At 61.2% G+C, this 57671-nt stretch carries 54 protein-coding genes (1 of these 54 running past the window's edge); 28 read left to right on the plus strand and 26 right to left on the minus strand.

Features of this window, described 5'->3' with window-relative positions:
• Together GLP43_RS15495 and GLP43_RS15500 are read left to right on the plus strand one after the other, a co-directional pair.
• The coding region (locus tag GLP43_RS15495) for an efflux RND transporter periplasmic adaptor subunit (RefSeq protein ID WP_237280048.1) at positions 1–1037 on the plus strand (1037 nt) is incomplete at its 5' end.
• Between the two features lie 3 nt (positions 1038–1040).
• Positions 1041–4100, plus strand: coding sequence for an efflux RND transporter permease subunit (locus tag GLP43_RS15500; protein WP_237280049.1), 3060 nt, complete (start codon positions 1041–1043; stop codon positions 4098–4100).
• A 9-nt stretch (positions 4101–4109) separates the two neighbouring features.
• Here GLP43_RS15500 and GLP43_RS15505 read toward each other — a convergent pair whose 3' ends face one another.
• The gene (locus GLP43_RS15505; RefSeq protein WP_237280050.1) at positions 4110–4766 is read right to left on the minus strand and encodes a TetR/AcrR family transcriptional regulator; all 657 of its coding nucleotides are present in this window, start codon (positions 4764–4766) and stop codon (positions 4110–4112) included.
• Between the two features lie 334 nt (positions 4767–5100).
• On the opposite strand from GLP43_RS15505, the gene GLP43_RS15510 reads away from it, so the two are divergent.
• The 3 genes from GLP43_RS15510 (at position 5101) to GLP43_RS15520 (ending at position 8190) form a co-directional block, all read left to right on the plus strand.
• Entirely contained in the window at positions 5101–6252 is a 1152-nt protein-coding gene (locus GLP43_RS15510; RefSeq protein ID WP_237280051.1) for a C4-dicarboxylate TRAP transporter substrate-binding protein, read from the plus strand.
• An 82-nt stretch (positions 6253–6334) separates the two neighbouring features.
• The gene (locus GLP43_RS15515; protein WP_009824216.1) at positions 6335–6883 is read left to right on the plus strand and encodes a TRAP transporter small permease; all 549 of its coding nucleotides are present in this window, start codon (positions 6335–6337) and stop codon (positions 6881–6883) included.
• Positions 6880–8190 carry a TRAP transporter large permease gene (locus GLP43_RS15520; RefSeq protein WP_005848709.1) on the plus strand — a complete coding sequence of 437 codons (1311 nt, stop codon included), beginning with the start codon at positions 6880–6882 and terminating at the stop codon, positions 8188–8190. The genes GLP43_RS15515 and GLP43_RS15520 overlap by 4 nt, the downstream gene beginning before the upstream one ends.
• A 40-nt stretch (positions 8191–8230) precedes the next feature.
• On the opposite strand, the gene GLP43_RS15525 is transcribed toward GLP43_RS15520, so the two are convergent.
• From GLP43_RS15525 to nthA, 3 genes are read right to left on the minus strand one after another with little or no spacing between them, the layout of a single operon-like run.
• On the minus strand, positions 8231–8557 hold the full coding sequence (locus GLP43_RS15525) for a nitrile hydratase accessory protein (RefSeq protein WP_037966998.1): 327 nt from the start codon (positions 8555–8557) through the stop codon (positions 8231–8233).
• Positions 8554–9216 (minus strand): nitrile hydratase subunit beta, encoded by a 663-nt coding sequence (nthB, locus tag GLP43_RS15530; RefSeq protein WP_237280052.1) that lies wholly within the window; start codon positions 9214–9216, stop codon positions 8554–8556. The genes GLP43_RS15525 and nthB overlap by 4 nt, the downstream gene beginning before the upstream one ends.
• Positions 9213–9839 (minus strand): nitrile hydratase subunit alpha, encoded by a 627-nt coding sequence (gene nthA, locus GLP43_RS15535; RefSeq protein ID WP_237280053.1) that lies wholly within the window; start codon positions 9837–9839, stop codon positions 9213–9215. The genes nthB and nthA overlap by 4 nt, the downstream gene beginning before the upstream one ends.
• Before the next feature lie 197 nt (positions 9840–10036).
• Here nthA and GLP43_RS15540 point away from each other — a divergent pair, with 197 nt between their 5' ends.
• Positions 10037–11305, plus strand: coding sequence for a GAF domain-containing sensor histidine kinase (locus tag GLP43_RS15540; RefSeq protein WP_237280054.1), 1269 nt, complete (start codon positions 10037–10039; stop codon positions 11303–11305).
• A 9-nt stretch (positions 11306–11314) separates the two neighbouring features.
• On the opposite strand, the gene GLP43_RS15545 is transcribed toward GLP43_RS15540, so the two are convergent.
• Positions 11315–12190: a LysR substrate-binding domain-containing protein gene (locus GLP43_RS15545; RefSeq protein ID WP_237280055.1), complete on the minus strand. Its 876-nt coding sequence runs from the start codon at positions 12188–12190 to the stop codon at positions 11315–11317.
• On the minus strand, positions 12190–13218 hold the full coding sequence (locus GLP43_RS15550; protein ID WP_237280056.1) for a YeiH family protein: 1029 nt from the start codon (positions 13216–13218) through the stop codon (positions 12190–12192). The genes GLP43_RS15545 and GLP43_RS15550 overlap by 1 nt, the downstream gene beginning before the upstream one ends.
• 213 nt (positions 13219–13431) lie before the next feature.
• On the opposite strand from GLP43_RS15550, the gene GLP43_RS15555 reads away from it, so the two are divergent.
• Entirely contained in the window at positions 13432–14067 is a 636-nt protein-coding gene (locus GLP43_RS15555) for a TetR/AcrR family transcriptional regulator (RefSeq protein ID WP_237280057.1), read from the plus strand.
• Positions 14068–14077: 10 nt separating this feature from the next.
• Here the strand turns inward: GLP43_RS15555 and GLP43_RS15560 are convergent, their stop codons facing one another.
• Both GLP43_RS15560 and GLP43_RS15565 read right to left on the minus strand, forming a co-directional pair.
• Positions 14078–15733, minus strand: coding sequence for an FAD-binding dehydrogenase (locus GLP43_RS15560; protein ID WP_237280058.1), 1656 nt, complete (start codon positions 15731–15733; stop codon positions 14078–14080).
• A 10-nt stretch (positions 15734–15743) separates the two neighbouring features.
• Complete coding sequence (locus GLP43_RS15565; protein ID WP_336885975.1) at positions 15744–16610, minus strand: bile acid:sodium symporter family protein; 867 nt, start codon at positions 16608–16610, stop codon at positions 15744–15746.
• A gap of 201 nt (positions 16611–16811) precedes the next feature.
• On the opposite strand from GLP43_RS15565, the gene GLP43_RS15570 reads away from it, so the two are divergent.
• Positions 16812–18362 (plus strand): AMP-binding protein, encoded by a 1551-nt coding sequence (locus GLP43_RS15570; RefSeq protein ID WP_237280060.1) that lies wholly within the window; start codon positions 16812–16814, stop codon positions 18360–18362.
• Between the two features lie 124 nt (positions 18363–18486).
• Positions 18487–19134, plus strand: coding sequence for an NAD(P)H-dependent oxidoreductase (locus GLP43_RS15575; RefSeq protein ID WP_237280061.1), 648 nt, complete (start codon positions 18487–18489; stop codon positions 19132–19134).
• 92 nt (positions 19135–19226) lie between these two features.
• Here the strand turns inward: GLP43_RS15575 and GLP43_RS15580 are convergent, their stop codons facing one another.
• The 11 genes from GLP43_RS15580 to GLP43_RS15630 form a co-directional block, all read right to left on the minus strand.
• Entirely contained in the window at positions 19227–22307 is a 3081-nt protein-coding gene (locus GLP43_RS15580) for an efflux RND transporter permease subunit (RefSeq protein ID WP_237280062.1), read from the minus strand.
• Complete coding sequence (locus tag GLP43_RS15585; protein WP_237280063.1) at positions 22304–23434, minus strand: efflux RND transporter periplasmic adaptor subunit; 1131 nt, start codon at positions 23432–23434, stop codon at positions 22304–22306. The genes GLP43_RS15580 and GLP43_RS15585 overlap by 4 nt, the downstream gene beginning before the upstream one ends.
• A 110-nt stretch (positions 23435–23544) precedes the next feature.
• Positions 23545–24450, minus strand: coding sequence for a cation transporter (locus tag GLP43_RS15590; protein WP_237280064.1), 906 nt, complete (start codon positions 24448–24450; stop codon positions 23545–23547).
• Positions 24447–24884: an enoyl-CoA hydratase gene (locus GLP43_RS15595; RefSeq protein WP_237280065.1), complete on the minus strand. Its 438-nt coding sequence runs from the start codon at positions 24882–24884 to the stop codon at positions 24447–24449. The genes GLP43_RS15590 and GLP43_RS15595 overlap by 4 nt, the downstream gene beginning before the upstream one ends.
• A 103-nt stretch (positions 24885–24987) precedes the next feature.
• Entirely contained in the window at positions 24988–25764 is a 777-nt protein-coding gene (locus tag GLP43_RS15600) for an enoyl-CoA hydratase-related protein (protein ID WP_237280066.1), read from the minus strand.
• A 71-nt stretch (positions 25765–25835) separates the two neighbouring features.
• A complete protein-coding gene (locus tag GLP43_RS15605) occupies positions 25836–27143 on the minus strand; it encodes a TRAP transporter large permease (protein ID WP_237280067.1) in 1308 nt (435 codons plus the stop codon).
• Positions 27143–27649, minus strand: coding sequence for a TRAP transporter small permease (locus GLP43_RS15610; protein WP_237280068.1), 507 nt, complete (start codon positions 27647–27649; stop codon positions 27143–27145). The genes GLP43_RS15605 and GLP43_RS15610 overlap by 1 nt, the downstream gene beginning before the upstream one ends.
• A gap of 56 nt (positions 27650–27705) precedes the next feature.
• Positions 27706–28716, minus strand: a complete 1011-nt coding sequence (dctP, locus tag GLP43_RS15615; RefSeq protein WP_074637004.1) for a TRAP transporter substrate-binding protein DctP — start codon at positions 28714–28716, stop codon at positions 27706–27708.
• A 78-nt stretch (positions 28717–28794) separates the two neighbouring features.
• Positions 28795–29385, minus strand: coding sequence for a 3-isopropylmalate dehydratase small subunit (leuD, locus tag GLP43_RS15620; protein WP_237280069.1), 591 nt, complete (start codon positions 29383–29385; stop codon positions 28795–28797).
• Positions 29382–30779, minus strand: coding sequence for a 3-isopropylmalate dehydratase large subunit (gene leuC / locus GLP43_RS15625; RefSeq protein WP_237280070.1), 1398 nt, complete (start codon positions 30777–30779; stop codon positions 29382–29384). Before leuC ends, leuD begins: the two co-directional genes overlap by 4 nt.
• On the minus strand, positions 30776–31591 hold the full coding sequence (locus GLP43_RS15630; RefSeq protein ID WP_037941484.1) for a GntR family transcriptional regulator: 816 nt from the start codon (positions 31589–31591) through the stop codon (positions 30776–30778). The genes leuC and GLP43_RS15630 overlap by 4 nt, the downstream gene beginning before the upstream one ends.
• Positions 31592–31732: 141 nt before the next feature.
• On the opposite strand from GLP43_RS15630, the gene GLP43_RS15635 reads away from it, so the two are divergent.
• Genes GLP43_RS15635 through GLP43_RS15660 form a run of 6 tightly spaced genes read left to right on the plus strand, consistent with a single transcriptional unit; the run spans position 31733 to position 38875 of the window.
• Positions 31733–32299 (plus strand): tautomerase family protein, encoded by a 567-nt coding sequence (locus tag GLP43_RS15635; protein WP_237280071.1) that lies wholly within the window; start codon positions 31733–31735, stop codon positions 32297–32299.
• Positions 32296–33990, plus strand: a complete 1695-nt coding sequence (locus GLP43_RS15640; RefSeq protein WP_237280072.1) for a hydantoinase B/oxoprolinase family protein — start codon at positions 32296–32298, stop codon at positions 33988–33990. The genes GLP43_RS15635 and GLP43_RS15640 overlap by 4 nt, the downstream gene beginning before the upstream one ends.
• Positions 33987–36053, plus strand: a complete 2067-nt coding sequence (locus tag GLP43_RS15645; protein WP_237280073.1) for a hydantoinase/oxoprolinase family protein — start codon at positions 33987–33989, stop codon at positions 36051–36053. Before GLP43_RS15640 ends, GLP43_RS15645 begins: the two co-directional genes overlap by 4 nt.
• Complete coding sequence (locus GLP43_RS15650; protein WP_237280074.1) at positions 36050–36652, plus strand: cysteine hydrolase family protein; 603 nt, start codon at positions 36050–36052, stop codon at positions 36650–36652. Before GLP43_RS15645 ends, GLP43_RS15650 begins: the two co-directional genes overlap by 4 nt.
• On the plus strand, positions 36649–37509 hold the full coding sequence (locus GLP43_RS15655) for an isocitrate lyase/PEP mutase family protein (RefSeq protein ID WP_009824166.1): 861 nt from the start codon (positions 36649–36651) through the stop codon (positions 37507–37509). The genes GLP43_RS15650 and GLP43_RS15655 overlap by 4 nt, the downstream gene beginning before the upstream one ends.
• Positions 37496–38875 carry an FAD-dependent oxidoreductase gene (locus GLP43_RS15660; RefSeq protein WP_237280075.1) on the plus strand — a complete coding sequence of 460 codons (1380 nt, stop codon included), beginning with the start codon at positions 37496–37498 and terminating at the stop codon, positions 38873–38875. Before GLP43_RS15655 ends, GLP43_RS15660 begins: the two co-directional genes overlap by 14 nt.
• On the opposite strand, the gene GLP43_RS15665 is transcribed toward GLP43_RS15660, so the two are convergent.
• Positions 38872–39750: a glycosyltransferase family 2 protein gene (locus GLP43_RS15665; protein ID WP_237280076.1), complete on the minus strand. Its 879-nt coding sequence runs from the start codon at positions 39748–39750 to the stop codon at positions 38872–38874. The two genes, GLP43_RS15660 and GLP43_RS15665, sit on opposite strands and share 4 nt — an antisense overlap.
• 170 nt (positions 39751–39920) lie before the next feature.
• Here GLP43_RS15665 and GLP43_RS15670 point away from each other — a divergent pair, with 170 nt between their 5' ends.
• Both GLP43_RS15670 and GLP43_RS15675 read left to right on the plus strand, forming a co-directional pair.
• Complete coding sequence (locus tag GLP43_RS15670) at positions 39921–40670, plus strand: helix-turn-helix transcriptional regulator (protein ID WP_237280077.1); 750 nt, start codon at positions 39921–39923, stop codon at positions 40668–40670.
• 396 nt (positions 40671–41066) lie between these two features.
• Entirely contained in the window at positions 41067–42857 is a 1791-nt protein-coding gene (locus GLP43_RS15675; RefSeq protein ID WP_237280078.1) for a Hint domain-containing protein, read from the plus strand.
• Between the two features lie 74 nt (positions 42858–42931).
• Here GLP43_RS15675 and GLP43_RS15680 read toward each other — a convergent pair whose 3' ends face one another.
• The 3 genes from GLP43_RS15680 to GLP43_RS15690 are packed head-to-tail and all read right to left on the minus strand — an operon-like array spanning position 42932 to position 47257.
• Complete coding sequence (locus GLP43_RS15680; RefSeq protein ID WP_237280079.1) at positions 42932–43948, minus strand: siderophore-interacting protein; 1017 nt, start codon at positions 43946–43948, stop codon at positions 42932–42934.
• On the minus strand, positions 43941–45164 hold the full coding sequence (locus tag GLP43_RS15685; protein ID WP_237280080.1) for an MFS transporter: 1224 nt from the start codon (positions 45162–45164) through the stop codon (positions 43941–43943). Before GLP43_RS15685 ends, GLP43_RS15680 begins: the two co-directional genes overlap by 8 nt.
• Complete coding sequence (locus GLP43_RS15690; RefSeq protein ID WP_237280081.1) at positions 45164–47257, minus strand: TonB-dependent siderophore receptor; 2094 nt, start codon at positions 47255–47257, stop codon at positions 45164–45166. Before GLP43_RS15690 ends, GLP43_RS15685 begins: the two co-directional genes overlap by 1 nt.
• Before the next feature lie 302 nt (positions 47258–47559).
• On the opposite strand from GLP43_RS15690, the gene GLP43_RS15695 reads away from it, so the two are divergent.
• Entirely contained in the window at positions 47560–48000 is a 441-nt protein-coding gene (locus tag GLP43_RS15695) for a hypothetical protein (protein WP_237280082.1), read from the plus strand.
• A 109-nt stretch (positions 48001–48109) separates the two neighbouring features.
• The gene (locus GLP43_RS15700) at positions 48110–48583 is read left to right on the plus strand and encodes a Dps family protein (RefSeq protein ID WP_237280083.1); all 474 of its coding nucleotides are present in this window, start codon (positions 48110–48112) and stop codon (positions 48581–48583) included.
• A 45-nt stretch (positions 48584–48628) separates the two neighbouring features.
• Here GLP43_RS15700 and GLP43_RS15705 read toward each other — a convergent pair whose 3' ends face one another.
• Positions 48629–48874, minus strand: coding sequence for a DUF1289 domain-containing protein (locus GLP43_RS15705; protein WP_237280084.1), 246 nt, complete (start codon positions 48872–48874; stop codon positions 48629–48631).
• Positions 48875–49012: 138 nt separating this feature from the next.
• The gene (locus tag GLP43_RS15710; RefSeq protein ID WP_005848745.1) at positions 49013–49519 is read right to left on the minus strand and encodes a superoxide dismutase family protein; all 507 of its coding nucleotides are present in this window, start codon (positions 49517–49519) and stop codon (positions 49013–49015) included.
• Positions 49520–49737: 218 nt separating this feature from the next.
• Here GLP43_RS15710 and GLP43_RS15715 point away from each other — a divergent pair, with 218 nt between their 5' ends.
• The 3 genes from GLP43_RS15715 to GLP43_RS15725 all read left to right on the plus strand — a co-directional run bounded on the left by GLP43_RS15715 (position 49738) and on the right by GLP43_RS15725 (position 51160).
• Complete coding sequence (locus tag GLP43_RS15715) at positions 49738–50091, plus strand: PRC-barrel domain-containing protein (protein WP_237280085.1); 354 nt, start codon at positions 49738–49740, stop codon at positions 50089–50091.
• 167 nt (positions 50092–50258) lie between these two features.
• Entirely contained in the window at positions 50259–50750 is a 492-nt protein-coding gene (locus GLP43_RS15720) for an MgtC/SapB family protein (RefSeq protein WP_237280086.1), read from the plus strand.
• A gap of 113 nt (positions 50751–50863) precedes the next feature.
• Positions 50864–51160, plus strand: coding sequence for a hypothetical protein (locus GLP43_RS15725; protein ID WP_037953403.1), 297 nt, complete (start codon positions 50864–50866; stop codon positions 51158–51160).
• An 82-nt stretch (positions 51161–51242) separates the two neighbouring features.
• On the opposite strand, the gene GLP43_RS15730 is transcribed toward GLP43_RS15725, so the two are convergent.
• Positions 51243–51911 carry a L,D-transpeptidase gene (locus GLP43_RS15730; RefSeq protein WP_005848752.1) on the minus strand — a complete coding sequence of 223 codons (669 nt, stop codon included), beginning with the start codon at positions 51909–51911 and terminating at the stop codon, positions 51243–51245.
• Positions 51912–52139: 228 nt separating this feature from the next.
• On the opposite strand from GLP43_RS15730, the gene GLP43_RS15735 reads away from it, so the two are divergent.
• The 6 genes in view from GLP43_RS15735 to ctaD are tightly spaced (at most 45 nt apart) and all read left to right on the plus strand, a layout consistent with a single transcriptional unit that may run on beyond the window.
• Positions 52140–52817 (plus strand): gluconate 2-dehydrogenase subunit 3 family protein, encoded by a 678-nt coding sequence (locus GLP43_RS15735; protein ID WP_237280087.1) that lies wholly within the window; start codon positions 52140–52142, stop codon positions 52815–52817.
• 3 nt (positions 52818–52820) lie between these two features.
• Positions 52821–54602, plus strand: coding sequence for a GMC family oxidoreductase (locus GLP43_RS15740; RefSeq protein ID WP_237280088.1), 1782 nt, complete (start codon positions 52821–52823; stop codon positions 54600–54602).
• Positions 54603–54617: 15 nt separating this feature from the next.
• Positions 54618–55364, plus strand: coding sequence for a c-type cytochrome (locus tag GLP43_RS15745; RefSeq protein ID WP_237280089.1), 747 nt, complete (start codon positions 54618–54620; stop codon positions 55362–55364).
• 45 nt (positions 55365–55409) lie between these two features.
• Positions 55410–56024: a DedA family protein gene (locus tag GLP43_RS15750; protein ID WP_237280090.1), complete on the plus strand. Its 615-nt coding sequence runs from the start codon at positions 55410–55412 to the stop codon at positions 56022–56024.
• A 14-nt stretch (positions 56025–56038) separates the two neighbouring features.
• Positions 56039–57025 (plus strand): cytochrome c oxidase subunit II, encoded by a 987-nt coding sequence (coxB, locus tag GLP43_RS15755; protein WP_237280091.1) that lies wholly within the window; start codon positions 56039–56041, stop codon positions 57023–57025.
• Positions 57022–57671, plus strand: partial view of a cytochrome c oxidase subunit I gene (gene ctaD / locus GLP43_RS15760; protein ID WP_237280092.1) — the start only. The gene runs 1918 nt beyond the window's last position; the window shows 650 of its 2568 coding nt (coding positions 1–650); the start codon lies at positions 57022–57024; its stop codon lies beyond the right edge, outside the window. Before coxB ends, ctaD begins: the two co-directional genes overlap by 4 nt.

The following is a 57671-nucleotide window of genomic DNA, read 5'->3' on the forward strand; positions in this document are numbered from 1 at the left end:
CGACGCCTCTTGTTGCACAGGACGCGGATGACCTGACCCCCTCGGGCACGCCCGCGCCGTTAAGGTCGGTCAAATTGATAGAGGCGGGCGGTGCCGCGTCGCAGGTGCAGCGGGTCTTTTTTGGCCAGATCGCAGCGCTGGAAACAGTGGACCTGTCGTTTGAGGTTGGCGGCCGCATGGTGATGTTCGACGCACAAGAAGGGCAGTTCCTGCAAGAAGGCGTGCAGATCGCGGCGCTGGACCCGGTGCCGTTTGAACGCGCGGTACAGCGTGCCGAGGTGCAGCTGACCCAAGCCGAACGGGATTTTGAACGCTCGCAAACGCTGGCCAAAAGCAATGCAGTCTCCACGGCACAGGCGCAGGATACGGAAACCGCCCGCGATCTGGCGCGGATCGCGTTGAGCGAGGCCCGCGAGGCGCTGGACCACGCGACGCTGATCGCCCCCTTCCGCGCCTTGGTCGCCTCGCGTCTGACGCCGAATTATGCCAATGTCTCTCCGGGTCAGGCCATCGTGCGACTGCATGACATGTCGGAAGTACGCGTCGAGATCGACGTTCCCGAACAGATGTTTCAGATGTATTCAAACACGGCTGACGTCGAATTTACCGGCACTTCGCCGCTATTTTCCGGTGGTGTCCCGCTTGAATTGCGCGAATTCAACGCCGAAACGCAAAGCATCGGGCAAAGCTACCGCGTGACGCTGGCGCTGCCCTCTGATCAGGTCACACCGAAACTGATCCCCGGCGCATCGATGAGCGTGACCGCGCGGATCGCGGCCGGTGACAACACTGCGACGACCCTGCCCCCCTCTGCCGTGGTTATGGCTGAGGATCAGGCGCGGGTCATGGTCTATACCCCGGACGAAACCGGCGAACAGGGTCAGGTCAGCTGGGTCAACGTCGACGTTTCTTCAAATACCGGCACAGATATTATCGCCACGGGGCTTGAGCCGGGCACCTTGGTTGTTGGCGCGGGCACACAGCTGCTGCGCGAGGGCGACACCGTGCGCCCCTTCAACGGGTTGAGCATCGAGTAAACTATGAAAATTGCGCGTTTCTCCATTGAAAATCCGCTTTATACGTGGATTTTCATCCTCTTTGCCCTGTTTGGTGGTGTGTTTGGCTACCTGTCTGTCGGCAAGCTGGAAGACCCGACCTTCACCCTGAAATCCGCCATCGTCGCCACCGCCTATCCCGGTGCCAGCGCGGCAGAGGTGGCGACCGAAATCTCTGAAGTGCTAGAAGCCGAAATCCAGCAGATGGATGAGGTCAAGAAAGTCACCTCGCGCAATACCCACGGGCTGTCGGTGATCGAAGTCGAGATGCAGGACGAATACGACGGGACCGAGCTGCCACAGGTCTGGGACGATCTGCGAGACCGTGTGTCTGACGCGGCAAGCTCACTGCCCTCGGGGGCCTATCCATCACAGGTGAACGACGACTTTGGCGATGTTTTCGGCATCCTATATGCCGTCTCCGCCCCCGGCTTTTCGGATTCCGAGATCTGGGAAATCGCGACCTTTATCCGGCGTGACCTGCTGACGGTCGACGGCGTTGCCAATGTCGATATTGACGGGCTGCCGGAAGAGGCGATTTTTGTCGAACCGTCGTCGCAAAAGATGTCACAGCTTGGCATCGATCCTAGCGTGATCATCGGCGCGATCAGTGAATCCACAGCGATCAACCCCACCGGCTTTGTCGAAACTGGTGATACCAACCTGCGGATAGACGGTCCCTCGGGCGATGATAGTGTCAATGAAATCAGCGCGTTGACCTTCGGCTTTCAGGGCGAGGTGTTGAACCTGCTGGACGTGGCCTCCGTGTCGCGGGGCCGTGTGGACGCGCCCGATCACCTTTTGCGCCAAGACGGGCAAGAGGTCTTCACCCTTGGCGTTTCCGGCCTGCAATCAGAGAACATCGTCGAGGTCGGCAAACGCGTCGAAGCGCAGCTTGAGACCTTGCAAACCTTCCTTCCCGTCGGGGTAGAGATCACCCCGATCTACGAACAACACCGCGTCGTGGACGAAGCCAACAACAGCTTCCTTTTGTCGCTTGCCATGTCCGTGGGCGTGGTGATCGGGGTGCTTGCGCTGTTCATGGGCGTCCGCGCCTCGGTTGTTGTCGGCGTATCGCTTTTGCTGACCGTGCTGGCCACGTTCTTCTTCATGTATCTGTTCGACGTCAAAGTTGAACGGATCAGCCTTGGTGCTTTGATCATCGCCATGGGGATGCTGGTGGATAACGCCATCGTCATCGCCGAAGGCATGCAGCAGGAAATGCGCAAGGGGCGGCCCTCGGTCGCCGCCGCGGATACAGCGGCGCAGAATACGCAGATCCCCCTGCTGGGTGCCACGGTCATCGGGATCATGGCGTTTGCCGGGATCGGCCTGTCGCCTGACGCCACGGGCGAATTCATGTTCTCGCTTTTTGCGGTGATCGCGATCTCGTTGTTGATGTCGTGGGTCGTGGCGGTGACTGTGACGCCTTTGCTGGGGCATTATATGCTGAAGATCGGCGGGCTGGCGGATGACGACAGCGGGTATAACGGCCCGATTTTCCGCAGCTATGGCAATCTTGTCCGGCTGGTGCTGCGGTTCCGCTGGCTGGTGTTTGTCGGGTTGATCGGCACCACGGTGGCTTGTGTGATGATCTTTGGTCAGGTCAAACAGCAGTTCTTCCCTGCGTCCAACACGCCGCTGTTCTACTTTGAATACAAGGCTGAGCAGGGCAGCTCTATCCAGTCGACCTCCCGCGATCTTGCGGTGATCGAGGATTGGCTGCTGGCGCGCGACGACGTGGACACTGTGACGACGACCATCGGTGCCGGTCTGACACGCTATGTTCTGACCTACACGCCCGGGGACAGCGACCCGTCGATCGGGCAGCTGGTGGTGCGCGCCACCTCGGCTGACGCGATCCCCGCACTGCGTGAAGACCTTGACCAGTTCGCGATTAACGCGCTGCCCTGGGCAGAGGTGCAGACCAAGCGGATCATTTTCGGCCCCGGTGGCGGGTCGGATATCGAGGCGCGTTTTTCAGGGCCTGACCCCGAAGTGCTGCGCGATCTGGCCGATCAGGCAGAGGATATCCTGCGTGACGCAACCCCGTTGCTGCATACCGAACATGTCGATTGGCGCGAGAAAGTGCTTGTGACCCGCCCTGTCTATGCCGAGGACCGTGCGCAGGCCGTGGGCATCGGGCGCAGCGATGTGGCGGATGCGATTGCCCTGTCGACCAACGGGATCACCGCGGGCACCTACCGCGAACGGGACCGGCTGATCGACATCATCGTGCGGGTGCCGCGTGCGGAATCCGCGAGCAACGGGCAGCTGCCCGACCAGATCGTCTATTCCGCCGCGCTTGGGGACTACCTGCCGCTGAGCCAAGTGATTGACGGGTTCAAGGTCACCGCCGAAAACGCGGTGATCGAACGGCGCAACCGCGTGCAGACGATCACGGTACAAGCCAATGTCATCGAAGGCGTCACCCCGCCCACCGTCTTCCCGCAGATCCGCCCGCTGATCGAAGAGATCGAACTGCCGGTCGGCTATACCCTTGAATGGGGCGGAGAGTTCGAGAACGCAGGCGACGCGCAGGCCTCGCTTGGCAAGCAGATGCCGCTGAGCTTCGGGACCATGTTGTTGATCACCATTCTGCTGTTCGGCAAATTACGCCAGACAGCGGTGATCTGGACCATTGTGCCCATGGCGATCAACGGGGCGGCACTGGGGCTCTTGTTCTCGGGGTTGGCGTTCAGCTTTACCGCGCTGCTGGGGCTGCTGTCGCTGTCGGGGATGTTGATCAAGAACGCCATTGTTCTGGTCGAAGAGATCGACGTGCAGAAAGAAAACGGCCTGAACCAGCATGACGCCATTGTCACCGCCAGTGTCAGCCGTTTGCGCCCTGTGGTTCTGGCGGCGGTCACGACGATCCTTGGGATGGTGCCGCTGCTGGCCGATTCGTTCTTTGCTGCGATGGCGGTGACGATTATGGGCGGCTTGGGCTTTGCCTCTGTTCTGACGCTGATCGGTGTGCCCGCGCTGTACCACACCTATCTCGCGAAAGAGCGACGCGCGGATGCGGCGGCCAAACCGGCCTAGGAAAACGGATTATGCCGTGGTGCCATGCACCACGGCATGCGCCAAGGCACGGGCCAGCGCGTCGCGCTCCCCCTCGGATTGATCGGGACGGATACGGTACCAGTCAACCAGCCCGTTCAATGCACCCATCAACGCACGGCTGGCGATTTCGATGTTCGGCACGTCCAACTCCCCCTGCGCCACACCCGCGCGCAGCACGTCGCGGTAGAGGTTTTCATAATCGTTGCGCAGGGTAATCAGCTCGCGCAGCACGCCGCGCTCTGCCTCTGTGGTGGAGCCGCGCAAATAGACCTCTACGCCCAAGCGGATACTGCGCTGATAGGGCAGCGTATCCATCATCACACGCGCATGGGCATGGGCCATCAATTCAAGCTTGCTGATGTTGGAAGTATCTAATGATATCAGCGGGGTAATCGCGTCAAAACAATATTGCATCGCCTGTCGGTACACCGCGAAATAGATCGCGTTCTTGGACCGGAAATGGTGGTACACCCGCCCCTTTGTCGCGCCCAGAACATCGGCGATATCGTCCATCGTCGCCTTGTCGAGCCCCTTGAGCATAAAGCACTGCGCAGCCGCCTCGATGATCTCGCGGCGGCTGTCGTGCTTGGGCACGGCCCCCTCGGTGGCGTCCGTCAGCCTATCATCATCGATGTGTTCGTCCATTCGGTTCAGCCTTTGACAGCGGTAGCGCGGTAAAGAACGGGGGGTTTTGCCCGTGTAGCGTGAATACTGAGCCGAAAAAAACGGCTGTGACAAGCCGTTGTGTCAGCGGACCCCCCGTAATTATCAGTTAGCGCACATACATCACCGACAGCTATTGACACCCGCGCGCCCTGTTACGAGAGTAACATACTACTCGGAATGTTGGGCCGCCAAAACTCAGGACCAACAGGGCAGACCGTGGGAATGGACGGTGTGCAGAGTACCGAAAATCAAGGGCTCGGCCGCGCGCTTTGCGCGGTTGTGTGACCCGAAATATATGTTTGGGAGGACATACATGACTTATAAATCATCCGTCGCAGTCACCGCATTGGTCGCTGCTGTTGCCATCGCCGGTCAGGCCAGCGCGAAAGAGCGTCTGAACTTTGCCTACGGCTATCCGAATAACTCTGCCATCGGTCTAGCCGTTGATGCCTATGCCGAAGCCGTGGCCGAACGCTCTGACGGTGAAGTCGACGTCACCGGTTTTGCGATGTCGCTGCTGAGCCTGCCTGAAACCTCGCCCGGTGTGCGCGACGGTCTGGCGGATGTCGGATTTGTGCTGCCGCCCTACTACCCGGCGGAATATTCCACCAACCTCTTCCTGCACGAGATGAACCTGCTGGTGAACCTTGTGGAAGAGCCCACGGGTAAAGAGCCGCTGGCCTTCACCGGCGCGATGGTCGAATACACCTTCACCAAATGCCCCGAGTGTCTGGAAGAATATAGCGCACAAAATCAGGTCTATACCGGTGGCGGTGTGACCCCGCTGTACAACCTGCTGTGCAAGGACGTCAAAGTCACCTCCGTCGAGGATCTGAACGGTCTGCGTCTGCGTGCCGGTGGTGCGGGTTTCGTGCGTTTCGCCGAAGCTTTCGGGGCTCAAGGCGTGCGTCTGCCCGTTTCCGAAGCCTATGAAGCGCTGGATCAAGGCATCATCGACTGCGCCATGCTGTCCGCGCCCGAGCTGACAAACTACAACCTGCACGAAGTCGTCACCGACATCACGCTGGCCGTACCGGGCGGTGTGTTTGCGGGCGTTTCCTCGGCGAACGTGAATGCGGATCGCTGGAAGGGCATGGACGACGCATCGCGCGAAGCCCTGCTCTGGGGTGGCAGCCAGATGACGGCACACACCACGTGGAACTTCTACACTGACGACAACGCGGCGATCGAACATGCGCGCGGTGCGGGCATCAACATCCACGAGGCCGATCCTGAACTGCTGGAAGCGGTGAAAGAATTCGGGCGTCAGGATCTCAAGACCGTTTCCGCCCTGTTCAAAGACACTTATGACGTTGCGCGCGCCGATGAAATCGCCGCCGATTTCGAGCCCCTGTTGGCCAAGTGGAACGATCTGGTGGTCGACGTGGACAGCGCTGACGCGTTGAACCAAGTGATCTGGGATCAGGTGATTTCCAAAGTGGACCCAGCGACTTACGCCCAGTAAGCCGCCCATCCGCTGATCACAACGGGGTGCCGCGCCGATGCGCGTGGCCCCCCGACGGCCCCTTTTGCAAACGGATACTCCGATGAAACTTATCGCGTCAGTGATCTCTGCGGTGATCACGTTGACCGCTTCGCTGGCTGGTATCATTGTTCTGATGCTGGTTGCCCATGTCACCATCGACGTGGTCATGCGCTTTGCGTTCGATACGCCGCTGAACTCTACTATTCTTTACGTCTCGGCCTTTTATATGGTCGCGATCGCCTTTCTGCCTCTCGCCGCTGTTGAGCAAAACGACAGCCACATCGCGGTTGAACTGCTGGTCGAAAGGTTTCCCACCAAAGTACAAAGCTTTCTCGCGGGGCTGGCCTTGCTGCTGACCTGCATTGTGACCGCCACCGTCGCGATCCGCACCGGAGACGAGGCTTTGGCGAAATTTATCGGCGGCTCCTATTCAATCGAGGCAGGCGGCAAGGTGACCACATGGCCCACCTATCTGGCGTTGCCCTTGGGCTTTGGCCTGATGTCGATCGTCGCCGCCTGGAAATTCATATGTCACCTTACCGGCCGCCCCCACGGGTTGAACGCCTTGCAGGTTGAAGACCCCTATCTAGCCGGCGGAGACGCACAATGACCGAGTTACAAATCGCAGGCATCTTTATCGCGATCCTGCTGGCGATGATCCTGATGCGTATTCCGATTGGCATCTCGCTGATCGCCGTGTCCTTTGGCGGGCTTTGGTCCATGTTCAACTGGAACATCGCCTGGGGGAGCCTCGGGATCGTGCCCTATAGCTTTGCCAATTCATGGGTGCTGAGCTCTATCCCCGCCTTCCTGTTCATGGGGTTCATCTGTTATCACACAAGGCTGACCCAAGGGCTGTTCAACGCCGCGCAGATCTGGCTGTCGAGCCTACCGGGCGGCCTTGCGATTGCGTCGGTCTTTGGCTGCGCGGGTTTTGCCGCTGTGACCGGATCGTCGGTCGCCTGCTCTGCGGCGATGGGTAAAATCGCGGTGCCTGAAATGGTGCGCCACCGGTACAGCCCCGAACTGGCGACGGGCACCGTTGCCGCGGCGGGGACCATTGGTGCCCTGATCCCGCCATCCATCCTGATGATCCTCTATGGTATCATCTCGCGTCAGTCGGTCAGCGCACTCTTCCTGGGTGGTCTGGTGGTCGGCGTGATCACACTGGTCGCCTATATCGTGCTGATCCTTGTCCGGGTGAAGATGAACCCTGATCTCGCGCCTCCGGTCCAAATCAGCGCGACGCGCGCGGAAAAGATCAAGGCATTGGGTCAGACATGGCCGGTCTTGTTGATCGTGATCGGTGTGTTCGCGGGTCTGTTTGGCGGGGCGTTCACCCCGACCGAAGCGGGCGCCATCGGGGCCATGCTGTCGACCATCGTGGCCCTGCTGTACCGCACGCTGACGTTCAAGGCACTGCGCATGGCGATCACCGAAACGCTAACCACCACCGCCGCTTTGCTGATCATCGCCGTGGGTGCCAGCCTGCTGACACGTTTTCTGGCGCTGTCAGGGATCGGGGACGCGCTGTCCGATGCGATCCTGGGCTTTGGTGCCGCGCCGCTGTTGATCATGATTGGCATCGTTTGCGTCTATCTCGCGCTTGGCATGATGCTGGAGCCCGTCGGTGCGATGCTGCTGACCTTGCCTATCGTTCTGCCCATCGTCGAAGAGACGGGCTATAGCCTGCTGTGGTTCGGTGTGGTGCTGGTCAAGCTGCTCGAGATCGGGATGATCACGCCGCCCATGGGGATGAATGTCTTCGTGATCAAAGGTGTGGTCGGCAATACCGCGTCGCTGTCCACGATCTTCAAGGGCGTGTTCTGGTTCGTCATCGTTGATCTGCTGATCGTGGCAGCGTTGATCGCCGTGCCCGATATCGTGATGTTCCTGCCCGATTGGGTCGGCCGCTAAGACATCGCCTCCGGCGCGGAGTTTCCTGCGCCGGAGCCCTTCACAGCGTGATAGCTTGCCCGTGAGGCGTCCGCGCCGCAGCTTCGTGCCACGCCTCTTTCGTAGCCGCCAGCTCGCCCGCCGTTGTCAGCTGCTTCTGCGCCACAATCTTTTCCAACGCGGTCAGCCAGTGCTGGTAGTAGTCACGCTCTGTCCCTGAATGCACCTCTGCGGTCAGCGCTTGCGCCCATTCGGCCCATGTGAAGGCCCCCGATTGATGCAGGGACACCGCCATCGCAAAGGCCTGCGCCTGCCACGGCGCGTCAAACACCGGTTCATCATCCGACAGCGCAATATCGGGCAAAAGCGAAAGATCGGGCAGGGTCATGATACGGTCCTTAGGTAGGGTTCCCACAGATCAAGGGTCACGCTGTCATCCGTGCGCGCTTGATCGCCCCAAAGCGTGCGCGCCGAGAAGGCCACCTGATACAGCCATTGCGGATCCTCGCCCTGCCCTTGCGCATTGCTATCGGGAAAGACGTGAAACCCGTGCACCTTGGTGATCGTACCGATCTTGTCGCGGGCATAGCGTGCCATGCGGGTGTGGGTTGCGGGATGGTTGTTGATCGTTCTGATCTGATCCCCGACAGCAAATGCGGGTGTGCCTGTCGCGGGCCGATCTGCCGGACCACCCGCCGCCAACATGGCGTCGACATCTTCGGCAGCAAGCCTGCGTTTGATCGGTGCGGCGGGGGTCAGCGGCACCGCTTGCGCGATCTCTGCCTCGGTAAGCATCCCCTTCTCCACCATCAACCGCTTGGCCGCTTTCAGCCAGATCGCATAATACGGCGTGCGGGTATAATCGCCCGGGTGCATATCCTCGCGCGCGGATCGCGCAGCGTCGATATTCCACTGCCCGCAGGCCCCAAGCGCCACCACGATCCCAAGTGCGCGGGCCTCCCAGGGGGCGTGAAACAGCGGTTCGTCCTCTTCTTGCACCACAGGGCCAAAGCCCATCATCCCGCCAAGGTCCGCCCCGCCGTTCATGATGCCACCTGCGGCGCGCGCGCCAGCCCTGTCCCGATCATCGCATTGCGAGTCACCAGATCGGCCAGCTGTTCCATGGAATAGCCTTCGGTTCCCGCGGGGCGCTGCGGGATCACGAGATATCGAATCTCGGCGGTTGAATCATGCACCTCCACCCGCGTCTCCGAATCAAGGGTCACGCCAAACTCCGCCAGCACACCACGCGGATCAATCACCGCCCGCGACCGGAAGGGAGGCGATTTATACCACGTCGGCGGCAGTCCCAGCACCGACCACGGGTAGCAAGAGCACAGCGTGCAGACGACCAGATGATGCACCTCGTCCGAGTTGAAAACCGCTTCGATATGCTCGCCCTGACGGGAATGATACCCAAGCGAATGGATCGCCGCCGAAGAATCGCGCCGCAGCCATGCCTCGAATTCCGGCTCGACCCATGATTTCGCCACCACATGCGCGCCGTTACGCGGGCCGATCTTTGTCTCGTAGGTCTGGATGATCCGGTCCACCGCCGCGCTGTCGATGTAGCCCTTGGCGCTCAGCAGGCTTTCCAGCGCCCTCACCCGCGCCTCGGTCTCTGTCAGATGTGAATGATCACCGTCGTGATCATGCCCGTGGGATGTCATCGGTCCGCCCCCTTCGCCCTGCGTATTGATGCAACGATAGGAGGGAACGCCGCGATTGGAAACCACCATATGTGTGGGCGGCCCACCGCAACTTCCGTGACGTCAACATACCTTACTTATCCCCCCGTCCTGACACGAAGCGACCGCAGGAATGCCCAATTTGTTAACCAAGTTGACCCAAAGCCAAGGAGCCCCGCATGAGAACCTATCCCATCCCCTTTAACGAAGAAGCCCGCCTGCGCGCCGTTTTTGATATTCCGGGACTGACCGCGCAAAACGAAGCGTTGTTTGACACGATATGCGAGGCGGCGCGCACCCTTCTCGACTGTCCGATTGCCCATATCAGCGTGGTCGAAGAGGACAGCCAGTGGTATAAATCCGTTGTGGGCATGCATCTAGACCCGATGCCCAAGGACACCGGTTTTTGTGCGCATACAATTATGTCCGACGCGCCGATGATCGTGCCCGATCTCAGCAAGGACGCCCGCTTTGAACGGCACCCGATGGTCGCCAAGGGCGGGCCGGAGGCGCGCTATTACGCTGGTGTGCCGCTTATCCTGTCCACCGGTCACCGCTTTGGCAGCCTGTGCGCGCTGGACCTGAAGCCCCATGAATACCCTTCGGAAAAGCAGATTGCCCTGCTCACCGATCTGGGTCGTATCGTCGTTGCAGCGCTAGAGCGGAGCCAACCCGAAGCCCCCGAAGTGCAGCAGGATAAAACCGCGCAATCGACCTTCCTGACATTGGTCGGGCACGAGCTGCGCACGCCGCTGACCGTACTTTTCGGCAGTCTTAAACTGTTGGAGGCGACAGCAAGCACCGGCACCAACCCCACGCTAATCCATTCGGCCCGTCGGTCGGTGGATCACCTAACGAAACTGATCGAAACGATCCTGTCCTATAGCAACGCCAGCACTGGCGAACTGCGGTTAAACGAACAAAACTGCGATCTTGGCGCGATCCTGAGCGCGGTTGCAGGGTTGCAGTTCCCCACCACGGATGCGGCGGCCAAAACGGTCACGCTTCGTGATACTGTGATGCTGGATACGCTGCATGTGGACGCCGAGCAGATCGAACTTGCCGTCACAGCCTTGGTGTTGAATGCCGTGATGCACGGCGGGACCGACATCACCCTAGAGACGTTTCAGGACATGGACGGAAATATCGAGGTTTCGGTGCGCGACAACGGCAGTTTCGACGAACATGTCGAATTGGCCGAACTTTACAAACCCTTTGTCGTGGGCGGGTCGCTGGACCACCGCGCGACCAAGGGCGGGCTGGGTTTGGGGCTGCCCCTGACCCGCAAGCTGGTCGAGATGCACGGCGGCGATTTCGAAGTTCACGCAGAGGTGGATCACAGCCGCGCCGTCATCCGCCTGCCCGCGTGGCGGTGTAAGACCGCGATGATTCAGGCCGCCAAAATGGCGCCTGCCACTGTTCCTGATGCGCGGCAGAAGCTTATCTAGCAGCGGAGCCTAAACGCTTGTCTCGGCGTGGTGGATGAACCGGGCTTCAAGCGCACTTGGCTGGCGTTCGGCGTGGGTCAGTATGTGAAACCGTCGTTGCGGGGTGTCTATGGGCACGTCGACCATCCGCCCCGCCTCGATCGACCTGCGGACCACCAGATCAGACAGCAGCGCGGCACCGATACCCGCTTCGACCGCGCTGCACACCGCCTCGTTTGACGGAAGCTCTAGCGTGTTTTCCAGATCCTCCAGCCCCAAACCCTGCCGTCCGAGCCACTGCAGAAAACTGTCGCGCGTGCCTGACCCTGCTTCGCGCAGGATCCAAGGGGTCTGGCGCAAGCGTTTGGGTGAAAGATCAGCCCCCTTGGCGTCGCTTGGGAACACCAACCGCAGCGTGTCCCCCGCCACCGCCTTAGCGCGGAGTGTGGTGAGGTGGCAGTCCCCCTCGATAATGGCGATGTCAGCCTGCAATGCCTCGACCGCGCGGGCAGCGTCGTCGCTGTTGCCGATCCGCACCGTCAGCGCGATCTCGGGGTGCGCCCCGCGGAACCGCGCGATCACCGCAGGCAGCCAGTAGTTCGCGACCGTCTGGCTTGCCGCCAGCCGCAGCCTGCCGCGTTTCACCCCCGCCAGATCATCCAGCCGCTGTGTGGCGATGGCGGCGCGGGCCAGAACGGCGCGGGCTTCGCCCAGAAAATCGCGCCCCGCATCGGTCAGCACAATCCGCCGCCCGATACGATCAAAAAGGCGCAGGTTATGACGCTCTTCCAGCGCGGCGATGGCAGCGCTGGTCGCACTTTGGGTCTGGTTCAATGCTTCGGCGGCGCGGGTCATGTGTTCACGCTCTGCCACGGCAACGAAAATGCGCAACTGGTCCAGTGTCATCAGGTAGCCCCCGTCAGGATGATCAGCGCAAGGCTGACCCCCATGATAAAAACCCAAGCCGCCGCCCCCAGCAAGGCCGGACGCCCCCCCGCCGCGGCGAGTTTGCGCAGATCGGTTTCCAGCCCCATCGCGGCCAACGCCATCGCCAGCAAAAATTGCGTCACAGAGGTCGCGGGGGCCAGCACCGCCTGCGGCATCCACCCGGTCGAGGCCACGCCGACCATCGCAATGAAGCCGAAGACAAACCACGGGATCGGGGCCTTGCCGCCACCGCCTTGCCCCTGACGTCGCCGCGCGGCAAACGCCCCCAGACACAGGATCATCGGGGCAAGCATCATCACCCGCGTGAGCTTGGCAATCGTGCCGAACTGTCCGGCCTCCTCTCCGCGCTGGAAGGCGGCGGCGACGACCTGGGCGACCTCGTGGATCGACGCGCCGGTCCAAAGGCCAAAGCCACGCGGGCCAAGGGTCAGCCAGCTTTCGGCCAAGGGCAGCAGGATCATGGAGAGCGAGCCGAAAATCGTCACGCAGGCCACCGCATAGGCGACGTCTTCGTCACGACCACGGGTGACGGTATTGGTCGCGATCACGGCAGAGGCCCCGCAGATCGACGTGCCCGCCGCGATCAACTGCGTCAGCTTGGCATCCACCCCCAGCACGCGGCCCAGCCATGTGGTGAACCCGAAGGTCAGCGCCAGCGACAGCGCGATCACCGCGACCCCCACCCAGCCCACAGCCGCAACCTGCCCCACCGTTAGCTGCAACCCCATCAGGATAATCCCCGCCCGCAACACCGGTCGCATGCTGATCGCAAGCCCTGCCTTCGCCACCTCGGGCGTGCCAAGAGTATTGCGCAGCGCCATCCCCAGAAGGATCGCGAGGATCAACGGGCTCAGCATCCCCACCCCCGGCAGATACCGCAGCGCAAAGGCCAGCGCGGCGATGATGGCGGCAAGCGCCAGACCCGGCCAGATCGATGGCGTGGTTTTATCAGCGTTTACAAGGTCAGAGAGGGTCGTATCAGTCATAGCGTGCCTAAGTATCGTCGCGTCCCGTGCACTATCGGCCATTCGGATACATCAATCCAACGGATTATAATTATCTAAATGATCGTGATATGTGATTGATTGACCACCTCGCGGCAATCCCTTGATGCAGCGTCTCTCTTTACGCTTGGGGGTCTGCGCCCCTATCGTTAAGGGACTGCCGAAACCCGCATCGCTGCGCAGAAAGGGAAACCCATGGTCCCGATCATCTTTGGCCCCTTGCGGACACGTGAAACGCCGCGCCAGTCGCGTGCGGTGACCCGCGTGCATGTCATCCTGAACGCCACGGCGGCGCTGCTGGCTGAGAACCGGTTGCAAGACCTGACCACCACCGCTATCGCGACCCGTGCCGAGGTGCCTGTCAGCTCTATCTATCGGTATTTTCCCACGCTTGATGACGTGCTGCTTGAGCTCTATTCGCAGACCGCCAATGAATTACGCGCCAAGCTTTTTGCCAGCCTTGATGATGTTCACGCCCATACGACATGGCGGGACCGGTTGCGTGCCGTACTGGATGTGCAGCGCAGCTATCTGGCGCGGCATCCCTACTACCGCCCCCTGCTGCTGCATTTCGCGACGAAACGCGGACCGCTCGCGATCGAGGATGACGACCACGACGATCTGGTCCGCTTTCTATGCAACAGATGGGAGCGCGGCGCCGACGGGTTTCAGGGTGGCGATCCGGTGGTGGTGGCCAAAACCACGATCCAGATCTCCCTTGCGATGGAAGATCTGGTCGCGGCGCAGGCGGATCGGCGCAGCTCTCGCCCCTATTCGCAAGAGCTGACCAAAGTGCTTGAACATTATCTGGCGCAATACCTGTCGGATTAGCGCCTGCGGGTCAGGCGATGGTATCCGCCCGCCCCGCTTGCCGCCCCGAAAAGATGCAGCCGCCCAGAAACGTCCCCTCAAGCGCGTTATACCCGTGATACCCACCGCCGCCAAAACCCGCGACCTCGCCCGCCGCGAACAGCCCCGGGATCGGCGTGCCAGAGGCATCCAGCATCTGACTGTCCAGATTTGTATGTAGCCCACCCAGAGTTTTGCGGGTGATGATGTTCAGCTTGACCCCGATCAACGGCCCGTTTTCAGGGTCGAGGATCTTGTGCAGTTTCGCCGTACGTTGCAGCTTGTCGCCGCGATAATTCCGCGCCGCATGGATCGCCATGATCTGCGCGTCTTTGGTAAAGTTATTGTCGACCTGCATGTCGCGGGCCCTAATCTCGGCCTCGATCTTATCAAGCGACAACAGATCATTGCCCTCCATCCCGTTCATCTTGGCAATGAGCTCGGGCAATGTTTGGGCAACGACAAAATTCTCGCCATGCTCTTTAAAGGCTTCGACGGCGGGGGTCGCGGCCTTGTTCAGGATACGTTGCTGCAAGACTTTGACCCAGCTTTTGTCAGCGAAATCGGGGTTCTGCTCTGACCCCGACAGGGCAAATTCCTTTTTCACGATCTTCTGCGTCGTGATGAACCACGAATAATCAAAGCCCGTATCAAGGATCATCTTCAAAGACCCCAGACTGTCGAACCCCGGCAGCGACGGCGCGGGAAAGCGGTTGCCCTTTGCGTCAAACCACATCGACGAAGGTCCGGGCAGGATACGGATACCGTGGTTGGGCCAGATCGGGTCCCAGTTCTTCACGCCCTCGGTATAGTGCCACATGCGGTCATTGTTGATCAGCTGGCCGCCCGCCGCCTCGCTAATGGCGATCATGCGGCCGTCGACGTGGGCGGGTACGCCGGCGATCATCTCTTTCGGGGCGGGGCCAAGGCGCGCCGTCGGCCATGACTTGCGCACCAGCTCGAAATCTCCGCCGATCCCGCCAGAGGTGACAACGACAGAGGGCGCGCGCAGTTCGAAATCGCCCGCGATATCACGGTTGGTCTTTTGGCCGCGCGATGCCCCGTCCGCCGCCAGCACCGCGCCCGAGACACCGACCGCGGCGCCGTTTTCCATGATGATATGCGAACAGCGATGGCGGAATTTCAGCGTGATGCGACCGGCCTGTTCATGTTCCCGCACGCGGCGTTCGAATGGTTCCATCGTTCCGGGCCCAACACCCCACGTCAGGTGAAAGCGCGGCACCGAATTGCCGTGACCCGACCCAAAGCTGCCGCCGCGTTCGGCCCATCCCACGACGGGAAACCACCGCATCCCCATATCGTACAGCCAGCTGCGCATCGGGCCTGCGGCGAAATCGACATAGGCCTCGGCCCATTTGCGCGGCCACGCGTCTTCGGGCCGGTCGAATTGCGCCGATCCCATCCAGTCTTGCAGCGCAAGTTCGCGGCTGTCCTTGATGCCCATCCGGCGCTGTTCGGGGCTGTCGATCAGCATCAGCCCGCCAAGGGACCAGAAGGCCTGACCGCCCAGAAAGGCTTCGGGTTCCTGATCGATGACGGTGACCTGTTTACCACGATCAGCCAGTTCGGCTGCGGCGACCAGTCCGGCCAGGCCGCCGCCCACGATAATAACGTCAGAGGTGTTCATGCAAAGCTCCTTACGCAGTGCCGATGCGGCGGTATTTCAAAACGACGGGTAGGATGATCAGATACATCAGGATACCATAAACAGCCGACGGCAGCGCATAGGCGGTGAACCCGCTCTCGCCGCCGACGATGATCGCGGCGACGGCGATCCCTAGGGTGCTGTTCTGCACCCCCGTCTCGACCGAGATGGTCTTGGCCTCGGTCGCCGACCGGCCAAGCAGCCGCGGCACGACAAAGCCGATGGTGGTCAGCGCGGCCAGCAGGACCAGCAGCGCCGGCCCGATCACCACGATATTTTCCACAAACAGCGCCCAATTCGCCGCCAGCGCCGCCAGCACGATCGCCGCAAACAGGATCGTCGCTATCGCGCTCAGCTTCGGCTCCGCCCGTGTCATCGCAGCAGGGGCCATTGCACGCACCCCCAAGCCAAGCGTGACCGGCACCACCGTCAAGGCAAACATGGTGACAGCGGTTTTGGTGATATCGATCTCGGGCGCGGCGTCGCCCATGAAATACCCCATCGACAGCCCCAAAATCAGCGGCACGGTCACAACACTGGCAAGGCTGATCACCGCTGTCAGCGACACCGACAGCGCCACATCCCCTTTGGCCAGCTTCGAGATCACATTGCTGGTCACCCCACCGGGGCAGGCCGCCAGAATCATGAACCCCACGGCCATTTCCGCGCGGATGCCAAAGACCAGCACACAGATAAAGGTCACGAGCGGCAGCAGGATGCTTTGATTCAGCGCCCCGATGAAAAACGCCAGCGGCCGCTGCCCGACACGGGCGAAATCCGCAGGTGTCAGCCCGACACCCAAAGTAAACATTATAAACGCCAAGCCAAGCGGCAAGACGACCGAAATCAGTACATCCACGATTATCCCTCCCAAGACATCTGTGAAAAACAGAATATATTTCCGGTATAGCCGTCAAGTGCCGATTCACCTAAGAGAAATCCGCTCTGCCGTAACGTCGCGCGATGGCCCCCGATGGACCCTTCCCCAAAGTAAGGTTACCTTAGCGTAAGGGAACGAAACAACTTGCACGCCCCAAGGTGGCGGGCAGGCATTGGCACGATGGGAGTACATCTAATGTCGGATACGGTGATTGCGGATTTTGATCGCAAGCTTGCACGAGAGGCGTTTGAACAGCGCGCGGCGCAGGGCGCTGCGGCGCTGACGCATCTGGGGGCGGGGGCGGATGTGCCTGTGGCGCTTATCATGCGCAACGATCTGACCCAGCTCGAGGTCATGCGCGCTGCGGCTATGGCGGGCACGGTCATCGTGGCGCAGAACTGGCACGCTGCATCAGAAGAAGCTGGTGCCATCTGTGACGACAGCGGCGCACAGTTCGTGATCATCCACCGTGATCTGATCGACGCGCTGCGTCCCGCCCTTGAAGGGCGCACGGTCATCGCGGTCACCCCTGATACCGCGCTGCGTAAAGCTTATGGCATTGATGAAGCCGCCGCAAAGACAGACCCCGAGACACCGGAATGGTCCGCGCTGGTAGATGCTGCCGACCCCATCAACCCGCGCGAGATGATGCGCCCGTTGATGCGCTATACCTCGGGCTCTACCGGCAAGCCCAAGGGCGTGCGGCGTTTGGGGGGCGGGCCCAAGCGCGACTTTGAAGAGGTGCTTTCGCGTGTAGGCACCGAGATGTTGCAACTCAAACCCGGGTCGCGGTTCTTTACGGCCGCGCCGATCTATCACTCGGCGCCGTCAACGCTGACCTCTGCAGCGCTGGTCACCCCTGGCGTATCGACCTTTGTCGCGCCCAAGTTCGACCCCGAAAGCTTCCTTGCCACGATCGAGGCTCAGCGCATCACCCATATCTATCTGGTCCCCACCATGATGAGCAGGATGCTAAAGCTTCCCCAAGAGGTGAAGGCGAAATATGACCTGTCCTCGGTGGAATTCTGCGTCTCAACGGGGTCACCGTGGCCACATGATCTGAAAGTTGCGATGATCGACTGGTGGGGGCCTGTGTTCTGGGAAAGCTACGGCGCGACAGAGATCGGGTTCATGACGATGGTATCCTCGGCAGACGCTTTGGCACGGCCCGGCACCGCAGGGCGGATGCAGATGGGTGGCACGCTGATGATCCTTGACCCCGATGGGAACGAGCTGCCCGCCGGTCAGGTGGGCGAGATTTATGCCCGTATGGATGCCTTCGGCGGGTTCGACTATTCCAACGATCCCGAAAGCCGCGCCTCGGCTGAAAAGCACGGGCATTTCTCTGTCGGGGATCTGGGATCGGTGGATGAGGACGGGTTCCTGTTCATTACGGACCGCAAGAAAGACATGATCATCTCGGGCGGGGCCAATATCTTTCCCGCCGAGATCGAAGCGGTGCTGATGCGCGCGCCCTTCATCCGCGATGTCGCCGTCTTTGGCGCACCTGACCCCGAATTTGGCGAACAGATCGTCGCGGCGGTTGAACTGGCCGACGGGCATAGCGCCGACAAACAGACGGTGCTTGATTTCCTTGACGGCAAACTGGCCCGATTCAAAGCGCCACGGATCGTCGATTTCCACGAGGCCCTGCCCCGCGAAGACAGCGGCAAGATCTTCAAACCCCGCCTGCGCGCGCCCTACTGGGACGGGGCGGGCCGGTCGATCTGATCCTGACCTGACGCCCTTACACCAACTAAGACCGGTGCAAATTGCGCCGGTCTCCTTGTGTAGGGGCGCGGGGATTCCTACATCGCGCCGGTACACACGCCGCCCCGAGGCGGCCAAAAACAGGATGATCACGATGACCAGCACCCTACTAGAGCAGTTGAACTGGCGCTATGCGACCAAGAAGATGGACCCTTCCAAGAAAGTCCCTCAGGAAAAAGTCGACACCATCGTCGAAGCTATCCGCATGACACCCACCTCAAGCGGCACTCAGCCCTTCGAGCTGCTGGTCGTGACCAATCCCGACAAGCTGGCGCAGATCCAGAAAGCCGCCAGCGACCAGACCCAGATCACCGAAGGGTCGCATCTGCTGGTGTTCGCGGCGTGGGATAACTACACCAAAGACCGCATCGACGCGGTCACCGATCTGAATGTCGAAGCCCGTGGCGACCTGCCCTTGCTCAGCGCCTATTACGAGAACCTGAAAAACAACTACCTGCCCCGCGATGCCGAGGTAAACTACGCCCATGCCGCGCGTCAGGCTTATATCGCGCTTGGGGTGGCACTGGTTGCCGCCGCTGAACAAGAGGTTGACAGCACCCCGATGGAGGGTTTCGACCCAGCGAAGGTAGACGAGATTCTGGGCCTAAAAGAGCGCGGCCTGCGGTCGGTGATCCTGCTGCCTCTGGGCTACCGCGACGCGGACTCTGACTGGCTGGCGCCGATGAAAAAGGTACGCAAACCGGCGGAAACGCTGGTCACCCATATCGACTGATTGCTGGGGGCGAAGGGCCAAACACCCGTCTCGTACCCCGATAGAGATACCACCACGGGGCCGGTTCTTTGCGACCGGCCCCGCGGTTTTCGTCAGACCGCCGCCTCGCGGGTCAGACGTTTTGATGCCATCCCCGGCTCTGCCCCCCAGACCGCCACGTAGCGATAGAAGACCGGCGTGAGGAACAGGGTGAACACGGTGGCAAAGCCAAGCCCGCCCACGATGACCCAGCCCACGGCGATGCGCGCTTCGGCCCCCGCGCCCGAGGTCAGGATCAACGGCAAGCCGCCAAAGACGGTCGACACCATCGTCATCATCACCGGACGGATCCGCAGACGCAGCGCGTCTCGGATGGCGCTGTCGATATCCTGCCCCGCCTCGCGCAACTGGTTGGCGAATTCGACGATCAGGATACCGTTCTTGGCCATCACCCCGATCAGCATCACCAGCCCGATCTGACTGTAGTAGTTCAACGATCCACCGCTGAGCGACATCGCGAAAAGCGCCGCCGCCAGACCAAAGGGCACGGTCAGCATGATCACGACAGCGCTGGCGATGCTTTCGAACTGCGCAGCCAGCACAAGGAACACCACCACCAACGCGACGCCGAACACCATATACATCTCTGTCTGGCTGTCGCTCAGCGTCGCCGCCTCGCCGGTAAAGATGATCCCCATCCCGTCGGGCAGCACGCTATCGGCAATCGCCGTCAGACGGGTCATCGCGACGCTAAGATCGATACCGTCGTTCAGGTTCGCCTGCGCCGAAACCGCCAGCGACCCGCCCTGCCGTTCCAGCGTGGACTGGCTGACCACGGGCACCAGCTCTGCCGCCGCGGACAGGGGCACATAGGCACCGCCCGGCAACTGCAGCTGGATGTTATCAAGATCAGAGGGGTCATCAATCGGCGGGCCACCGGGCACGACATTCACATCCGTCTCGATCTCGTCCGCAAAGACGGTGACGGCGACCTTGCCTTGGGTCATTGCGCCGATGGTCTGGGTGATCTCGGCCTCTGTCAGGCCAAAGACGCTCGCCATTTCGGGATCAACGCGGACCTCGTATTGCGCTTGCACCGCATCGTTGGAAAGTTGCGGGTTCAAAAACGCCTCATCCTGCGCCATCGCCGCGACCAAAGCCTCGGTTGCCGTGGTCATGGCCGCGATGTCCTTGCCTGTCACCGCGAATTGCAAGCCCTGCCCGCCGCCGCGGATATTGAGACTGTTGGTCCCCCGCGCACTGGCCTGAACGCCAGGTACCCGCGCCAGCTTGCCGCTGATTTCGGCGACCAGTGCGGATTGGCTGCGGTCACGATTGCTCCAGTCATCGAGCCGTACGATGATGAAGGCGCTGGTGCCACCACCGACGCCAACGATGCTTTGAACCGAGGTGACCTCGCCGCTTTCCTGATAGGGGGTCAGGATTTCTTCGACCTGATCAACCTCGGTATCAAGGTAGTCGATCGTGGTGTCAGAAGCGCCGCGTGCCTGTACCAGGAAGAACCCGCGATCCTCGTCGGGCGTGATGGCAGAGGGCAAAGTGCCCGCCGCCCCCGCCGCCACGATTACAAAGGCCCCCGCCGCACCCAGCACCACCAACGGCATGCGAATGGCTTTGTCCATCACCGTGTCAAACATCCGACCGGCCCAGCCTTGCGGCTTTGCCGTTGCCTCAAGCGCGGATTTCCCCGGATCAAGAAAGGCCGCCAGAACCGGTGCCAGCGTCAGCGCGGTGATGGACGACAGCGTGACAGCAAAGGCCAACACAAAGCCGAATTCACTGAACACCCCACCGGCCTGACCGGGCAGGAAAGAGATCGGGATAAACACCGCCGCCAGCGTCGCCGTGGTAGAGATCACGGCAAAGAACACCTCGTTCGTGCCCGCCGCAGCGGCAGCAAATGCCCCCATCCCCTGTTTACGTTTGCGCACGATATTCTCGATCACGACAATCGCATCATCCACCACCATCCCCGTCGCCAGCACCAGCGCCAGCAGGCTGATGGTATTGACTGAAAACCCCGTCAGCCAGATCGCGGCGACTGTACCCACCAGCGACACCGGAATGGTCACCGCCGGGATCATCACCGCACGGGGGGAACGTAGAAAGGCAAAGATCACCACAACCACAATCCCCGTCGCCAAAGCGATGGATTTCATCACCTCGGTCAAGGACCCTTTGATGAATGTCCCGTCGTCAGAGGTCACGAAAAGCCGAACGCCGTCAGGCAGCGCCGATTGCAGATCAGCCACCGCAACGGCAACATCTTCCGAGATCGACAGCGTGTTGCCCACGGATTGTCGCGTGATGTCCAAGCCGACGGCGGTCTCCCCGTTCACGCGGGTTAGCACCGCGTCATCCTCGGGCAGCAGCCGTACGAACGCCACGTCAGAAACGCGCGTATTCGCATCAATCGGAATCTGGCCCACTGTATCCACGGTGACATTCGCGTTGCCGACCCGCAGCGCCAAGGTTTGCGCATCTGAATCCAGCGATCCCAGCGGTGTGTCATCGCGTAGCGCTGCCAGCGCGTCAGAGACATCGAATAGGGTCATCCCCCGACTAAGCAACGCGGGCATATCCAGCGTCACGCGGAACTCGTTAGGTTGTTCGCCGCGCAGGGTGACCTCTGCAATGCCGTCGATGGTGGACAGCCGGTCATAGACCACGCCCTCGGCCAGCTCGGTCAACGCATCAAGGCTCGCGTCCCCCATCAGCGCCAGCCGGATGATCGCATCGGCGTTGCTGTCGCTTTTGGTAACGGTCGGATCATCCTCGATATCGTCGGGCAGGTCGCGCAGCGTGGACGAAACGATCTCGCGCGCCTCATTTGCCGCGACATCGACATCGGTGCCTTCGGACAGATCAATGGTGATCCGGCTCGACCCTGTGGTCGAAGTGGATTCCATATAGGATAACCCCTCCAGCGCACTCAGGGCATCCTCAAGCACCTGCGTCACCTCACGGTCGACGGTGGCGGGCACCGCGCCTTCATAGGTGGTGCGCACGGATAGAACCGGCTGGTCAACGTCGGGCATTTCCCGCACATCGACAGCCACAAGCGCCGCCAGACCGGCGATCAGGATCAGCAGGTTGATGACGATCCCGAAAATTGGCCGCGAGACGAATAGATCGGCGAGCCCGCCACGGGGCTTTGCAGGGGTATCGCTCATGACGGTGCCTTTTCAGTCTCTGCACCGACCGCGGTGATTTTAGCCCCGTCCCGCAGCTTTTGCGCCCCTTCGGTCACGACCATCGCGCCATCGGCGATGTCGGCCTCTATCCAGACGAATTCGTTTTTACGATACAGAATCGTGATCGGCACCCGCGTTGCGGTACCGCCATCGTCAACCCAAACCGCAGCACCCATACGCGACCACGTCACCGCGGTAGAGGGCAGCACCGACAGCGGCTCGCTTTCATGCAGCAGGCGCACGGCAAAGGTCATGCCCGGCCAGAGGATGCGATCGGCATTATCAATCTTGGCCTTCACCGTGACAGAACGCGTGACCGCATCGATCCTGCTGTCGAACGAAAGGATCTCTCCGGTGATCGACCGGCCCACAAATGCCGAGGTGGAGACAAGCACCTCATGCGCCTGCCCCAGCATGCCAATGGCGCGTTCGGGCAGTTCGAATTCGACCACCAGCGTTTCGGTCTGGTCGATCGTCGCAATCACGTCATTCGCGCCGAGAATATCGCCGACCTCAACCTCACTCAAACCCAGACGCCCCGAGATGGGCGCGCGGATGGTGCGGTCTTCCAGCGCGACTTCGGCCAGACCCACTTCGGCATCGGCCAGTTGCTGCGCCACGCGCGCCTCTGACTGTGCGACATCGGTGATGGTGGAATTGCCGCCGGCCCGCAGCCGGTCATAGCGGTCGACCGTATCGGTTGCCTGCTGCAAATTGGCGCGCGCGATTTCAAGGTTCAGCTCTTGGGTCCGCGCATCCAACCGCACAAGGACCTCGCCCTGTTCAACATCGCGGTTCGCGGTCAGTCGGGTTTCGACCACTGTACCGGCGGTTTCAGTCACCACATCCGCACTGCGCAAAGAGGAGGCCGTGCCGGTCGCGTATAAAGTCACCTCGTAGGGGCGTTGTTCCAGCGCGGTCGTCACCACCGAAGTCGCCCCCCGTGCACGCCCGCCCCCGGGGCGGCCACCTGCAGGGCGCCCGCCCGCCGCGGATTGAGGCTGCGCCGCCTCGCTTGTGGCATCCGTGCCGGGCAGGCCAAAGGTGATGGCATACGCCCCGAACAAAAGCCCGACGGCCACCAGCAAACTCACAAATTTCCGCATTATTCCAACTATCCAGATCAGGTCATTAAGCCATTTAACGTGGGCCCTGAAAATTCCGTCGCTGAAAACACGACTAAATGCAGAAAAAATCCCAACGGTCCCGGGGGAGCCTAGTTTTCGGGCTTCACGCTCAGGGTGACCACGCGCCAGGCGTCATCCTCGCCCACCAGCTCCTTCGCGCGCTCTGGATCGGGCAGCAGTTCATCGTCGTCGCCGATAACCACGTGTAGATAGCGTCCGGCCTCGCGCAGCTTGACGACAGGCGCGCCATCCATGCCGTTCTGAACACGATCCGCCAGATTTTGACGCTCGGCAGAGCCAAGCTTGCGCGGCGCACCGTCCAACAGCTCCGCGACCGAGATACGCAGATTGCGCCCACCGTCTTTCAACACGTCCAACCCGATCAGCCCGGCAGCCACGGCATCGGCCCACCAGAACCCCATCGAGATACCGATGATGCCCAGAATACCCGCAACGCCGGTCTTCCAGTCTGCGGCGTTCATGTCAGCGTCCGCATGCAACACCTTGTCCTGAATGTCGGGCGCGATGGCCAGCTTCTTGCGCCCCAAGATCACTGGCGGGATGATCGAATAGACCAATGCCGCCACCATCAACCAGCCCATCCAGATCTCGGTGCCAAACAGTTCGATACTGCCGATGGTGGGATGTTCCTGCCGCACCAACGTGACCACCGCGTCGTACACCAGATAGCCGCCCATCAAGGTCAGCGCCGCCGCCGAGAGGGCAAAGGCCAGTGTGCCGATGCGGTGCAGGCCAAAGGGGTACTTCGCGCTTGGTGGCATCCGTTCAAGCCGCGCGGCGATCAGGAACAGGATCGGCGGCAACAGCGATAGCGTGTCTTCGATCCACGCCGCCTGCATCGCCTGACTTGATCCCATGACCATAAACATCACGAAAATGATCGTGACCAGCCAGAACAGCGTCCACCATTCCAGCCGACGCGCTTTCGCGATTTTCTCGGCGATCTCTTGCGGCAGCGGGGGGTAGCGGTTCATTCCTGCGCCTCCCGCGTCAGCGGACGCAGCGCCATATTGGACCGCATGAGAAACCGGTTCTCGCCGCGCCGCAACAGCAAGACCCGTTCGGGACGGTCGGCCCCGACGGTCACATATCCGATGGGGTTGGTCATGCCCGTATGCTCTGTCAGCGGTGAATCTTTCGGTATCCCGCCCGCCAGCAGATGCAGATCGCCCCCCCCGAGCGCGTCAAGCATCTGGTGCGGGTTCTCGCGATGCCATTCGATCTGGGCATCCAGCGCCGCGGCGATCAGTGTTACCGCCTGCAAGTCTTGCTCCGGCAAAGGATCTTGCAAAGCGCCGACCTTCAGCACGGCACCCTGCACGGTATCAGTGGTGTTTTCGGGGTCTTTCGGCAACTGGCAGGCAGCCAGAACGACCAAAAGAGCAGCGGCGATGAGGTGGCGGTGCATGATAAAAACCCTTCAGGGCGTCAACTGCACAGATCATGATTTCGTTCCCAAGGGACCGACACCCGCAGGAACCAGAGGGGCCACAGCCCCCTTAAGCAACAGATCACCCATTAAAGCGGGGTGCCCGTTTTTCAAGGAACGCGGCCACGCCCTCTTTGAAGTCTGGGGTATTCCCCGCTTCTTTCTGCCACTTGCGCTCGTTCGCCAGTGCGGTGGCAAAATCAGTGTCGGCAGCGCTCCACGCGGCTTTGCGGATCAAGGCAAGGCTGCGCACCGGCCCGTTCGCCAGTTTGATCGCGATCTCAAGCGCGGTGGCGTCAACCGCGTCATTCTCGACCAGCCGCGTCACCAGCCCCCAGTCAAACGCCGTCGGCGCGGGAATTTTCTCGGCCAGCAGCATCATCTCCATCGCGCGCACGCGCCCCACGGCGCGTGTCAGCAACCACGTCGCCCCGCCATCGGGGATCAGCCCGATCCGCGCAAAGGCTTCAAGGAAATAGGCATCACGTCCGGCGACAATCACATCACAGGCCAGCGCAATCGACGCGCCCACACCGGCGACCGCCCCCTGCACGGCAGAGACCACGGGCACCGGCAGATCGCGAAGCGTCATCATCAGTGGGTTGTAGGCATTTTCCAGCGCGGCACCCGCGTCGAGCTCTTTGCCGCTTTCGATCGTCCCTTGCTTGAGGTTCGCGCCCGCAGAAAACGCGCGCGGCGACCCCGCCAAGACAATCGCCCGCGCCGTCTGCGATTCCTGTTGCAGCAGGTCACGCAGCTTTAGCGCCATGGCCGATGTCAGCGCGTTCATCGTCTCGGCATCATCGAGCCGCAGCACTGTCACCGGCCCGTGCCGTTCGACCTTGATCTTATCCGTCATCCTGCTCTCCTCCCACGCATTCTACGGTCTGTGTCGGGGTATCCCACCACGGGAACAGCGCGCGGTAAAGGCTACATCCCCGGCAACCACAGTGCCAGTTGAGGAAACAGGATCAGCAAGAACACCAGCAGCACCGAGCATCCCATATAGGGGAAGGCAGATCCGTAAATCTCGCGCATGGTTGTGCCTTTGGGGGCGACGCCCTTCATCACAAAGAGCAGCAAGCCAAAGGGCGGTGTGGTGAAACTGATCTCAAGCGCCAGCAGGATCACCAGACCGAACCACACTGGATCAAATCCCAGCGTTGTGGCGAGCGGGAAAAAGATCGGTACGGTCAGCAACATCATTGATATCTGCTCCATGAACATACCCAGCAGCAGCAGTACCCCGAACATCACCAGCAGCATCGCCACAGGGGCCAGATCAAACGACGTCGCCCATCGGATCAACCCGCTGGAGGCACCGGAAAACGCCAGCAGCTGGCTGAAGGTGGCCGACCCAAAGACGATGAGATAGGCCATCAGGGTCACCCGCATCGCGCCGATCACCGATTTCTTCATCGCCTCCCATGTGAGGCAACGGAAGGCCACGGCCAAGATCAACACGCCGAGCGCCCCGAATGCCGCGGCCTCGGACGGGGTGATCAGCCCGCCCACCATGCCAATCACGATCACGACCATGACAGACAGCATGGGCACCACATCGCCGAAAAACAGGCGCATCTTCTGGCCAAAGCGCAGGTCTTCAACCTCGTAAGCGGGGGCGGCGTCGGGATCGATCCGGGTCTGAATATAGATTGTCGCGATATAGAAGCTGGCCAGGATGAGCCCCGGAATGATCCCCGCGATCAACAATGCGCCCACATCGATCCGCGCCAAGGTTGCCAACAACACGGCCAGCGCCGAGGGCGGGATGATAATCGCCAGACCACCCGTGCCAAGGATCGGACCGATGGACATATGCTTTTTATACCCGCGTTCCGTCATTTCAGGTACCATCAGGCTGCCCAGCAACGCGGTGGAGCCCATGGACGACCCAGACAGCGTTGAAAACGCGGTGCCGCCCAGAACCGTGACATAGGACAGCCGCCCCGGCAGCTTGCCCAGCAAACGGTCGATGGCATTGAACATGCGCTTGCCCAAACCGGTGTAGAAAAAGATTTCGCCCATCAGCAAGAACAACGGGATCGGCACCAGCGCATAGTTGGTCAGCCCGCCGAACCCATTGTTCAGCAGCAGCGTGACCCCTTTGGCCCCGCCCATAAAGAACCAAGCGCCGACAATATTGGCTGCGAGAAAAGCCAAGGCAACCGGCATCCCGATGGCCATCAGCACCAGAATAGAGCCCAGCAAAAGGGCCAGCGATTCAAACCATTCCATTATTCGTGTACCCCTGCTTCGCCGGAGTGCATCAGGTCATCGCCAAAAACAAATCGGGAAAATTCAATCGCCATCAAGCCAAAGCTGACCGGAAAGGCCAGCGTCAGTATCCATTTCGGAAAGTAATACGCGCGCACATCCAGATCATTGCGCGCGATGTTGTTCAGGCACAGCTCTGCCCCTTTCCACGCCAGTATCAAGGACACGACAACACACAGCATCGCGACCAACCGGCTGACAAACCGGCGTGCCGCTTCGGGCAGCGCGGCGGTCACCAGCTCGATATGCACATGACCCTTCTCGCGTACCAGCCAAGGTGCGCCAAGCATGGTCATATACAGGATCGCATATTCAGAAGAGGTAAAGAGCCACGCAAAGGGCTGCATCCCGCTGTTGCGCATCACCACTGACAGAATGACCGAAATCATCAGCCACACCAGCATGGCCCCGGCAATCCCCGCCATCGCGTAAAGGAAACCTCTGTAAATTTGTCCGACACGCGCCATGGCTGCCCCTTTTGAACGAAAGCAGGCGCGCCCCATTAGGGCGCGCCTGATGTGGCTTACTGATTTTTCTGCGCGTCGTAGAACAGTTCTATCAGTTTGTCGTAGTTCCCGTCGCCTTGGGGGCTTTCGGCCATCAGGCCCTTCATCCGGTTCCACGTATTCTCTGTCGCCGCTGCCAGGTAGTTTTGCGCCGCTTCCCCTTCCAGCGTCACAACGGTCATGCCCGCCTCTTCAAGCTTGGCAAAGTCTTCATCACGCACCGCGCCCAGCTTCTCGGCCGAGGCTTTCTCGTGCTCGATCGCCACGTCTTGCAGGATTTTGCGTGCCTCGTCCGAGAGGGAGTTCCACTTGTCGAGGTTCACAATCGTGCCAAGGTCGGTCGAGAAGAAGCACGGTTCGATCCGGTAGTTCAGGAACTCGTTCCACTTAAGGTCAATCAGGCCGATCTGTGTCCAGCCTGTCGCATCGACCACGCCGCGTTCCAGCGCAGAATAAACCTCGGTTGTGGGCAGATCGATCACCTGCGCGCCCAGATAGTCGGTGAAGAAGGCGTTATAAACCGCGTTGCCGCGCAGCTTGAGCCCCGACACATCCAGGTTCCCCTCTGCGTCAAGGCTGGGCTCATCACGGGTCCACAGGTTGTAGCATACGCCGGAATCGAACCAGCCAAGGTATTTGACGCCCATCTTCTCTTGGTGGATCTGGTCGATCAGTTCCAACCCGCCGTTGGCGCGGGTTTCGACCGCGGTCAGGTTGGATGTGACCAGCGCGTCTTTTTCAGGCAAAGCCCCTGCGTAAAAGCTGCCCGGCGTATAGACCATATCGACCACACCCGACCGGACGGCGTCGGGCTGCTGGAACATGCCAATGGCTTCGGGGCCACCGCGCACTTCGATCTGCACAACGCCTTCACCGGCGGTGTTCACCTTGTCGACGAATTCAAGGAACGACTTGGTATAGATCAACGATTCAGGAAAAGCGTGTACCGCGGTCAGCGTCTCTTGCGCAAAAGCCGCCGTGGTCAACGCCGTCGAGGCGAGGATACCGCCAAGGATTGTCTGTTTCATCGTATATACTCCCGGTTGGTGGGGCTGTTGGACCCCGTTATGTTGCCGTCCTGTCCCTCTTGCGGGGATCAGCACGTCTTAGGATGCGGGCAATGCCCACGGGTGCGCGGCAAACCGTGCCGTGCGAAAATCTTTGATGCGGTCGTTATGCTGGGCGGTCAGGTCGATATCATCCCAACCGTTCACCAGTTTCTCTTGCCAGACGGGATCCAGCTCGAAGGTCAGGGTATGCCCCGCAATCACCGCTGCACATTTTTCCAAATCCACTGTCGCGCTGACAGCATCGGTGCCGATCGCGTCCAGCAGGGCGTCAATCTCTGCATCGCTCACACGGGCGGGCAGCAGGCCATTGTTGACAGCATTGCTTTGGAAGATGTCACCAAAGCTCGGGGCAAAGACGGCCCTGATCCCGAAATCAACCAGCGCATAGACCGCCGCCTCGCGGCTTGAGCCGCTGCCGAAGTTGCGCCGCGTGATCAACACATCTGCCCCCGCATGGCGATCCAGCACATGATCCACCGCATCCTGACGCAAGTCGTGCAATAGGAACTTGCCATAGCCGTCAGCCCGCGGCGCCGACATAAAGCGCGCCGGAATGAGCTGATCGGTATCGACGTTTTCTTGCGGCAGCGCGACGGCGGTGCCATTGATCTGTGTCCAGCCGGTCATGTGCGTCCCTCCAGCATCGGGCGCACATCGGCGAGATGTCCGGTAACTGCGGCGGCGGCGACCATGGCGGGGCTCATCAGATGGGTCCGCGCCCCGCGTCCCTGACGGCCCTTGAAGTTACGATTGGTCGAAGACGCGCAGCGTTTGCCGGCTTCGACCTGATCGCCATTCATGCCGACACACATCGAACAGCCCGATGCGGCCCATTCAAGCCCCGCTTGGGTAAAGACTTCGGCCAGCCCTTCGGCTTCGGCCTGTTTCTTGACCTGCGCCGACCCGGGCGACACCAACCCCGGCACGACGGCCTTGCGCCCCGCCAAGACTTTGGCGGCAAGACGAAGGTCTTCGATCCGGCCATTGGTGCACGATCCGATAAACACCTGATCGACTGTAATTTTGTCCAGCGGCAGTCCCGGTTCCAGCGCCATATACTCCAGCGCCGCGCGCGCTTGCGCCTGTTTGCTGCCCGACAGCTGCGCCGGATCAGGTACATGTCCGGTAATGGGCAGCGCATCTTCGGGGGAGGTGCCCCAGGTCACGGTTGGCGCGATATAGCTGGCGTTGATTGCAACCTCGCGGTCGAAACGGGCATCTTTGTCAGTCGCAAGCTGGGACCAGTCCCGCAGGGCCGCCTCCCAATCTGCGCCTTTCGGGGCAAAGTTACGCCCTTTTATATAGTCGAATGTCACCTGATCCGGGGCCACCAGCCCCAACCGCGCACCCCCTTCGATGCTGAGGTTGCACAGCGTCAGGCGCCCCTCCATGCTTAACGCGCGGACAGCGGGGCCAGCATATTCAATCGCGTGGCCGCGTGCCCCATCGGCCCCCAGTTTTGCGATCCAGTGCAGCGCCAGATCCTTGGCCGTGACACCAGCCCCCAACGCGCCGTCCACGGTGATCCGCATCGTTTTGGGGCGTTGTTGCCAGATCGTCTGCGTCGCCAGAATATGCGCCACCTCTGTCGCACCGACGCCAAAGGCCAGGGCACCAAAGGCCCCATGCGTTGAGGTATGGCTATCGCCGCAATTGATCAGCAGGCCCGGCAAGGTCAGCCCCTGTTCGGGGCCGATCACATGCACAATGCCCTGCCCCGGATCGCGCAAATCGAATAGCCGGATGCCCTGCGCCTTGGCGTTGCGCCCCAATGTGTCGATCATCCGCCGGATATCCGCCGCCATCTCGTCGGCGCGGGTGGGGGCATAGTGATCGACGACGCCAAAAGTCAGATCAGGGGCGGCGACCTTCATGCCGCGGCTCTCCAGCTTCACGAATGCATGGTGCGATCCTTCGTGCACCAGATGTCGATCAACCCAGAGCAGCGACGTGCCGTCATCGCGCCGCATCACCTCATGTGCGGCCCAAAGCTTGCCAAAGAGGGTCTGCGGCGCGGTCATTCTGCGGCACCCTTCCGGCCCGGTTTCACCACCGGCTCCCAATGACGCGCCTCGCCTGCGCCGACACGGCTCAGCGCCATTTCAAGGCGGAACATATCGGGGCGATAGAGCGCAGAGAGGTATTCAACCCCGCGTCCATCCTCATCCTTCACCACACGGTCCAGCGACAGCAGCGGCGCGCCGACACTGACCCCGAGGGCATCCGCCACATCGGGCGATGCAAGGGTCGCACTTACCGTTTGATGTGCTGAATCAACTTTGACGCCAGACCGCTCTAGCAAGCGGAAAAGTGGCGTCGTCGCCAGCTCTGCCTCTGTGTAGTTATGTGCGATATCTTCGGGCACCCAGGTGGTCAGGTGGGAAAACGGCTCCCCTTCCACCAACCTCAAACGTACCGCAACTTGCACACGCGCTTGCGCATCCAGCCCCATCGCGGTGGCCACACTGCCCGGCGCGGCACCGTAGCTAAAGGATAAAAGCCGCGCGGTGGTGTTCTGCCCCATCTCGACCAGCTGCGGCATCAATGTATTGAAATCCGCGGCAAGTGCCGGCTGCACCTTGGGCGCGCAAACAGTCGTCCCCGATCCGGCACGGCGCGAGATCAGCCCGTCACCCTCCAGCGCGTCCAGCGCACGGCGCACGGTCACCCGCGACACATCCAGCGTCACCGCCAGCTTTTGCTCACCGGGCAAAACCGCACCGGCGGCATAAACGCCGCGCATGATCTCTTCGTGCAGATGCAGGTAAACGCGCCGCGCCTTCCCCCCTTCGGGAAGCCCCCTGCCCTTCGAAGATGTGCTTTGAAGTGTCATTTGAATCCTTCCAATCCCTTCCAACCCTACAAAGAGTTTTTTCAAAAGCAAGAAATCTATCTGACAAAAATCAAATTATTTGATCTATGCACATTTAATTATCTGTATTACAAAAAATACAGATCTGACGCAGGAGGCGTTATGCCGATCATCGAGATTCATGTGCTGGAAGGGTATGACGCAGCCCAGAAAACAAGGCTGTGCAAGGCGCTGACCAATGCCGCACGCACGGTGATTCCCGCGACACCGGATGCGGTGACTGTGATGATCAAGGAAATGCCCTCCACCGATTATATGCGTGGCGGTCAGCACCGGTCGCCCGCCCCTGCCCTGCCGGATGCGCCGTCAATGGTGGCGCGATACCTGCGCGCGATGGAGATGCGCGACATCGTTACCGCCCGCACGCTTTTGGGCGACGGGTTCACCATGCACTTCCCCGGTGCCGCGCCGATGACAGAGCTTTCAGATCTGCTGGAGTGGGCCGCGCCGCGCTATCGCTTCGTCAGGAAAACCATCGCCTCGATTGACCTTGCGCCCGGCGACGGGCCGGCCACGGTTGTCTATTGCCACGGCACGCTGTCAGGCGAATGGCCCGACGGGACCGCCTTCTCCGATATTCGCTTTATCGACCGCTTCGAAGTCACCGACGGCTTCATCACCCGCCAAGACGTCTGGAATGACATCGCAGAAACAAAGGCCCAACCATGACCCAAGACATCGACCCGATTACATTGGCCGTTCTGGCCGGACGGATGGAACAGATTGCCGACGAAATGGACGCAACCCTGTTCCGCGCCGCCTTTAACCCGATCATCGCCGAAGCACATGATGCCTCGCACGGGCTGTATCATGCGGTGTCGGGCGACACGCTGGTGCAGGGCAAGTCCGGGCTGCCGATCTTTGTCGGGGTGATGTCATTTGCCGTGAAGGCGGTGATCGACAAAGCGGCCGAGAATGGCGATCTGGAAGACGGCGACATCTATATTTTCAACGATGCCCATCTGGGCGGCACGCACCTGTCCGACATGCGGTTGGTGCGCCCCTATTTTCACGACGGCAAACTGTTTTGCTATCTCGCCTCGGTCGGGCATTGGCATGATGTGGGCGGCGCGGTGCCGGGCAACTACAACCCCGCCGCAACCGATGCCTTCCAAGAAGCCTTTGTCCTGCCCCCTGTGCGTCTTGCCAAAGCGGGCAAGGTCCAGACCGATATCATCGACATCCTGATGCGCAACACCCGCCTGCCGCAATCGGCCCAAGGCGATCTGAACGGCCAGCTCGGCGCGCTTGATCTGGGCAAGAAACGTCTGGACGAGCTGCTGGCGGAATACGGTGCCGACACTGTGCGCGCGGCGTTGGATGCGCTGCAGGACCGCGCCGAAACCCTGATGCGGACAGAGCTGACAGACCTGCCAGATGGACGCTGGGAGGCAGAGGATTTTCTGGATAACGACGGCATCACCGATACACCGCTGCCGATCAAGGTCGCGCTCGAGATCAAGGGCGATCAGATGCTGCTGGATTTCACCGGCACGGCAGACCGCTGTGCAGGGCCGGTCAATATCGCGCTCCCCACGGCGGTGGCCACGGCCTATGTCGCGATCAAACATATCTTTCCCAGCCTGCCCGCCAACGCCGGTGTGATGCGCCCGATCCAGGTGAAGATCCCCGAAGGGTCGCTGCTGTCCGCCCCCTTCCCGGCGCCGGTCGGCGGCTATACCGAAACGATCCTGCGGATGGTCGATGTGATCTTTTCCGCCGCGTCGCAGGCGGCACCGGACCGCGTGGTTGCCAACGCTTATGGCACGATCAACGCGCTGTCGATTTCGGGCAAACGCGCGAATGGTCAACCTTGGGTGATGTTCAGCTTTTACGGCGGCGGGCATGGGGGCTCTCCCGAAGGGGACGGGCTGAACCACGGCAATGCGCCGATCTCCACCGCGACCATCCCCCCGATGGAGATCCTCGAATCCGCCTACCCGGTGATGTTCAAACAATGGGCGCTGCGCCCCGACAGCGCCGGTGCGGGTCAGCATCGCGGCGGCATGGGGGCCACCTACGAGATCGAAGTGCTTGAGGAATCCGCCACCGCCTTTCTGTTCGGCGAACGTGGACGCTTTGCGCCGAAAGGGGTCGCAGGCGGGGGCGACGCGGCGCTGAACCGTTTTGAGTACGAACAAGACGACGGCTGGCACGCCCCGCCTATGGCCTCGAAAATGGTGGGCATCAAGCTGCAACGCGGCCAGTCCGTACGGCTCGATACACCCGGCGGTGGCGGCTATGGCGCGCCCGCGAACCGTGCTGCGGCCGATGTGGCCCGCGACGTGGCGGGCGGCCTGCTGACACCCGATTACGCGACACAGACCTATGGCCCTGACTGGAAAGAGGTGACCCAATGACCAGCGCAAACCGCATGATCGGCGTCGATGTCGGCGGCACCTTCACCGATATTTTCGTTTTGGACGAGGCGACAGGCAGCGCGCAGGTTGCCAAGGTTCCCACCTCGCGCCCCGACCAATCGGCGGGCTTTTTGTCGGGCATCGGATCGCGGGTCGATGATCTGTCGACCGTCTCTGTCGTCGTACATGGAACCACTGCCGGCACCAACGCGCTGCTGGAACGCAAAGGGGCCAAGATCGGCGTGATCACCACGATGGGCCTGCGCGACGTGCTGGAAATGCGCCGCCGTGACCGCCCGCGCACCTGGGGGCTGCGAGGCGACTTCACGCCCGTTGTCGAGCGCGCCTTGCGCCTTGAAGTACCGGAACGGACGCTTGCCGATGGTACGATCCGTCAGGCGGTGGACCTCGACGCGGTACAAGCCGCCGCGCAAGAGCTGCTGGATCAGGGCTGTCTTGCCTGTGCGATCCTCTTTGCCAACAGCTATGCCAATGCCGAAAACGAAAGACTGGCGGTCGAAGCCGTGCGCGCCATGTGGCCGAATGCCCATGTCTCGGCCTCAAGCGAAATCCTGCCCGAGATCCGCGAGTTCGAACGGTTCTCTACCACCGCGTTGAACGCCTATCTGCAACCCGAAGTCTCGGGCTACCTCGCGCGGCTTGAAACTGCGCTGAAAGACGACGGGTTTGCAGGTGAGTTCATGATCGTGCAGTCAAATGGCGGGGTCATGGATGCGGCGACCGCAGCGCGTCTGCCCGTGCGTACTGCGCTTTCGGGTCCGGCAGCGGGGGTCATAGCCGCGGGTTACATCGCCGAAGCTGCCGGTTTTCCCGATATCATCACCGGCGACATGGGCGGCACCTCTTTCGATGTGAGCCTGATCGCCAAGGGCCAGTCGATGCTGTCGCAACAGACGTCGATCGACTTTGGCATGGTGGTCCGGTCCCCCATGATCGAGATTACAACAATCGGCGCGGGCGGTGGCTCTATCGCTTGGGTCGATAAGGGCGGCTTGCTGAACATCGGGCCGGAAAGCGCCGGGTCCACGCCCGGCCCTGTCGCCTATGGTCAGGGAAACACACGCCCCACTGTGACCGACGCCAATGTCGTTCTGGGCCGTATTGATCCCGACAACCCCATCGGCGGCAAGCTGGACCGACTGGACGTGGAGGCCGCAAAGGCTGCGATCCTTGAACACGTGGGCACCCCCCTTGGGCTGGACGCCCTCCAAGCCGCCGAGGCGATCTTGCGCGTGGCCAACAGCCGCATGGCCGGCGCGCTGCGTCTTGTCTCTATCGAACGCGGGTTTGATCCAAAACGCTTTGCGTTCATGCCCTTTGGTGGCGGTGGTGCGTTGCATTCCGGTGCCATGATGGCAGAGGTCGGTCTGGCGCGGTCCATCGTGCCGCGTTACCCGGGGGTAACATCTGCCATGGGCTGCGTCATCGCGGATATGCGGCAAGACTTTGTGCAAACCATCAATTCCACCCTGTCGGGCATCGACCTTGGGGCGCTGACCGGTTTCATGCAAGGTCACGTCGATGACGGGCTTGCCACGCTTGAAGCCGCGCGCACCCATTTTGAACGGCGCGATACGGAATTCACGCTTGATATGGCCTATCTCGGCCAGACACATACGGTATCGGTGACGCTGCCGGTGACAGTGACCGATGGCACAGTGACGCCCCCGACAGAGGACGATATCTCGGCTGCATTCGACAGCGCTTACCGCGCCACCTATGGGCGGCTGCTTGAGAATGGCACGCGACGGGTGATCAACCTGCGCTCTGCCATTACCGGACGGCGCCCGCGCTTTGATCTGTCCACGCTCGCCCCTGTCGGTGGCAGCGTTGAGGACGCGCTGAAAGGAACGCGTCAGGTACACTTTGACGGACAGTGGCACGAGACGAAGCTTTATCACCGTCTTTCCTTGCCGGTCGGTGCCGAAGTCCCCGGCCCCGCAATCCTTGAACAACCTGACACAACCGTGTTGATCGAACCCGGACTGGTCGGCAAAGTCGACGCCTACGGCAACACTCTGATCGAAAGGGCCACCGCATGACCCCTGCCACAACCGCTTTGCTGACCATCGACCTGCAAAATGACTTCCTGCATCCGGAAGGTGCCTATGGCCGTGCGGGTCAGGGAGCCGAGAGTATCCTCGCCCTGCCCGACCGGATCGCGCCGCTCAAGGCGGCGCTGACCAAGGCGGGCGGCACCTATATCTCGGCGCAGTTCACGCTGGTACCGGGGCGCGATGACGAACCGCTGATCGCCGCGCATCTCAAGAAACTGCGCCCCTTCCTGACCAAGGGCGACTTTACCCCGGGCGGCTTTGGCCACGCGCTGGTGGATACACTTGCTCCGGCGGATTTCACGATCGAGAAAGTCGCATATTCCGCCTTTTACCAGACACGGCTTGAATATGTGCTGCGCGCGATGAAGATCGACACGCTGATCATCGGCGGGATCGTCACTAACGGCGGTGTCGCCAGCACCGTGCGGGATGCGCATCTGCGCGACATCCATACGGTGCTGCTGTCGGACGGTTGCGCTGCGTTCAAACAGGACGTGCACGACGCGACGCTGACCTCGCTGGGGTCGGTGACGCAGGTGATGACCTGCGCCGAAGCCACCGCCGCTGTCGGAGGTGCCCAATGACACTGCGCCAACGCCTGACCGCCCCCGATATTCTGATCGCCCCCGGTGTCTATGACGGGCTGACCGCCGCCCTTGCCACCGACGCGGGGTTCGAGGCGCTGTATCTTTCCGGTGCAGCAGTTGCCTACACCCGTTTGGGCCGCCCCGACATCGGGCTCAGCACCGCCTCCGAGATGACCGATACGATGGCGTTGATCGCCGATCGCACCGACCTGCCGGTGATCATGGATGCAGACACCGGTTTCGGCAATGCGCTGAACGCACGTCGCACGATGCAAAGCTATGAACGCGCGGGGGCCTCTGCTTTGCAGGTAGAGGACCAGACCTACCCCAAGAAATGCGGCCATCTGTCTGATAAGTCGCTGATCCCGAAAGAGGAAATGGCCGGCAAGATCGCCGCCATGGCCGATGCGCGCCGCCACGATACGCTGATCATCGCCCGCACCGACGCCATCGCGGTAGAAGGCTTTGACGCGGCGATTGATCGCGCGGGCAGCTATATCGACGCCGGTGCCGATGTGCTGTTCATCGAGGCCCCCCGCGACAGCGGAGAGCTTTCGCGCATCGCCGATACCTTCAAGGGGCGTGTCCCGCTTCTTGCCAATATGGTGGAAGGCGGCGCGACCCCGATCTCTTCGGCGACCACGCTAGAGGATATGGGTTTCGATATCGTGATTTTCCCCGGCGGCATCGTGCGCGCTTTGGCGAAATCGGCGCAGGACTATTACGCGAGCCTGAAAGCAACCGGCTCTAACAAAGCGTTTTCCGACCGGATGCATGATTTCGACGGGTTGAATGCAGCGATTGGCACCCCCGAGATGCTGGCCCTTGGAAAGCGGTTCGATGGCAAATCCTGATATCGCCGCCCCGCCGTCGACTTTCGATCTAGAGGCCGAAACCCTGATCATCGGCGCGGGCGCCTGCGGGATGATCGCGGCGCTGGCGGCGCATGAGGCGGGTCAGGATGTGCTGCTGCTAGAGGCCGACCCGATCCCGACAGGCTCTACCGCGCTGAGCGCCGGGTTGATCCCCGCGGCAGGGACGCGCCTGCAACAGGACGCGGGGATCAGTGACAGCCCCGACGTTTTTGCCACCGACATTCAGGCCAAGGCGCACCACGAAAACGATAACGCACTGGTCGCTGCGATGGCCCGCACCGCGCCTCAGGTCATCGACTGGCTTGTCGAAACACATGGGCTGCCGTTCTCTCTTGTGCGCGACTTTGATTATCCCGGTCACAGCCAACGGCGGATGCACGGGCTGCCCTCACGGTCGGGGCGCGAATTGATCGACGCCCTGCGCGCGCGGATCGAGGCGCTTGATATCCCGCTGATCTGCAACCGCCGCGCCACCCGGCTTTATGCAGCAGGCGCCACGCTCGCAGGGGCGCAGGTATCGCTGCCTGACCAAAGCCGCGAAGATATCGGCTGCGACCGGCTGATCCTTGCGTGCAACGGGTTTGGCGGCAACCGCGCCATGGTCGCCCACCACATGCCGGATATCGCGGAGGCGATCTGGTTCGGCCATGACGGCAACCGAGGAGAGGCGATCAGCTGGGGCGAGGCGCTTGGCGCGCGCCGCCGTCATCTGGGTGCCTATCAGGGGCACGGCAATGTCGCCCACCCTCACGGCATCCTGATCACATGGGCCACGATCACCGAAGGCGGCGTTCAGGTGAATACCAGCGGCAAGCGGTTCTGGAACGAGGCGCAAGGCTACTCCGAAGCGGCGCGGGCCGTGCTGGCGCAGGCTGGCGGCGTGGCGTGGACCATATTCGACGCCCGCATCGCCGACATTGCCCGCCAGTTCGAGGATTTCAAGAACGCCGAGGCCCAAGGGGCGGTGATCACAGGGGACACGGTCGAAACACTGGCTGCAAAGGTCGGATTGCCCGCAGATGTTTTGGCAAAAACGATGACTGATATTCCGGCGGGCGGGCGTGATGCCTTTGGCCGCACATGGGGTGTTACGCCCCTTTCCGCCCCCTTCTGCGCGGTGAAGGTAACCGGCGCGCTGTTTCACACGCAGGGCGGGCTTGAGGTTGACCCGACGACGGCCAAGGTGCGCAGGGCAGAGGGTGGCACATTCGACAACCTTTATGCCGCTGGCGGCGCCGCGTGCGGAGTCTCGGGCGCGGGCGACAGCGGCTATCTGTCGGGCAACGGCCTGCTGGCCGCGGTTACTTTGGGTTTTATCGCGGGGCGCGGCACGCAAGCCGGTTAGGCATCGCCAAAGGTCGCGGCGACCCACTCCGGCAGCTTGATCCGCTGCTCGAACACTGTCGATTTCGCCCGCAGCACGTTTTCTTTGGCATCCCGCACCGGCTCCGCGCTGATCGTGGCATAGGCGTGATCGCGCGCGACCTCCCATGTCTCGTCGCGAAATCCCGCCAATCGGGCATAGAACCGAGCCGCCGTCTGGTCCGCCTCTTTCCACGCGGCACCGGGCAAGCCCCGCCCCGGCATGTTCCCCACATCGACCCGATGCTGGTTTGCGCTCTCTAGCGCGTCGATATTGGCGTATTTCAGGTGCATCAGATAGACACCGCGCGGCAGGTCAAACACCGCCGTTTCAATGCGCTTGGGCCCGACCCATATGCCGTGGCGCCACAGCCCCGTGCCGCGTTTGGTCACCCAAGCCTTGCTGTAGTGCCCCGAGAACACCGCTGTGCGCCGATGGCCAAGAGCCATTTGCCCCGCCGCGAGCACATCATCCTCCAAGGTCTCTGCCACATTGAGACCAAGCGCGAACATCGACTTTGCCGATGCCGTCTCTAACACCGCGTGCAGAGACGTATATAGTGCGGGATCGTAACAGATCAGCTCGTCCGCATCGGTGCGGATCACCCAGTCGAAAGACACGGCCAGTCCATCGGCAAAACTGTTTAGCACCTGCCCGCGTCGTCGGTCGAACCCTTCTAGCGTTTCGCGGGGCACGGTGATCACGGTCGCACGGGGGCAAAGGCTGGCGATCTTGGCGTCGGCCCCGTGGGCAACGACATAGAGGTTATCAAACCCCAGCATGCGCCCATAATGCGCGTACCACTGGGACAGCGCCCAGTAGTCTTTGTAAACCATTGTGATCGCGCAAATATTCATGGTTTCTTTCTACGCGCTTTGCGAATTTCCGAACAGGGTATTTTGACGCGCACCGGTCCGACGCCTTCGAACGCCTATATAAACAAGGCGAACCGCCTTATTCCGACCATATTTTATGTTGCTTTTTGGCGACACCCTTGCCATTATGTTGCCTAGGCCGGGGGGCGAACATGTCATTGGAAAAGCTGATCGATTTGGCGGGTGCCGCGAAAGCGGGCACGGGTGATGTTGCGTTTTGGGACAGCTGCACCCGAACCTTCGCCGATCTGGGCGTCACCGGCATCGGCTATGGCATCATTCCCTACGCCAGTGACGCGACCGTGCGCGGGTTTACCCAAGCCGGTTTCTTTCGCCACACCTACCCCGAAGACTGGGTCACCGCGGTCGAGGAACAAGCGCTGGTGGATGACGATATCTCGGTCGAGTTGATCGCCAATGGCACGGCAGAGGTGCTGTGGAACGACGCCAGTCTGCTGGACGACGCGACCGAGCCGCAACAGATGCAATCCGAGCTGGAGAATGACATCGGGATGCAGTTCGGTGCGTCTTTCGCACTAAACCGCACGCCCGCGGGTCAGGCCATCTCCGGCATCGGTCTTTGGGTGAGCGAGACACGCAGCGACCGCGAATTTGGGCTCTATTGGCAGCAACATCGCGATGCACTACGACGTTTGTCGTTTGCGATGGATGAAGGCATCCGCCGCGATCACATGAGCGTGCTGGTCAACCTCACCCCGCGCGAACGGGACTGCCTGAGCTATCTTGCCATTGGCCTGCGCCCGGCCGAGATCTGCTGGACCCTCAAGATCAGCGAAAAAACCTTCGAGAAACACATCAAGGGCGCGAAAGAGAAGCTGCGGGCCAGCACACGCGATCATGCGGTCGCCAAATCACTGGTTTTAGGGCTAATCCAACCTTAGATGGGGGTTTTCCCCCGCTTGATCTACCTTTGGGTTAGTGGCAGGTAGGACGCATAGAACGGCATCACGATTTTCTCCAAGCAGGCCGGTGAGATAGGGCATATTCACGCTGCCATTTCTCGTCATGCTGGCATTGCTTCGCAAATTATAGCTAGACCAAAGAGCGGGGTGGCAGTGATGCCGCCCCCATTTTGTATTCACCGGTCTTAAAACGTGAACCATCGCGCCGCCCACAACTGACGCGAGAGGGTCGCTACGTCAACTTATCACAAAGACGTTAAATCCGTTGCGTAAATCATTTTTACAGGCAAAGACAGCAAGGTTATTTTTCCAAGCTCGTGAAACCTTTCCCCGATAGGGACCGTGGTTCTATCTAGTAATATGCGGAGCACATCAATGGCAGCCATCAACGGTACGACTGGGACAGATACCCTTCAGGGGACGGCAGAAGACGACCAGATCGATGCAGGTGCCGGCAACGACCGCGTTTCTGGCGAAGGCGGCGACGACCGGATCGACGGTGGCGCGGGCGATGACCTGCTGTATGGCGATGCAGGCGTCGGTACGGCACCGGGCAACGACGCGTCTCCGATTACGCTGTCCTATGCCAGCCGCCTTTTCAACACAGGCAACTCTGCCGACGAAGGCGACAGCGTCTTTTATGACAACGTGGCAACGTTGGACAATGGCGGCGGCGTTTTCGCGCGGCTGGTGCTGGTCGACACCTCCAATGACGACATGCCCATTGACCTTACCGGCGGCACCGGCTTCGAGATCCTGCTGAACTCTGGTGATGGAAGCAGGAGCAGGTATGCCGGTGAAACCGCGACCTTCCGGCTCGAATTCTACGACCGTCAGCACTACATCGATACGGGCGAGTTCAAGCCGATCGCGCTAAATTCCACCGCGACCTTCAACGATCTGGATCGCAACTCCCCCGGCGATCAGGAATCCGTGACGCTGGACACCAACAGCTTCACCTCCTTCGCGACCAGCGATGACACGTCGTTGAATGTCACCAATGCCGATGGCACCGTAACCGCAGCAGGGACCGAGGCGAACTCCCCCGACGATCAGGATGCGTGGTTCTCGGGCCAGTTCGAGAACCGCGAGTTCATCGAGTTCACGCTCGAAACCCGTTCCACGCAGTCGGGCTTCACCCTGTCTGGCGACCTGATTGATGACGCCGTCGTGACCCCGATCGAAGCGGGCAATGACACCATTCTGGGCGGCGAGGGCGACGACACGATCTTTGGTCAGGGCGGGAACGACAGCCTTGATGGTGGCGAAGGCGACGATCAGATCGAAGGCGGCGACGGGCAAGATACCATCACCTCGGGCGGCGGCAATGACCGCGCCGAAGGGGGGCAAGGCTCCGACCTGTTCAACTTTACCTCGGGCGGTGATCACACCATCGTGGGCGGCGAAGATGCCGACGGAACAGATGTCGACGTTCTGAACCTCAGCGGGCTGGATCGGTCGCAGTACACGCTGACCAAAACGGGGCCTGAATCCGGCACGATCGAGTTCCGCGATGCCGACGGCAACGTGACCGGCACCACAACCTATTCCGAAATCGAAGAGGTCGTGATCTGCTTTACCCCCGGCACAACCATCGCCACGCGACGCGGCGAGATCCCGGTGCAGCAGATCAAGGTCGGCGATCTCGTCGTCACGCGGGATAACGGCATGCAGCCGGTCCGCTGGGTGGGTCGCCGCAATCTGGGGCGCGACAACCTGCTGCGCACTCCTGGCTTCAACCCCATTCGGATCAAGGCTGGTGCCTTTGGCGAAGGCGTGCCGCAGCGCGATATGATGGTCAGCCCGAACCACCGCATGCTTGTCGCCTCTGAGACGGCCGAGGTGATGTTCAGCGAACGCGAAGTTCTGGTCGCGGCGAAACATCTGGTCGGGCTCGACGGGGTCGACACTGTCACGCCGGACAAGGTCAGCTACATCCACTTGCTGTTTGACAACCACGAAGTCGTGTTTGCGGATGGCACATGGGCCGAAAGCTTCCAGCCGGGGGCACATTCGATGGCCGGTATCCAGTCCGAACAGCGTAGCGAGATCCTGTCGCTGTTCCCCGAACTCGATGCGGCTGACGGCATGTCCAACTTTGTCGCCGCGCGGCGGTCCCTGCGCGCGCACGAGGCACAGTTGCTGGTATCTGCCAGCGCCGCGTAAGCTGCGCAATCCGGTTCAACTAACGAAAAGGCAGCCCGTTCACCGGCTGCCTTTTTTGTCTCGATGACAGGGGTTTACCAAAAGGCCGAGATATAGGACCGCTCGGCCGCGCCGCCGTGCTCTTTCCACGTCTTGCGCACCTGCGTCGCCATCGCCTTTTGCCCCGCGAACCATAAAAACCCGTCCGCCGCGGATAACACCGCGTCGCAGGCCGCCTGCCCCATCGTGGCACGCTCGGCCTCGTTGGCGATGACGACTTCCAGACCGGCGTGCTTTGGCATCGGATAATGCGCGGCATCTACATGGGAGGGGTAGAGCATGATGCGCCCGGTCAGATCGGGGTTCGCCTCCATGATACGGGCGATGGCCGGAAAGGCGGTATCATCGGCAAATCCGAACACCGGGCCCGTAATCGTACAGCCGCCACCGCCCGGTCCGGCGACAAGGATTTGCGTCCCCAGTTCAACGCTGCGCGCCCAATCGGTGGTGCGCCCACCTTCGTGAATAAACAGATCAAACACCAGCAGTCCGTTTTCCCGATCCACCCGCCGCGCGGTATAGACCGGCAGATGCAGCTTGTGTTCACCCTTGGGCCAGACGGTTGCACCGTTCTCTCCGATGCGGGGCCATTGGGGGGGCTTGCCCGATTGCGCGATGCCAAGGCGGAAGTGGATCGCACTGTCAGAGAATCGCGCCACATCGCCCGCCAGCGTGACCCGCATAAACCCGCAGTCCAACATCTCGCGGTGCTGCACCGTCATCAACCGTGCGTTATCGGGCAACGCACCCTGACGTACCCCATCCGACCAGCGGATCGCCTGCGCCGCATCGGGCATGACGCTGCCGATCTGATCCACAAGACTGTCCTTCAACGTCTGCAGAAAATCGGCGCGCGCGGTCGATATCTCGGCCCTGCAATGGGCACCGGACGGGGCAAAGGCGATCCGCCCATAATAGGTGCCCACGACAATTCCCTGTACGCCATCCTGTTCGACGTGCAGGTCATGCTCTGCCGCTTCGGCCAAGGTGGCCTGACGCAGGGCGGCGAAGTTGACGCCGGGCAATTCGGTTTGTGCAGTGTGATCAGACATGGGCCATCCCCTGTTGCGGTGCGCGCTGCCCCGAGACCCGCCAGATCAGCGGCAATGCCGCAAGCGAGACGGCACAGGCCACACCAAAAAAGAAACCGTAACCAAGATGCTCGGCGATGACCCCGGCGACCATGCCCGAAACCATGCTCACCGCCGCATCCATACATTGGAACAAGGTAAAATCGACACCGCCCTGCCGCGGGTCGGACCAGTTCATGAACTGCCCGTACAGGGCGACAAACCCGAAGGCCATGACCGCCGCGCTGCTGACCATCGCAATCGGGGCCACCGTCGCGGCGGCGAAAACGCCACCCGCCGCCGACAGACCAACCACCCCGAGGATCAGCGCCTGAATCGCCACCGCGCCGGCCAGCACCACGCGGGTGCCGAAACGGCGCACCACTGCACCCCCGGTCATCGCCCCCGCAAAACCCAAGGTCAGGCTGCCGACCCCGCTGAGCAGTCCAAGCTGACCCAGATCATAGCCCGCATCGATAAAGTAAGGCCCGAACATCCCCATCGCGGTTTTCTGCGCCACGACATAAAGCGCCGCGACCAGCAAACCCTGACGCACCTCGTCGCGGGCCAAGGCGGCTCTAAGTCGCGGTTGATGCGGTCGCGCCTGCGCGGTTTTCGCCCGCGCGATGATCGCAAAGGGGACGCAGAGCACAGCAATCACCGCCGCCATACCCCAAGCTCCCACCAGCCATCCGGCGCGGTCCACGAGGATCAGGAACACTCCCCCGCCGATCGCAGCCCCCAGATAGGCACCGCCCACCTGCGCCGCGTTGCCCCAGCCGTATTGCGTATCCTTCAACGCCGCCACGGCATAGCCGTCGCAGGCAATATCGACCGTGGCCGTCGCAAAGGCCGCCACCATCAGCACCGCCAAAACAGGCAGCACCGGCGACGGGCCGATCAGCCCCACCACGAAAAGCGCCGCGATCACCACCGCAGCGCCGAATGTTACAATCGTGACCGACCGGTCCCGCCCGCCGTCGGGCAGGCGGAACCGTTCAACCCTCGGTGCCCAAAGGAACTTGAGCGCCCAAGGCAGCACCAGCACCGAGATCAACCCGATCTGGTCCAGCGGCAGGTTCTGCGCGCGCAACACCCCCGGCAGCCCGGACCATGTGACGCCCGCAATGACGCTTTGCGCGATATAGATGCCGCCGATCGCGCCGACGACACCCCAAGTTCCTCCAAGCCGCGCCATCAGAAGCGGTAGCTGACGCTGGCCGTGGCCGTGCGCCCTTCGTAGCGATAGCAATAGTCCGCGCTACAGGTCTGGTCTGTGTTGTCAAAGACGTTCTTGACGTTGATCTGCGCGCTCAGCCCGTCATAGCCGACTTCACCGAAATCATAGGACATCGACAGATCGGCAAAGACCTCGGCATCGTTCTTGTAGGTATTTGCATCGTTGCCATAGCTTTCGCCGACATAGCGCAGACCCGCGCCGAAGCCAAAGCCCTTGAACGCCCCGCTTTGCGGCTCGTAAAAGCCCCAGATCGATGCGGTGTGATGCGGTGTGGCCGACAGCTGGTTGCCCACGGTGCCGGTGGACCCTGCCTCGATCTCCATATCCAGATAGGTATAGGCGCTGGTCACGCGCAGACCATTGGCAAAGTTGAACTGGCCTTCAATCTCCAGCCCGCGCGACCGCAGGTCATAGGGCACCTGCACCTGGTTCAAGCCATTGAACGTCGCCGGATCAACTGTCTGGAAGACAACACCATCCTCTTGGCGGATGTCAAACAGCGACGCGGTGACAAGGCTTTCGGTACCTGGCAGTTGGTATTTGACGCCCACTTCCTTTTGCAGCCCGCGCGTCGGCTCTGCTGCGCGGCCACTGTTGGGATCGCTGCTGTCGTCATAGACCAGCCCTGTGGTCGGCACGAAAGAGCTCGACACATTGGCATAAACCGACAGATCGGTGTTGAACGCATAGCTCAGACCGACACGACCCGAGAACCCGTTGTGCGATGTATCGGTGCCGTTCTGATTGGCATCAAAGGTGGTCATGTCGACCCAGTCGTAGCGACCGCTAAGGAACATCGTCCAAGGGCCGGAGCTCAGCTGGTCGTGCACATAGACGCCATACTGATACATTTCCTGACCGTTGGAATAGGGTTGATCCACCGCGTCCGTGTCAGCGGCCGAGACATAGCCGACACCGCCATAATAGGCGTCATAGGACGATTGCGTATAATCGAAACCGGCCACAACCGTGTGGTCAAACGCACCGGTAGAGAAATGCCCCTCAGCGTAGGTATCGACCGAGAAATTCTCGGAGTTCTCAAGGTAATGGCCCCAGTAGCGCCCGAAACCCGTGCCCGCCGCATAGATGCCGCTGAACTCAAGATCCGCATCCACTTCGGAATACCGCAGGTTCTGGCGCAGGGTCACGCCATTGTCCATCTCGTGCTCAAGCTCGTAGCCGACGCGCCATTGTTCGTTCACAAAGTCATTATAATCAGGATCGCCGACATAAATATCAGACGCTTCGCCCTGCGACGGGTTGTAGTAAGACGCCGTGCCGCCGCGGGTTGATTCAGAATATTCTGTCAGCACGGTGATCTTGGTCCGGTCCGTCAACTGATAGGTGAAGGACGGGGCCAGCAGCGCCAGATCATCGCTATAGCCCGGCAGCGGCGTATCCGCATCCCGCGCCACACCGGTCAGACGATAGCTGAGCCGTCCGTCGGTGCCGACGGGGCCGGTGAAATCGAACGCCAGCTCTTTGCGGCTGTCTGTGCCAAAGGTCAGCTTCAGCTCGTTATATTCTTCGTCCTTGGGGCGTTTGGAAATGATATTCACCAGACCGCCCGCACCGCTGACGCCATACATCGACGACGATGGCCCCTTGAGCACGGAAACGCCCTCGAACGTGTAGGGGTGGTTCTGGAACCACGCCGACGGACCGTTCACCTGACGCAAGCCATCGCGGAACAGCCCGTCATAGTAGGCCGAGAAACCGCGCAGATAGACAGCGTCATAGCGCGAGTCGAAACCGAAATTGGTGACATTGGCGCCCGAGGTATAGCCCAAGGCGTCCAGCAGCGTGCGCGGCTCCTGATCTTCGATCTGGTCCTGCCCGACGGTGCTGATCGCTTGGGGGATGTCACGGATGGGGGTGTCGACCCGCGTGGCCTGACGCCCCGATTCGGCCACGTAACCGTTTTGCAGCAGCGTCGCATCGCTTTCCGCCTCAAGCGTGAGCGTCCCCAGATCAAGCGTATCCGCCTCCTGCGCATAGGCGGGGTGTGATGCAGCCAGCGCGGCCACCAAGGCAATCCTTGAAATTTGCATGAAATTCTGTCCCTTACTGTTTTAGTCGGAAATGAACCGCCACGCGGCTATTGTCAAACTGAAATAGTAAGGTATTCACCTGCCCGAGACCTAATCAGGTCAGCGCGTCGGGGCAAGCCGCTGCGTCACAAACTTAGCGATCACAGGCGGCATCCCGCCTACACCCATGTATTTACATAACATTTTCAAATACCCCACTAAAACACTCCCCCTTGTCGGGGCGATGGTTATACCCTATAAATAAAGTAAGATATTCAACCGGGCAGGCCCGAACCCTGCCCCATGTATGGACTTCTCTTGATATGGCATCTCTGGCGACCCTCCCGATCCTTGACCGCGACGACGCACCAGCACAGGCGCCCGCCCCCCGTATCACCCCCGAACAACGCGCCGCGCTGACCCATTTCCGGATGTCAGCGATGGCCTGTCGCGTCGCCGCGCGCACGGATCTTTACGAAGCCTGCGCCCTGCTCAGCCTTGATGGAGAGGACGCGAAACGCACATTTGTGGATACGCTGATCAAATGTCTGCCGAATGCAGTGCAGCGCAAGGTCGTCTGGTTCGCGCCGGGCACAGACACGCTTTCGTTTGACGAAGCATGGATCCTGCGCTGCCTGACCAGCATCCGCGAGGACGATCCCGCCAGTCTCAACTTCCTGATCAAGTCGCGCGTCGCCCCCTCTGACCGACGCTATATCGGCTATCTTCTCGGCCAAATTTCCGAGCAGTTTTCTCAAGTTTAGAATAATTCCAAAAAGACCTTGGCAAACCGTTTTTGGTGTCTATGTTGATTGGACAGCAAGCTAGTACCGTGCCAGCCAGTCAGAATTTTAATCACTTGGGGACGAGAAAATGAACCAGACAGCAGCTGCTTTGACAACCGATGCAAAAACAGCAATCGCCGATGCATTGAACCAATGCGTTGCGGAAACCGCCGTGACGACAATGCTGGCGCAAAACTTTCACTGGAACGTAAAAGGCATGGGTTTCGGCCCGCTGCACGACCTGTTCCAGAAAATCTACGAAGACCACTTTGTCGCGCAGGATGATCTGGCAGAGCGTATTCGCGCTCTCGATGTCCACGCCGAAGGGATGCTTGCGGGCATGCTGAAGCGGTCCAAGATCAACGAACACGATGGCCACGCCAACGACAAGGAAATGATCCGCATCATGATGGAAGCGCAGGAAACGCTGGCCTCCACCATCGCGGGCGCGGGCCAGTTGGCCGCCGACAACGGCGACACGCTGACAGAAGACCTCTGCATCGCACGCGGGACAGAGCACGAGAAATTCGCGTGGTTCCTGCGCGCACACCTCGCAGGCTAAATAGCCCATCCGCTGATCCCGTCAGCACCCAAAATCAAATCGCGGCTAGAGAAGCTTCTCGGCCGCGATTTTGCGTTTTGCCAGCTTCTTGCGATACGCCAGATCCCAATGGCTGTATTTGCCCAGACGTTCCTGTTGCGCAGTCAGCATATGGATAAAGCCCACGCGGTGGCTTTCTTTCTTCAGCGATTTGAACATGGATTTCTGCGCCTTGGTCATCGAACACCCGATGCAATGGCCTTCGCGTTTGAACTTGCACACGTCGATACAGGGGCTGGGTGTTTTTGCCATGGGAAACCTTGCTGATTGATCCGGCGGTTTGCCCCCTGCCCGTGCAGGGTGCCAGCGGTAGCCTATGCCAGCAAAAGCAAGGCCGCGCCAGTGGGGGCGCGGCCTTGGTCGTTCAAATCATCGTTTGCCGAAGGGTGATCAGGCGGGATCAGCACCAAAGACACCGCAGGCAATCCGGTCCCCCGCATCCCCCGAGGGTTGCGAGCTGTAATCATCCTGCCCGCCGTGGATAACAAAGGCAGCGCCGTCGTCATCCATCAGATGCTCTTCCACATTCAGGAACGGCAGGAACACTTCCTGCTCTACGGTGCCATCACTGCCCACCGTGACATTCGGCATATCACCGGGGTGTGGGCCACCGGCGGTCAACACGCCATGTTCGCGGTCGCCCGCGATATGTCCGCCAGCGGATTTAAACCCGTCGCCCGAACAATCACCGGTTTCGTGCAAATGCACCGCGATGCCCCCTGCGGGCAGGTTGGACAGCGACAGTTTTGCCAACGCCACGCCGGATTCGGTATCCTGGACCGTCACGGTCCCGACCTCTGCGCCCTCGGCATCCATAACCGGAGCGGTCGTTTCGGCGGCGAAAGCGGCGCTTGTCATCAGCCCGCAGGCCACGGCGGTGGTGAGTGCGAATTTCATTGGAATCTCCCTTTTCATGCTTGGGTTTGAACCGGCCAGCTGTGGTCGATTGGTCAAAGACCAACCCGCCGCATTTACCCAAAGTTCCAAGCCCCCACACCCACACGGCCAAACAACGCCCATCGGCAGAAGTTAGCCGCCCGCAGAAGGACGCGGAACCGCCGCGCCGCCTCTATCGTTTCAACTACAGGTAACCAACAACACAGGAGAGTTTCGACATGACGACGACATCACATTCTAGCCTCGTATCTTCCTCTGACGTGAATGGTACAAATGTTTACAGCCGCGATGGCACACATATCGGATCCATCGACCACCTGATGATCGACAAGCAATCCGGCAAGGTCGCCTATGCCGTAATGGGCTTTGGCGGATTTCTGGGCTTGGGCGAGGATCACCACCCCGTGCCGTGGGGCAAGCTTGAATACGACACCTCGAAAGATGGGTTCATGACGGACATCACCGAACAGCAGGTCAAAGGCGCACCAACCCGCAGCGACGGTTGGGTGACAGACCGCGAATGGGAACGCCGGACCCACGAACATTATATGGTGCCGAACTACTGGATTTGATCCACAGAAGTTGACCACCGTAGACCGTCCCCACATTGGGGGCGGTCTTTTTCTGTCACCGCCCTATATCCAACCCAACAGCTTTCAAGAGACCGGATTGCCCCCATGCCCAGTTCCGCCCCCTGCCCCCCTCTCCCGCACCCCTCTTGCGCGCAGGAGACACGCTGATGTGGGAAGATCTGCTGAACGAATTCTCCCTCGCCCCCAGCCTGCCCCTGTCGGTCGTTGTGGCACGCACCCTTGCGACGGTGGTATTCTGCGGGCTGATCGGGCTTGAACGCGAAACCTCCAAACGGCCCGCGGGTCTGCGCACCCATATGCTGATCGGCCTCGCGTCGTGCATCTACTGCCTGCTGACCCTCGCCCTGCTCGCCCGCAGCGCCGAATTTGGCGACACCATCCGGATGGACCCGCTGCGTATCATCGAGGCGGTGACCAGCGGCGTCGCTTTCCTTGCCGCGGGGCTGATCGTCTTTTCCCAAGGCAAGGTGCGCGGCCTGACGACAGGGGCCAGCATGTGGGTCGCCGCCGCCGTTGGCGTGGCTTGCGGCTTAGGCGAATGGACGATTGCGGGCATGACCGTGATCCTCGCCCTGATCATCATCGCGCTGGTGCGAAAGCTAGAGAAACACGCAGGCACCTATGAAGAGCACGACTAGTCGCGGCCATCGGCAGCAATGCAACAGTTTGTGACCCAAAAACACGCGCCCTTGTTTTACAACTCCCGCGAAATACCCTAGCTGCATAGCAAATTCATATGAGGAATATCACGATGAGCGTTCGGGTTTGGATTGCAGGCTGTGCCGTATTGGCGCTGGCTGCTTGTGCGGATGTACAGACCACCACTGACAAGATGACCAACGACCAAGGGTTTTTCACCGAACTGCCCGAAGGGGTGCGCCTGGTGGCTGCCAAGAACCAGGATCTGACCGCGGTTAAGATCGACCCCAGCAACGGATGCTACGTCTATCGCTACCGCGGGCCGGTCGAAACCACCTTCCTGCCCCTACGCGCCGACAATGGCCGTCCGATCTGCACCCAAACGATCGCGGCAGCTGCGGCGGGCTAATCGCGCCCCGCGTCTTGACGTGAAAAGGCCGCCCGAAGCATCTCGCTTCGGGCGGCCTTTTCATGTGTGCAAAGGTCCGGACTTAGGTCGCAGCCGTCACCAGCTCTTCCGGCGGGTAGAGGACAGCGCGCGATCCGGTGTTCACGTTCTCGTACAAGTCGTTGATATGCGCCATGATCATCCGCACACAGCCAGAGCTTGCGCGCCCGCCGATCGATTGCGGGTTAGGCGACCCGTGGATGCGCAGATAGGTGTCGCGGTTGCCGACGAAAAGATACAGTGCACGTGACCCCAAGGGGTTCTGCGGACCTGCGTCCATCCCATCGGCATGTTGTTCATAAAGCTCTGGATCGCGGCGGATCATGTTCTGCGTCGGCGTCCAGGTTGGCCATTTGGCCTTGCGTTTGATCGAATAGGTGCCGGGCTCGTACAGGTCACCCCGCGCAATCGCGACCCCATACCGCATGGCGGTGCCGTTGTCCTGAATGTGGTAAAGATACCGCGCAACCGCATCGACGTGGATATCGCCCGGCGTCAGACCGGGGTTCGCCTCTACCAGTCGGGGCAGAAAGCGGGGCGCGACGCCCCAGGGGTTCGTCGTTGCAGGATCGTAGCCCGCAGGCGTTACCTGCGCATCCCATGCGTCCCACATCGACTTGTCTGTCGTCGCAGCGGCGGCGAGACTGGGGGCCAGAGGGGCAGAAAACAACGCGGCAGCGGAGCTGGTGATAAAATGGCGTTTGGTCAGCATGCGTGCACGCTCCTATTTAGTTAGTGCTTGACGATGTAACCCCCAATAGCGCGACCCAGTTCCCAAGAACCAGTCACATGGCTGTGTGAGTTTGTTTCGGCCCGCGCAAACTAGACCGCCCCCGGCAGAAACGCCACGGCTAGTTTCGCCTTAATTTCATGCAAAAACTTGGAACATTCCCGCGGGGGAGGTGTTATTTTAACAAGTGACCAATCTTTTGGGGTTTGCATGTCCATGTATTCCAGACGATCAGTTCTATTCGGCTTCGGTGCCGCGGTCGGCCTTGCGTCCCTGCCGCGCCATGCCTTTGCCGCCCTTGATGGCACCCCCTTCACCTTCCTGTCCGATACCGAGGCCCGAAGCCTCGCGCTGCTGTGTGACACGCTGATCCCGCAGGACGATTTCCCCTCGGCCAGTCAGGCCGGCGTGGTCGATTTCATCGACCTGCAGCTCGCGGGCGGCTACGGGCGCGGCGAACGTCTTTATATGGACGGGCCCCACCCCCAAGGCACGCCCGAGCAAGGCTACCAATCTCCCCTACGCCCCGCCGATCTGTGGCGCGAGGGGCTGGCGGCGATGCAGACCGTCATCGGCCCGCTTGAAGGGCAACCGCAATCTGCGCTCGACCAGCTGATGACCGACCTGTCCGAGGATAGGCCCGCGCTTGCCGGTCGTGTCGGGGCCAAGACATTCTTTACCGAACTCCACGCCCTGACGAACCAGGGCTATTTCGCCGACCCGATCTATGGCGGCAACAAGGGCTACGCCGGTTGGCATATGGTCGGCTTCCCCGGGGCGTTCGGCTATTACACCGACACGGTCGACGACCACAATCGCCCCTACCCGCAGCCCCCTATGGGCATCGGACATCAACCGGGCACAAGCGACTTCAACTCAGAAAGGTAGATCATGGCACGGCGGCTGGCGAAAACAGATGTGGTCATCATCGGGGCCGGTTGGACGGGTCTGACAGCTGCATATGAGCTTGCCCATGCTGGCAAACGCTGTGTCGTGCTGGAGCGTGGATCCTATCGCCATGATGCCGATGATTTCGCCGCCCCCAAGGAACATGACGAGCTAAAATATGCGGTGCACCACGCGCATATGATCAACACCCGCAAAGAGACCCTGACCTTCCGCAACACTGCCAGCCAGCAGGCGCTGCCGATGCGCAGGCTCGGGTCGTTCCTGCCCGGTGTTGGGCTTGGCGGCGCGGGCATCCACTGGAACGGCCAGCTTTGGCGGCCCCTGCCCTCCGACCTCGAGATGCGGAGCCATTACGAAAACCGCTATGGGGCCGACTTCATCCCCGACGATCTGAATGTGCAGGATTGGGGCGTCACCTATGACGAGCTTGAGCCCCATTTTGATTTCTACGAGAAAATCTGCGGCACCTCCGGTACAGCAGGCCAGATGGCAGACGGCCCGCGTGAAGGCGGCAACCCCTTCGAAGGGCCGCGCAGCGCCGATTATCCCAACCCGCCCATGCGCCAGCCCATCGGCCCCACAAAATTCGACGAGGCGGCGCACAAGCTTGGCTATCACCCTTTCCCCATGCCCGCCGCCAACGCCACCAAGGAATACACCAACCCCTACGGGGCCAAGCTGCATCCCTGCACCTATTGCGGCTTTTGCGAACGCTTTGGCTGCGGCTACTATGCCAAGGCCGACCCGATCATCTGCGTTTATGACCAGATCAAATCCCACGAGAATTTCGAGATCCGCTATCAGGCACAAGTCTTGCGGGTCGAGAAGGCAGAGGACGGCAAGACCGCCACCGGCGTCACCTATCTGACCGACGCGGGCGAAGAGGTGTTCCAGCCCGCCGATATCGTCTGCATGAACGCCTATGGCCTGTGGAACACGCATCTGATGCTGGTCTCCGGTCTGGGCAAACCCTACGACCCGAAAACCCGCACGGGCACCGTGGGCCGGAACTATGCCTATCAGACGATGGCAGGCGTGAACGTATTTTTCGATGATCAGGTGGTGACCAACCCCTTTATGGGGGCGGGGGCGCTTGGCACGGTGATCGACGACTTTAACGGTGACAACTTTGACCACAGCGATCTGGGGTTTCTGGGCGGCGGCTATATCGCCTGCACGCAGACCAATGGCCGCCCGATCAACTACCAGCCCACGCCCGAAGGCACCCCCGCATGGGGGGCCGACTGGAAGCGTGCCGTGCGCGAGAATTACCTACACCACGCCAGCCTGACGGTGCACGGGTCGTCCATGGCGACGCCCGATAACTACCTTGACCTCGATCCCACATGGAAAGACGCCTATGGCCGCCCGCTGCTGCGGATGACCTTCAACTTCCCCGAAAACGACCGGCGCATGGCCGACTATGTGATGGGCAAGGCGCATGAGATCGCGCGCAACATGGAGAACGTGACATCCACCTCCGCCAGCAACCGCGCGGCAGAGGGCAGCGATTATTCCATCGTGCCCTACCAGACTACCCATAACACCGGCGGCACGGTGATGGGCACGGACCCGACAACCAGCGTCGTGAACCGCTTTGGCCAGATGTGGGATCATCACAACGTCTTTGTCTTCGGCGCGGGGCTGTTTCCGCAGAACCTTGGCTACAACCCCACGGGGCCGCTGATGGGCGTCGCCTATTGGACGCTCGAGCATATAAAGAACGACTATATCGCTAACCCGCGCCCCCTGATGGACGCCTAAAGCAGAGGAGCCGCCATGAATATCCCGCACCGCCCCCTGCTCTGCCTCGCACTCGCAGCCTTTCTGCCCGCGCTGGCCACCGCGCAGGCGATCCCTGCGGATCAGCCCTATGATACGGCGCGCGACCTGTTCAACTTGACGGTCGATACACCCCCCGACGCCGACACGCTGGCACGGGGGCAGGCGATCGCGCTGCAAGGCGCGGGCGATGTGCAATCCTGCGTGACCTGCCACAGCGTTGACGGTCAGGGTGACGGGTCGGGCAGTTTCCCGCGGCTGACCGGACAACCGGCGTGGTACCTTGACAAGCAGCTGGATGACTACGCCAGCGACGCGCGGCCCGACGACCTGATGACGCCCGTCGCGCAGTCCCTCTCTGAAGACGACCGCGCTGCGGTCAGCGCCTATTACGCCTCTCTCGTCGCGCCGCTGCGGGTGGCACGCGGGCAGGTCTCGATGCAAGACATCCAGAAAGGTGCCGCCATCGCGCGGGCCGGATCGCCCGCCAAGGGCCTGCCCGCCTGCACCAACTGCCACGGGCCCGACGGCACGGGCAACCCGCCCTCGGTGCCCTATCTTGCCGGTCAATACGCCAACTACATGGTCCTGCAACTGGACCGCTGGAAACGCGGCCAGCGGGACAATGACTTTGGCGGCATGATGTCGGCAATCGCCCGCAAAATGACCTCCGAGGATATGCGCGCCATCAGTGAATATTACGAGCGCGTGGCCAACCCGCTGACGACGAAAGACCCTGAATGACCCACCACGCCCCTTCCCCCGCACCGCAACAGAACCGGAGACCCCATGTTTGACTGGATCACCGGCCTGCTGGACGCCGCAGGCTATCTGGGCGTCGCGTTTCTGATGTTCGCGGAAAACGTCTTCCCGCCCATCCCGTCCGAGCTGATCATGCCGCTGGCGGGGTTTCTGGCCTATCAGGACCAGATGAACTTTGTCGGCGTGGTGATCGCGGGCAGCATCGGGTCACTGGCGGGCACCTACCTCTACTACATCATCGCGCGTAAGATCGGGCACGACCGCGTGCGGCACCTACTGGAAAAGCATGGCCGCTGGCTCACCATGTCCCCCGAGGATCTTGACCGCGCTTCGGACTGGTTCGACCGCCACGGCAATCTGGCCGTGCTCATGGGGCGCATGGTGCCCGCGATCCGCACGCTGATCTCGGTGCCCGCGGGGCTGACGCCGATGCATCACCTGCCGTTTCTGGCCTTCTCGCTGGCGGGTACGGTGATCTGGAACACATTGCTGACCGGGCTCGGCTACGCGCTCGGGTCGCAATACGATCTGGTCGCGGACTACATGAACCCCGTGTCCAACGTTGTCATCGGTGCCTTGGTGCTGACCTACATCTACCGCGTGATCCGCAAGAAAGGCGGCAGCGCAGAAAACACAGCCTAGCAACAGGAGCCCCCTTGCAACACCCTTGGCGCATCTATGCAATCGCCCCGGCCGCCCTGCTTCTGGCGGGCTGCGAAGGGCGTCAATCCGTGCTGGCCCCCGCCGGTCAGGACGCGGCGGATGTGCTGAACCTCTTTTGGGTGATGCTGGTCGGCGCGGTGATCCTGTGGACCCTCGTTGCAGTGCTGTTCATCTACGTCACGCGCATCAACCCCGGTGCCATGCGCCGCCGCACCGCCGAGATGCTGATCGTCGGCGGGGGCATCCTCTTTCCCGTGGTCCTGCTGGGGGGGCTGCTGATGTATTCCCTGCCGCTGATGGGACCGACCCGCGCCGAAGGGGACGGGCTGGTCGTGCGGGTCACCGCCGAACAATGGTGGTGGCGCGTCGAATACCAACAGCAAGGGGAGACCAGAACAGTCGTCTCGGCAAACGAGCTCCGCCTGCCCGCCGGCGCCCGAACCGAGCTTGTGCTGAACGCCCATCGGGTGATCCACTCCTTCTGGGTGCCGGCCCTTGGCGGCAAGACCGATATGTTCCCGGGGCGCGAAACCCGCATGACCCTCGCGCCCACCGATCCCGGCATCTACCGGGGCCAATGCGCCGAATTCTGCGGCGCCTCCCATGCGTTGATGGCCTTTGAAACCGTGGTGATGCCGCCCGATGACTTCGACCAATGGCTGAGCGCAGAGGCGCGCGATGCCAAGCCGCCCCAAGGTGCACTGGCCCAAGCGGGCGCGACCCTGTTCCTTGAGGAAGGCTGCGGCGCCTGCCACACCATTCGTGGCACCAAGGCCATCGGCAAAACCGGCCCGGACCTGACCCATCTGGCAAACCGCCACTCGCTGGCCGCAGGCACCCTGCCCCTGAACGCGCAGGCCATCGCCACATGGATCGGCCACACCGACACGATCAAACCCGAGGTCAATATGCCCACCTATGACTTCCTGTCCGACGACGACCTCGCGGCGCTCGCCGCCTATCTGGGGGGGCTGGAATGACCCGCAGATACCCCGATGTGCTGGACCCCCAAGGAACCTACCCCCCGACCGAGGATATGCTCGCCGAACCCGTCCCGCAGGATGTCCAAGAGGCGCAGAAAAAACGCCTGCGTGCGGCTTGGAAAACGCCGCAAGGCTGGCGCTACTGGTCGGCGGTGAACAACACCGAGGTCGGCATCTGGTACACGATGACCGCGTTCTTTTTCATGCTCTGTGCCGGTATTCTGGCGGTGCTCATGCGCACCCAGCTTGCCGTGCCCGAGAATGATTTCCTCGACGCCGACCGCTATAACCAGTTCTTCACCATGCACGGCTCGGCGATGATGTTCCTCTTTGCCGTGCCCATGTTCGAGGCGATCTCGATCCTGCTGCTGCCCGGTATGCTAGGCGCGCGCGACATGCCGTTCCCGCGGCTCAGCGCCTATGGCTACTGGTGTTTCCTGATCGGCGGCATCTTTGTCTTCGGGTCCATCCTGTTCGACTCCGCGCCAAAGGCGGGCTGGTTCATGTACCCCCCGCTCGCCACCAAGGAAGAAGGCATCGGCCCCGATATCTGGCTTCTGGGCCTCTCTTTTATCGAGGTCGCCTCCATCGCCGCGGCGGTCGAGCTGATCGTCGGCGCGCTCAAATGCCGCCCGCCGGGGAT

The sequence above is a fragment of the Sulfitobacter sp. M39 genome (assembly GCF_021735935.1).
Lineage (GTDB): Bacteria > Pseudomonadota > Alphaproteobacteria > Rhodobacterales > Rhodobacteraceae > Sulfitobacter.

Bases quoted from the DNA above. Each gene is read 5' to 3' on its own strand.
- GLP43_RS15560 (WP_237280058.1), bottom strand. From the start codon at position 15,733: ATGAACACCTCTGACGTTATTATCGTGGGCGGCGGCCTGGCCGGACTG.
- GLP43_RS15600 (WP_237280066.1), bottom strand. From the start codon at position 25,764: ATGACGGATAAGATCAAGGTCGAACGGCACGGGCCGGTGACAGTGCTG.
- GLP43_RS15715 (WP_237280085.1), top strand. From the start codon at position 49,738: ATGACGACGACATCACATTCTAGCCTCGTATCTTCCTCTGACGTGAAT.
- GLP43_RS15695 (WP_237280082.1), top strand. From the start codon at position 47,560: ATGGCATCTCTGGCGACCCTCCCGATCCTTGACCGCGACGACGCACCA.
- GLP43_RS15555 (WP_237280057.1), top strand. From the start codon at position 13,432: ATGGTCCCGATCATCTTTGGCCCCTTGCGGACACGTGAAACGCCGCGC.
- GLP43_RS15665 (WP_237280076.1), bottom strand. From the start codon at position 39,750: ATGAATATTTGCGCGATCACAATGGTTTACAAAGACTACTGGGCGCTG.
- GLP43_RS15710 (WP_005848745.1), bottom strand. From the start codon at position 49,519: ATGAAATTCGCACTCACCACCGCCGTGGCCTGCGGGCTGATGACAAGC.
- GLP43_RS15540 (WP_237280054.1), top strand. From the start codon at position 10,037: ATGAGAACCTATCCCATCCCCTTTAACGAAGAAGCCCGCCTGCGCGCC.
- GLP43_RS15635 (WP_237280071.1), top strand. From the start codon at position 31,733: ATGCCGATCATCGAGATTCATGTGCTGGAAGGGTATGACGCAGCCCAG.
- GLP43_RS15525 (WP_037966998.1), bottom strand. From the start codon at position 8,557: ATGACCCTGCCCGATCTTTCGCTTTTGCCCGATATTGCGCTGTCGGAT.
- GLP43_RS15705 (WP_237280084.1), bottom strand. From the start codon at position 48,874: ATGGCAAAAACACCCAGCCCCTGTATCGACGTGTGCAAGTTCAAACGC.
- GLP43_RS15735 (WP_237280087.1), top strand. From the start codon at position 52,140: ATGTCCATGTATTCCAGACGATCAGTTCTATTCGGCTTCGGTGCCGCG.
- GLP43_RS15550 (WP_237280056.1), bottom strand. From the start codon at position 13,218: ATGACTGATACGACCCTCTCTGACCTTGTAAACGCTGATAAAACCACG.
- nthA (WP_237280053.1), bottom strand. From the start codon at position 9,839: ATGACATCCCACGGGCATGATCACGACGGTGATCATTCACATCTGACA.
- nthB (WP_237280052.1), bottom strand. From the start codon at position 9,216: ATGAACGGCGGGGCGGACCTTGGCGGGATGATGGGCTTTGGCCCTGTG.
- leuC (WP_237280070.1), bottom strand. From the start codon at position 30,779: ATGACCGCGCCGCAGACCCTCTTTGGCAAGCTTTGGGCCGCACATGAG.
- GLP43_RS15650 (WP_237280074.1), top strand. From the start codon at position 36,050: ATGACCCCTGCCACAACCGCTTTGCTGACCATCGACCTGCAAAATGAC.
- GLP43_RS15740 (WP_237280088.1), top strand. From the start codon at position 52,821: ATGGCACGGCGGCTGGCGAAAACAGATGTGGTCATCATCGGGGCCGGT.
- GLP43_RS15690 (WP_237280081.1), bottom strand. From the start codon at position 47,257: ATGCAAATTTCAAGGATTGCCTTGGTGGCCGCGCTGGCTGCATCACAC.
- GLP43_RS15730 (WP_005848752.1), bottom strand. From the start codon at position 51,911: ATGCTGACCAAACGCCATTTTATCACCAGCTCCGCTGCCGCGTTGTTT.
- GLP43_RS15750 (WP_237280090.1), top strand. From the start codon at position 55,410: ATGTTTGACTGGATCACCGGCCTGCTGGACGCCGCAGGCTATCTGGGC.
- dctP (WP_074637004.1), bottom strand. From the start codon at position 28,716: ATGAAACAGACAATCCTTGGCGGTATCCTCGCCTCGACGGCGTTGACC.
- GLP43_RS15725 (WP_037953403.1), top strand. From the start codon at position 50,864: ATGAGCGTTCGGGTTTGGATTGCAGGCTGTGCCGTATTGGCGCTGGCT.
- GLP43_RS15570 (WP_237280060.1), top strand. From the start codon at position 16,812: ATGGGAGTACATCTAATGTCGGATACGGTGATTGCGGATTTTGATCGC.
- GLP43_RS15545 (WP_237280055.1), bottom strand. From the start codon at position 12,190: ATGACACTGGACCAGTTGCGCATTTTCGTTGCCGTGGCAGAGCGTGAA.
- GLP43_RS15645 (WP_237280073.1), top strand. From the start codon at position 33,987: ATGACCAGCGCAAACCGCATGATCGGCGTCGATGTCGGCGGCACCTTC.
- GLP43_RS15700 (WP_237280083.1), top strand. From the start codon at position 48,110: ATGAACCAGACAGCAGCTGCTTTGACAACCGATGCAAAAACAGCAATC.
- GLP43_RS15510 (WP_237280051.1), top strand. From the start codon at position 5,101: ATGACTTATAAATCATCCGTCGCAGTCACCGCATTGGTCGCTGCTGTT.
- GLP43_RS15590 (WP_237280064.1), bottom strand. From the start codon at position 24,450: ATGAACCGCTACCCCCCGCTGCCGCAAGAGATCGCCGAGAAAATCGCG.
- GLP43_RS15630 (WP_037941484.1), bottom strand. From the start codon at position 31,591: ATGACACTTCAAAGCACATCTTCGAAGGGCAGGGGGCTTCCCGAAGGG.
- GLP43_RS15515 (WP_009824216.1), top strand. From the start codon at position 6,335: ATGAAACTTATCGCGTCAGTGATCTCTGCGGTGATCACGTTGACCGCT.
- GLP43_RS15505 (WP_237280050.1), bottom strand. From the start codon at position 4,766: ATGGACGAACACATCGATGATGATAGGCTGACGGACGCCACCGAGGGG.
- GLP43_RS15585 (WP_237280063.1), bottom strand. From the start codon at position 23,434: ATGCGGAAATTTGTGAGTTTGCTGGTGGCCGTCGGGCTTTTGTTCGGG.
- GLP43_RS15655 (WP_009824166.1), top strand. From the start codon at position 36,649: ATGACACTGCGCCAACGCCTGACCGCCCCCGATATTCTGATCGCCCCC.
- GLP43_RS15685 (WP_237280080.1), bottom strand. From the start codon at position 45,164: ATGGCGCGGCTTGGAGGAACTTGGGGTGTCGTCGGCGCGATCGGCGGC.
- GLP43_RS15660 (WP_237280075.1), top strand. From the start codon at position 37,496: ATGGCAAATCCTGATATCGCCGCCCCGCCGTCGACTTTCGATCTAGAG.
- GLP43_RS15580 (WP_237280062.1), bottom strand. From the start codon at position 22,307: ATGAGCGATACCCCTGCAAAGCCCCGTGGCGGGCTCGCCGATCTATTC.
- GLP43_RS15500 (WP_237280049.1), top strand. From the start codon at position 1,041: ATGAAAATTGCGCGTTTCTCCATTGAAAATCCGCTTTATACGTGGATT.
- GLP43_RS15520 (WP_005848709.1), top strand. From the start codon at position 6,880: ATGACCGAGTTACAAATCGCAGGCATCTTTATCGCGATCCTGCTGGCG.
- GLP43_RS15670 (WP_237280077.1), top strand. From the start codon at position 39,921: ATGTCATTGGAAAAGCTGATCGATTTGGCGGGTGCCGCGAAAGCGGGC.
- GLP43_RS15595 (WP_237280065.1), bottom strand. From the start codon at position 24,884: ATGCACCGCCACCTCATCGCCGCTGCTCTTTTGGTCGTTCTGGCTGCC.
- GLP43_RS15605 (WP_237280067.1), bottom strand. From the start codon at position 27,143: ATGGAATGGTTTGAATCGCTGGCCCTTTTGCTGGGCTCTATTCTGGTG.
- GLP43_RS15680 (WP_237280079.1), bottom strand. From the start codon at position 43,948: ATGTCTGATCACACTGCACAAACCGAATTGCCCGGCGTCAACTTCGCC.
- GLP43_RS15640 (WP_237280072.1), top strand. From the start codon at position 32,296: ATGACCCAAGACATCGACCCGATTACATTGGCCGTTCTGGCCGGACGG.
- GLP43_RS15575 (WP_237280061.1), top strand. From the start codon at position 18,487: ATGATCACGATGACCAGCACCCTACTAGAGCAGTTGAACTGGCGCTAT.
- GLP43_RS15610 (WP_237280068.1), bottom strand. From the start codon at position 27,649: ATGGCGCGTGTCGGACAAATTTACAGAGGTTTCCTTTACGCGATGGCG.
- GLP43_RS15745 (WP_237280089.1), top strand. From the start codon at position 54,618: ATGAATATCCCGCACCGCCCCCTGCTCTGCCTCGCACTCGCAGCCTTT.
- GLP43_RS15720 (WP_237280086.1), top strand. From the start codon at position 50,259: ATGTGGGAAGATCTGCTGAACGAATTCTCCCTCGCCCCCAGCCTGCCC.
- leuD (WP_237280069.1), bottom strand. From the start codon at position 29,385: ATGACCGGCTGGACACAGATCAATGGCACCGCCGTCGCGCTGCCGCAA.
- GLP43_RS15675 (WP_237280078.1), top strand. From the start codon at position 41,067: ATGGCAGCCATCAACGGTACGACTGGGACAGATACCCTTCAGGGGACG.